Genomic DNA, 57,671 nt, shown 5'->3' with positions numbered 1-57,671 from the left:
GAATCGTTCTCCCTTTCTCCTCGGTTAACTTCACGAGTAAATCCATCAGAGCCGTCGCCGACCTCGTGTCCAGATTTCCGGTCGGTTCATCAGCAAACACCACCGCCGGCGTATTTGCCAGCGCCCGCGCCACCGCAACCAGCGCCCGTTCCCCGCCCGAAAGTTCGCCCGGACGATGCTGTAATCGTGTGGTAAAACCCACCTCCTCCAGCACCTGTTCTGCTTTGGTCAACGCTGCTTGTCGTTCAACACCGGCAATGAGCAAAGGCATCGCAACATTTTCCAGCACGGTAAACTCAGCCAAAAGGTGATGAAACTGAAACACAAAACCGACCTTCTGGTTGCGTAACTCCGGCAACCTTGATTCAGGATACTTGAAAATATCAATGGAATCAAGGATAACCCTGCCTTTATCGGGCCGGTCCAGCCCGCCGAGAATGTGCAAAAGTGTTGATTTACCGGACCCGGATGGACCAACAATCGCCACCAGTTCACCCCGGTGCACTTCAAATTGGACGCCTTTCAGTACATCCAGTTTTTCGGGCCCGGTCTTAAAACTGCGCCACAGCCCTTCCGCAATCAACACCGGCTCATTCATAACGGATCGCCTCCACCGGTTGCAGCTTTGCTGCCCGGTAAGCAGGATAAATGGTGGCAGCAAATGTTATAACCAGCGCCGACAAACAGACGACAACAAAATCCTGCCACTGCATCTGCACCGGTAGATTTTTAATAAAATACACATCGCCCGGTAAATTAACAAAACGGTAACGGTTCAAAAGCCAGGACACAACAAACCCGAACACCGCTCCCAATCCGGTTCCAATCACGCCAATTAACGCACCCACAAGCATAAATATCCGGGTGATACTGGGTGATTTGGTGCCAATCGTCTTCAAAATCCCAATCTCCCGGGTTTTTCTGATGACCATCATCGTCAGCATCCCGATGATGTTAAATGCCGCCACCAGTACAATAAGCACCAGCACAATAAAGGTTACTGTTTTTTCCAGTCGCAGCGCGGTAAAAAGATTTTTGTTCTGCGTTATCCAGTCAATTGCTCGAAACGGCATATCCAGTTTCATTGCAATCCGCCGCGCTACCCGTCCCGCATTGTCAACATCAACCACCCGTACTTCATAACCGTTTACCTTACCGGGCAGCCCTAAAAACTCCTGCAGGTCACCTAAATCAACAAACACGAAACTGGCGTTGTACTCATACATCCCGGCATCGAAAACACCGTTGACCCGGAACGACTTTGTCCGGGGCAGATAACCCAGAGGCGTACCCGTACCGGAAAACGGCGAGGCAAGTACGATCCGGTCACCGACAAACACCCCCAATGACCTTGCCAGTTCCACACCGATGACAACACCGGAAGAGTCAAATGAAAATGAACCCTCAACAACGCTTTGGGCGATATCGGTCAACCTGCCTTCCAGTTCCGGTTCTACCCCGCGCACCACACCACCTTCGACGAGCGGACCCGCCTTCATTAAAATTTTTGAATAGAGAAACGGTGCTACCTCGGTTACTCCGGGCACACTTCTGATTTTCTCTACTATCGTATCGCCCGGTCCGGTGTAATCAATCGGTTTGTACCCGTACTGAGAAACCACGATATGGGGTGATGAACCAAGAATCCTGTCCCGCAACTCCTTATGAAACCCATTTTGGACCGAAAGCACGATGATAATCGCCGCCACGCCAACAAAAACTCCGCCCATCGCTATTGTTGCGTTGCCAGAAAAAAACCTCTTTCCCCGTCCTTTTAGATAACGCCGGGCAATGAAAAACTCAAACGCCAGCCGGCGTCTGAAAGAACTTTCCGAAAGCGGACTGTCCTGACCCATCAGTTATTTTTCCTTCTTCAACTGCGGAAAGAGAATCACATCGCGAATTGAATCCTGGTTGGTAAAAAGCATCACCAGCCGGTCAATGCCAATCCCCAAACCGCCGGTCGGCGGCATTCCATATTCGAGGGCACGACAGTAGTCGTCGTCAACGGTCGCGAACTCCTCATTCCTCTGTACCGCCTCCTCAAATCGCTGCCGCTGTTCCAGCGGGTCGTTCAATTCACTGAAGGCGTTACCGACCTCCATGCCACACACCACCGGTTCAAACCGCTCCACCAATCGCCCATCATCCCGATGCGGCTTTGCCAGCGGTGTTGTCTCCTTGGGATGGTCCATCACAAAAGTGGGCTCAATAATACTGTCCTGAATCAACTCACTGAACAACTTATCAAGTAACTTTGCCCGTGATGTCCCGGGTTTAACTTCAATTCCAAAACGCGCCGCCACCTTTGTCAATAGCCCATCACTCAACTCTAGCGGATTGGCATCAATCTTCTCCTGCAGCGCCTCAACAAACCGCAACCGGCGCCAAGGTTTACCAAAGTCAATTTTGTGCCCGCCAAACTCAATCTCGGTCCTGCCGTACAACTCCTGCGCCAAAAACTTAAAAAGCTCTTCGACCAGTGCCATCATATCGTAATAGTCGGCGTACGCCTGATAAAGTTCCATCTGGGTAAATTCCGGATTGTGAAACCGGTCCAGTCCCTCATTTCGAAAATCCTTGCCGATTTCGTACACCCGCTCCAAACCGCCGACGACCAACCGTTTCAGATACAACTCATCCGAGATTCTTAAAAACATCTCCTGTTCCAGCACATTGTAATAAGTTTGAAATGGCCTTGCCGCCGCACCACCGTAGATTGGCTGTAAAACCGGCGTCTCTACTTCAATGAAGCCCCGTTCGTCAAGAAACTGCCGGATAAGGTGGATTATCTTTGCCCGGATTTCAAACACCCGGCGTGAATCCTGGTTCACTAAAAGGTCGAGATACCGTTGCCGATAGCGTATCTCAACATCGCGTAACCCATGAAACTTCTCCGGCAATGGCTGCAGTGACTTGGCAAGCAGTTGCCACTCCTGAACATGAACCGTCACTTCACCGGTTTTGGTCTTGAAAACCTCGCCCCGCAGCCCGAGCACATCCCCGATGTCAAGAAGTTCCAGTTGCTCATAAACCTCCTGCCCCAGTGTATCCTGCCGCAGGTAAATCTGCAGTTTGCCACTCCGGTCCTGGATATGACCAAACTGCGTTTTACCGTGCCGGCGCCGGGTTAAGAGCCGACCGGCAACACTCACCACTTTACCCTGAAGCGTCTCAAAATTTTCCAGCACCTCAGCGGCAAGGTGAGTTCGCTCAAACCGGTAAGCATAAGGCAAAATACCCTTTTCCCGCAACTGGGAAAGTTTTTGCATCCGAACTTCATAACCTATCGGCGTTGAAGGTTGAAACTCATTACCACTCATCGGCAAAACTATATCCAGCACCCCTTCAAAGTCAACTCAGTCCGCCACTGGACATCAACTTATAACATTTATAAAATTTTATAGAATGTTCCGTATTCTCTGTCTGGACCTCGGTGAACGCCGCACCGGCGTGGCGATTTCCGACGAAACCCGCACAATCGCCCAGAGCCTGACAACCATCTCCCACAAAAGCCCAGAACAACTTATCAGCGCGCTTCAGCGCATCTGCGCTGATAATAATGTGGGACGCATTGTCATCGGTTTGCCCTTAAGCCTTTCCGGTAAACCCAGTACCCGCTCAGAGAAAATCCGCCAGTTTGCCCATAGATTGAGTAAAGACCTTTCCCTGCCGGTGGAACTGTTTGACGAACGCTTCTCCACCAATCGCGCGCAGGAAATCTATACCGAAGTAACGGGTCGGCGTTTTCGCTCCCCTGCCACCCGGCGCCGGCAGACAACATCTCCTATTGACCGGATTGCCGCCACGATTATTCTTGAAAACTACCTTGCGCAGACCGGTCATCAAACCGAAAGGTAAACGATGCGCCGTAAATTTAAGTTCCCGACACCATCTTTTTATCTCCTGCTCATCCTTCTTGTAATAACCTGCACCGAAACGCTTCCTCCCGCCTTCACCGGTCCCAAAAAGGAAATTACTATCACACCCGGGATGTCCATCACCGCCATTGCCGAAAGTCTGCGGCAACAGCAGGTTATCAACTCGGTTCTCATCTTTCGCTTCCTCGCCTGGCTGAACAACTATGAAACCCGCATCCAGCCCGGACGGTATCGTTTTGCTCCCAACACCGACCCTCAACTCGTATTAAAAACATTGGCTCGTGATGTCCCTGCCCTCTTAATGGTAACCATTCCCGAAGGCTACACATCAAGCAAGATTGCCCAACTCCTCGCCCAGAATGGTATCTGCCCGGCAGACAGTTTTCTTGCCGCCTGCACCGACACCGTCCTGCTTCGTTCCCTTGACATTCCCTTCAATTCGGCTGAAGGTTATCTCTTCCCTGAAACTTACGAATTTCAGACCGGCTCTGACCCTCGCTCCATTGTTCGCCGTCTGGTGCGTCAGTGCCGGCTTGTTCTAACCGACCTCAAAAAACAAGCCCGGGTTAACTTAAAAGAACCTCAGGTTATTATCCTCGCATCAATTGTCGAAAAAGAGGCAAAAATACCTGAAGAGTTCCCGATAATCGCCGGCGTGTTCTATAACCGCCTCCGCCGCAACCTGCCCCTGCAGTCCTGCGCTACCGTTGAATTCACCCTGCCCAAACCCAAAGAACGTTTGAGCCTCGACGACTTAAAAACCCCTTCACCTTACAACACCTACCTCCATAAAGGCTTACCACCCGGTCCCATCTGTAACCCGGGAAAACTGGCACTGAAAGCCGCCCTCGCTCCTGCTCAGCACAACTACCTCTTCTTTGTCTCCCGGGGTGATGGCACCCACATCTTCTCAAAAACCCCCCAGGAGCACGAATCGGCGGTACGCAAAGTCAACCGCTGAGCCTTCTGATAGAAAAAGATTGACCGCTAATTTATATCTTTTATCATATTTGATTTAACTCACAAAAAGGAGATAAAATGAAAAACGAACTAATTGAGTTTTTAAAGTTGCGCGATTTCGTTTTAAGCGGTCCTGATTATACCACCTGCCGGCAGCAGTTTTACTGGCCCAGGCTGGTAAAATTCAACTGGGCGCTGGACTACTTTGACCACATCGCCCGGGACAACCCGAACACGGCGCTGATTTATGCCGACGAAGCCGGTAACGAAAAACGGGCCTCCTTTGAAGAGATGCGACAGAGAAGCAATCAGGTCGCCAATTTCCTCATTGACCTCGGACTGAAAAAGGGTGACCGGGTACTGGTGATGATGGACCATGCGGTGGAACTGCATCAGATTTTTCTCGGAATTATGAAAGCGGGCGGGGTAATAATACCGGTTTCCACACTCCTCTCGCCCGATGATGTCCTTGACCGTGTTACCGGCGCCGGGATTAAGTTCGCTTTTGCCCACCGCGAGTATCTGGACAAGTTTGCAAAGGTAACATCGCTCACCGCTAAAATTTCTGTCGGCACGCCATCCGCCAGTCAGCCGGACTCCTGGATTGACTTCGCCACCGTTAGTAAATTCGGCACCGAGTTTAATCCGCCTTTTATCACCTATTCCACCGACGAACTCTGCTCCTTTTTCACCTCCGGCACCACCGCCCGACCCAAACTTGTTGTCCACACCCACAACTACCCGGTAGGTCATCTTACCACAACCTACTGGATTGGGTGCAAAAAGGGCGATATCCATTACAACATCAGCGCCCCGGGCTGGGCAAAGTACACCTGGAGCAGTTTCTTTGCCCCCTGGAATGCCGAAGCCACCATCTTCGTTTACCGCTACAAACGGTTTGTCGCCCGAGATGTCCTGTCAATGATGGAAAAGTATCGGGTCACAACCCTGTGCGCGCCCCTGAGTGTCTGGAAACTGTTTCTGGTTGAAGACCTGTCCTCATTTCGCTTCTCTTTCCGCCAGCTGGTCAGCGCCGGTGAACCGCTTAACCCGGAAATCCTGCGTCAGGTAAAAGAAAAACTCGGCTTGGATTTACGCGAAGGCTATGGCCAGACCGAAAGCACCCTGATGATTGGGAACTTCATCGGCGAACCAATCCGCGAAGGTTCGCTTGGTAAAGTGGCACCAGGCTACAACATCGTACCGGTTAACGACCTGCTGGAACCGGTAAAACCGGGCGAAGACGGTCAACTGGCGGTTGAGATATATCCGGTCAAACCGTTAGGGCTGCTTTTTGCGTTAAGCGACCCTGCAAAAAACGCCGAGGTGTTTAAAGGCGGTTACTACCTGACCGGTGACACGGCAACCGTTGACCAGGATGGTTATTTCCAGTTCATTGGCCGAACCGACGATGTGTTTAAGAGCCTTGACTATCGCATCAGTCCATTCGAAGTTGAAAGCGAACTGATGGAGCATCCTGCGGTCCTTGAAGTCGCGGTCGTGCCCACTATTGACGAGCGCCAGCGCATTGTGCCCAAGGCGTTCATCGTTCTGAAACCGGGATTTGAGCCGGGTCGCGCTATGGCGGTCGAAATCTTCCGGTTCATCCACGAGCGTATGGCACCTTACAAACGGCCCCGCACCATCGAATTTATGCGCGAATTTCCCAAAACCATCAGCGCCAAGGTGATGCGCAAAGATTTAAAGGCATACGACCAGGAACTGAAAAACAAAGGCATCCGGGGTGAGTTCGAATTCAAAGAGGCTGAATTCGCTGCTGAACTGGACCTGAGCCGGAAATAATCAGAGAGAAAATGGTGCTGACAAGACTCTAAAATAGTAAACGGGCACGAATTCTGATACTACTAAAGCGCATTTCATCACCCATATAATATTAGAGCCGGGCCTGAAAGAAAATTCACGCTCGTATAACAAACAAAAAATCAATTATTTAGCAATAAGATACAACCCCCTGGGCCGTTCCGGGGACTCTTTCTACCAACCCCCTATCTTAAACTGTAAACTTCATGGCGCATTTGGCGTTAACCTCTTCTCTGGTTATCCATTAAGTTTTTACAATATTGTAAGTTACCCTGTGCCCAACCGGCGCAACTCAAGTTGCCAATTTTCGGGCAACAATCACAACAAAACTGGCTCCGGGTACATAACCTTCCTGCGGCTCTTCCATAATGACCGTTTCTCCTGGACCCTGAAACAGGGTAGAAACGGTACGCAGGACCTCAAAACCCGCCTGCCGGGTTAACCCAACAACCGTTTGATAGTCATCGAACCAGGCATGTCTAAACAACCGGTGCCCCTGCCGTGCCTTCTCAATATAACTCATTCCCCACTTTCCATTTCGGTCAAGATAACCGTTGACCAGTCTGCCTTCCGGCTTCAGCACCCGATAAATCTCCTTCAACACCGCCAGCGGTTGGGCAAGAAACTCCCAGGTGGTCAAGAGAAACACCGTGCCCAGCGTACCGTCTGCAAACGGCAAGTTTTCCCCGTAAGCACAGAACACCTGTACCCCGCGCCTTCGGGCAAACTCCAGCAATTTTTCTGAAGGGTCAACCCCGGTCTCAATTCCCAGCCGTTCCGCAAATCTGCCGCTACCCACGCCAATCTCAAGCCAGGGTTTGGGCAAATCGGCAAGTAAAGGTTTTAGTGCCGCCAGTTCAATTTCAAATGCCAGTTTTCCTTTGGTATCGTACCAGGCGTCATACTTTTCCGCCTGGTCATCAAACAGAGTTTGCGCCATTTCAGAAAACCAGTACCGTGCACCCGGCTTCAATATATCGGGCAATCGCAGGATGACCGTTCATATCGTCAAGGAGTTTCAGCCCCTATTCCACAACCGCTGGCACCACCGTATTCTTCTGGGCACACGCCCGGCACACGCCCTCAATCAACTGCGCCTTCTTTGCCTGCAGCCAGATATTAGCAAAAGGCTTGGTCTCATTGCGCAAAAGCGAAACCTGCTTGGTCGCATCACCCTCAATCACCACCTTCACCTCCCAGCCCCGTTCCTTCATATCAAGCGCATTCAGCAATGTATGGGCAAACACCACCGGGTCCGAACTGATGGCAAACAGAACCACACTTTTTTTCTCCATATAATAAATCTATTTTAATTCTCTTGCTCCGTCAATTAGAACAAACCTTGCCAACGCCAGATTTTCCAGTTTAATAATTTCTATGCGGGCAATGCGGCTCGTGCATCAGGCACCGGTTGAAACCAGGCCTTTGCAACTGCTTGACATCCCCATTCCGGAACCAGACCCCGGTCAAATCCGGGTTCGTGTTTTGTCCTGCGGCGTCTGCCACACCGACCTCCATGAAATCGAAGGTGACCTGAAACTACCCCGACTCCCTTTAACCGTGGGCCACGAGATTGTCGGTATCGTTGACAAACTCGGTCCGGGTGTTAATTCTCCGCCCATTGGCACAACCGTTGGTATCCCCTGGCTTGCCTCAACCTGCGGTGAATGTTCTTACTGCCGGCAGGGCAGGGAAAACCTTTGCGAAAAAATCCGCTTCACCGGCTTTCACAACGATGGTGGCTATGCCGAATACACTCTGGTCCGTTCGGGCTACTGCTATCCCCTGCCCGAAAACCTCAACCCGGTTACCGCTGCCCCTCTTCTCTGTGCCGGTGTGATTGGCTATCGCGCCTTACGCCTTGCCCTGCAATTTAACATTTTGCCCGGCGCCTATCCTGAGCCGAACTCACTTAACCATCTTGCCCTCGCCCTTTACGGATTTGGTGCCTCGGCGCACATCTGCCTGCAAATTCTCAAATACTGGGGTTGCACCACGGCGGTCTTCACCCGCGCCCCGCTTCATCAAGAACACGCCCGGCAGTTAGGCGCGGACTGGGTCGGCACCGCGCAGGAAGCACCGCCCTTTAAAGTTGATGCCGATATCATCTTTGCCCCGGCGGGTGAACTTGTCCCCATCGCCCTGACCCATCTCAAACCAGGTGGCACTCTCACCCTTGCCGGCATCCATATGAGCCCGATTCCATCCTTTGACTACGCACTCCTCTATCACGAACGCACCATTCGCTCTGTTGCCAACAGCACCCGTCAAGATGTCATTGACCTGCTCCGCCTCGCTGCCGAAGTTCCGTTAAAAACAACGGTCACCACCTTTTCCCTGCATCAGGCAAACGAAGCGCTGATTGCGGTTAAAAAAAGCCTGTTACCCGGTGCCGCGGTATTAACACTCGAAAATGACCATTCTTGACTGAGGAAATGAATCAACAATAATTGTGGCGTGAATAAATTCAGTAACAACACCAAAACCTACATCAAGAAACTCCGGACCGCCCTGCCCGGACTTGCAAAAAAACATGGCACACCGCTCTTCATCATCAGTCGCACCCTGCTCCTTGCCCAGCTCAATCGTTTCCGCAAACTCCTGCCCCGAGTTGAACCGTTTTATGCGGTAAAAGCAAACCCCACCCCCGAAGTGATAAAACTCCTTGCCCAGCACGGCTGTGGCTTTGATGTCGCATCCGAACCTGAAATTGAACTCGTCCTTGCCGCGGGCGTGAAACCGGAAAAACTGATTTTCGCCAACACGATAAAACGCACCGAAGCAATTCAGTTCGCCCGGCGCCGCGGGGTAAATCTGATGACCTTCGACTCCGAATACGAACTCGCCAAAATCGCCCGCTATGCGCCGCGTGCCCGGGTCCTTGTCCGCATCAAGGTCCCTAATGTCGGCTCGGTTGTGGAACTGTCGCTCAAGTTCGGGGCTGAGATTACCGATGCCGTTCCCTATCTGCTCAAGGCGCGCAAACTGGGACTGGAACCGGTGGGCATCGCCTTCCATGTCGGTTCCCAGTGCACCTACGGTAACAACTACCTTGAAGCCCTGGAACTTGCTAAAATGATTCTCAGCGAAGCCGACAAAAAGGGGCTCAAATTAACAATCATTGACATCGGCGGCGGCTTCCCCATCCGTCATTTTGACTCCGATGAAGACTGGTTTGCTGAAATGGCTCCGGCGCTTAATATGGAACTGGCGCGACTGTTTGACCCGGAAATCCGCATCATCGCTGAACCAGGACGGGTGCTCATCGGACCGGCGGGCATTCTCGTGATGTCGGTTATTGGCAAGTCGATTCGCAACAACAAACACTGGTACTATCTTGACGACGGGGTTTACGGTGCTCTCTCCGGAACAATTTTTGACCACTGCAAATACCAGTTTGAAGCCCTGAAGAAAGGACCGACCCAGCTGACCACACTCGCCGGACCAACTTGCGACTCCCTTGACATCATCTCGCCGGCAGAAGAACTACCCGAACTGGAACTGGGTGATCTGGTATTCGCCCGCAATATCGGCGCCTACTCAATAACCCACGCCACCAGTTTCAACGGCATTCCGCCGGCAAAGACTGTCGTTGTACCCTGAGGAGGTAGTATGAAGAAAAATTACCGGTTTCGGGAAAACCTGAGTGAATTGCCCGACTGGCTGCGCAAAAGGCGCTGCCCCCACAAAAAGCTCTATCTTTCGGGCAAACGCATCCTTCCCCCTGCCATCACCGGCAAAGAGAAACTGACCGACCTGATTGACGAGACTTTCCTTGCCTACAACTCGGCCCGATTACGGCAGGCTTGCGAACTTTTTACCAAAAAGATGCTTGGTCCGAAAACCATTGTCGGAATGTCGCTTGCTGGTGCCCTGACCCCTGCCGGTTTAGGACCATCCTGCATCATACCATTGATTAAAGCCGGTTTTGTTGACTGGATTGTTGCCACCGGCGCCAATATGTATCACGACCTCCATTTCGCCTTCAACTTTCCGCTTTATGTCGGTTCACCTGCGGTCAACGACGCCGATTTGCGAAAAAACGATGTGGTGAGAATTTACGACATCTTCTTAGGGTACACCGACTGTTTGTGCGCCACCGATGAAATTCTGCGCGGGATTCTGGTTCAGCCCGAATTTCAAAAGGAGATGGGTACCGCTGAGTTCTACTACCTTCTGGGGAGATACGCCGCCGAATGGGAGGAAAAGACCGGCAACAAGGATGTCAGTGTCCTTGCTGCGGCTTACCGCTGTGGTGTGCCCATCCACACCAGTTCGCCCGGTGACTCTACAATCGGAATGAACATCGCCGGTCTGGAACTGAAAGGTTTAAAGTTGCGCATCAACCCTTCAATCGATGTCAATGAAACCACCTCTTATGTACTTTACGCCAAACGCTCGGGCGGTGAATCCGGTGTCCTTTTAATTGGAGGGGGCTCGCCCAAGAACTTTATGCTTCAAACCGAACCCCAGATTCAGGAGATTCTGATGCTACGCGATGTCGGTCAGGACTACTTTATCCAGTTCACCGATGCTCGGCCTGACACCGGCGGACTTTCCGGCGCCACACCCCACGAAGCGGTATCCTGGGGAAAGGTTGACCCGAACCGGTTACCGGATGCGGTTGTCTGCTACCTTGATAGTACGGTTGCCCTGCCGCTTTTAACCGCCTACGCCCTTGCCAAACACAAACCGCGCAAACTCCGTCGCCTCTACGACCGGAGACCGGAATTGATGGAAAGGTTGAAAAAAGAGTTTTTCAGCCACTCCCGGATTTAAACTTAAATTTTTTCCAGTTCCTCGGTAATCAACTGACGCTGATAAATCCGCCAGTAAAGCCCTCTGCGCATCAGCAGTTCATCGTGCTTGCCCGCCTCTTTCACCTCACCCTGGTCCAGCATATAGATGTAATCGCAAGCCGCAAGCACCGCCAGCCGATGCGATACAACAATCAAAGTCCGGTCCTTAACCGCTTCAAACAGCCGCTGGAGCAACTCCCGCTCGGTGTCAGCATCCAGCGCTGCCGTAACATCGTCCAGTACCAGAATTGGCGGCATATTGACCAGCGCCCGGGCAATGGCAACCCGCGCCTTCTGTCCGCCGGAAAGACCGCTGCCTCTCTCACCCAGCATTTCATCAATACCCCGGGGCAACTCCGCCACAACATCGGTCAACTGTGCCATCGCCACCACCTGACGCAACTCCTCATCACTGACCTCACGCCCGAACCGAATGTTGTTCTTCAATGTGTCGGAAAAAAGGGTCGGTTCCTGAGGGGCATAACCGAAAAGCCTTCGATACTCCTCAAAATTGTACTCCCTAATATCCTTGCCATTCAAAAGGACACTGCCCCGGGTAGGGTCAATCAGCCGCATCAATAAATACAGCACCGTGCTTTTGCCCGAACCAACCGTGCCGGCAATTCCCAGTTTCTTACCGGGCGGAAACACCATCGTCACATCTTTGAGCACCGGCTTGTTGTCATAATTGAAACTGACCCGCTCCAGTTTCAACTCGCCCGGTTCCGGCATCTTAACTCCTGAACGCATCGCCACCTCGGGCTCCGCTTCAATCAGACCAACGATTCGCTCACCCGCACCCGCTGCCCTTCGCCCGGACACAAATAGATTGCCGATATCAAACATCGGACCCAGCAGCATCAAGAGGTAGGCATTAAAAGCAACAAACTCTCCTAAGGTTATCCGCTGACGAATTACAAAAATACCGCCTGCCCACAGCACCATCAACAGCGCAATTTCGGCAATCGCCATATAAGCCGCCTGAACCCTTGCCTCTGCCTTTGCCTCCTGGACCGCAACCCCGACCCTTTCTGCCAGCGCTTGATTAAACTTTTTACCCAGCTGTTTCTCTATTACAAACGCCTTGACGAGACGGATACCGGAAAACGCCGCCTGTAATTGATTGTTTATCTCCGCAATCTTCTCGCGCCACTTCATAAACCAGGTGTATATTTGGGGTCCCATCTTCATCCAGCCGATAACCGCAAGACTCGCCGGCATTACCGTTAAAACCGTCAACAGTAAATTCATCTTTATCATCATCACGACCGTAAACAGCGCCAAAAGGAATGCGGCGAGGAATCGAAATATCCCCGAGCAGGCAAACCAGGAAAGTTCCTGCATGTCGTGGTCCAGCCGTTCCATTACATCCCCCGAAGGAAACCGGCTGGTGAATCGATAGCCCCGGGCAATGATTTCCCGAAATACCCGGCTGCGAAACTCCCAGGCAAACAGTTCATTGGTTCTACCCCGGAGAAACGGTAAGAACCCGTCAAGTGCCGCACGCAACACACCGAACGAAACCAACAGCACACAGTAATGAAGCAGTTTCCCACTCGTAATCTCCTGTTTAATCCCGTCAATGATCAAACGCAGTATGTAGGGAAATGCCACGCCAGCCGCTGCACCCAGTACGGTGGTAAAAACCAGCGCCAGTATCAGCAGTTTGTGCCGGCGCCAGAAGTCAAACACCACCCTTAATCCGCTTTTGGGCCGCTGCGCCATCCTCTAACCCTCCTCAACAATGAACTGCAACCGGTAAAGCCGGGAATAAACCCCGCCCCGCGCCAGTAGCTCCTCATGCTTGCCCTCCTCCGCAATTTGCCCCCGGTGAACAACGACGATACGGTCCGCCATCTGCACCGTTACCAACCGGTGTGCAACAATAATCGCGGTCCGGCCCGCGAGCAGTTCCCGCAACCCCTCCTGAATCAACGCTTCGGTTTGCGGGTCAACCGACGATGTCGCCTCATCGAGAATCAAAAGTTCTGGGTCCCGCACCAGTGCCCGCGCAAATGCTAAAAGCTGTCTTTCACCCAGCGAAAAGTTTATCCCGCCTTCGGCAAGCACCGTATCGTAACCATTGGGAAACCGCTTAATAACCTCATCGATGCGTACCCGTGCCGCCGCCTTTTTAACCTGCTCCGCCGGTATCGTTTCGTCAAACATCCGCAGATTGTCCAGCACTGTACCCGGAAACACTATCACCTCCTGCGGCACAAACCCTATCGAGCGGCGTAGTGTCCAATTGTCAATCTCATTCAGGTCAACTCCGTCAAAGGTTATTCGGCCCGTTTGCGGCACATAAAACTTTAAGAGCAGGTTGACAATCGATGTTTTACCGCCACCCGTTTCACCAACCAGTGCCACCTTCTCCCCTTTCCGAATCTTCAGGTTGATATCCTTCAACACCGGCTCCTCATCATAGGCAAAACTCACCCGCTCAAAAACTACCCCTTCTCTTAAATGCAAAACATCCTGGACCTTTCCTTTCGGTTCCAGTTCCTGGTCAAGAACTTCAATTGTCCGTTCCGCAGAAGCAAATGCCCTTTGCATCAAATTAATCTGGTCCGATATCGAACGCAAAGGGGCAAACAACCGGCTGATGTAAGAAACAAAAAGCACCAGCGTCCCGAGCGTCAATCCACCTTTGAGCGCCCAAATCCCCCCGACACTTAACACCAGCACAATCCCCGCCACCTCGCCAAAATCAACCAGAAACCACACCAGATACCAGAGCCACTGCGCCCGTAACTCCTGGCGGAATTTAAGCCGATTTAAATCGTCCATCTTTTGGGCAAACCGCCGCTCCTGACCGAAAACCTGAACCACCGGCAACCCCTTTAAAGTCTCAAGAACTAAATTGTTGATATCGGCGACCGTCCGGCGCACACTGATATAAACCGGTCTTACCTTCTTTTGAAACAACCAGAACGCAATGACAAAAGGAGGTAACAGTGCCGCAATCAAAAGAAACAAACGCCAATCAATCACCGCCATCACCACACTCATCCCCAACACCATCAAGAAGCTCTGCACCATCATTACTGAAGTTCTGGTAAAAAGCATCTTCAGCGCCTCAGTATCGCTCTCCACCCGGGAAATCAACTTACCGCTCGGCATCCGGTCAAAAAACCGCATCGGTAATTTAAGGATGTGCTCAAAAAGCCTTTCCTTTAAATTAGCCGCACCTCTTTCTCCAACATACGCAAGCCACACCATTTGAAAATAGGTGGCAAAAAGTATCGCCACCTGTGTTACAAGATATAAAACCGAAGTCAGTGCCAGTCCCTTAAAATCACCCTGACTCAGATTGACATCAATTGCTCGCCTGAACAGAATCGGGCCAATTAGCCCCAGTCCACTGGCAACCAATAGCAAAATTCCGGAACCGATTATCCGACCCCGATAAGGAGAGAAAAAGGGCCAGAGCCGGCGCAGATACTCTACCGCACGGCCTCGGGGTTTTGCTTCCTCGTCGGACAGGTCAAAATCACCAAACCACATTAGACCGCTATTATTACTGAAAAAAACCTACCTGTCCATATAACACTTTGACCATATATAAACTTTTCAATATCCTGTTTCTATGACTCAACTCGTTGCCGTAACCGCTGGCATTGGTCGGGGCCATTCCCAGTACCTCAACTCGGTACTTTCCTATCTGCCCGATGTTCCTCTTGTTCAGGTTTCAGGCATAGGATGGCAAATTGCCCGCTCGTTATATCGGCTTGGCGGTCGCGGCGGCATCTGGACCACTCTTTACAACCGCTTGCGGGGCGAGAAAAAACCGAACCGGTTCATCCTGCGTCTTCTCGAATCACCCGTATTAAACCGGCTGAAAAAAGAGGGAAAAGTTGTCCTCGCCGACCATCCGCTTATTTGCCACATCCTCGCGCCATTCTGCCCTGTTGCCTACCTGCACGGCGAGATTGCTGCGCCACCGGTCTGTGCCATTCCTGCTGCCCGGTCAATTTTTGTCCCTCTGCAAGAAACCGCAGAACAACTCATCACCTGTGGTGTTAGTCCCGATGTTCTGCGCGTCACCGGGCTGGTAATTGAACCCGAACTCTTAAAAGATGCCAATGCCGATTTTCAATCGCGCCTCCAGCGTATCGCCTCAAACGAACCTCTTAACATGGGTTTTTTCCTCTCCGGCGCCTCACCAAAACCCCATATCCACACCATCCTCATCGCTGCCCGTTCGGTTCTTAACTCCGGACTTCACCCCTTTATTTTCTGCGGTGTTGATTACCAAACCGCCAACTGGCTCAAAGGAAAACTCAACTGTCCGGTCTATGCCTTTTCCTCTTATTCCGAAGAGACAACCGCCACCGCCCGCATTCTACCTCAAATTGACCTGTTTGTTGCCGCAACCCACGAACGGACCAACTGGGCATTAGGCTTGGGCATACCGATGTTTGCAATTTTGCCCCACATTGGACCATTCGCCCCGTTGAACTTTGAATTTGCCAAAAACCAGGGTGTCTGCCTGCCTCTTGAACACCCGGAAAAGTTCGGCTCTTATCTGCTAACCCTACGCGCTCAGGGTAAACTTCGGCAAATGGCACAAAACGGGTGGGGTAAATACCCCATCAATGGCGCTCAGAAAATTGCCGAACTTTTACGCGCCGGGATTAACCGCCGTCAATAAGAAACAAAACAGTAGCTAATTATCTACCTTTACGCTTCTCTATCTACTTTGTGATAATTACCTTGCCCGCTTCCTGCCCCAATGCCGGATGCACAAAATACACGCCCGGACTCAAATGAGCAACATCATTAGCACCCGCTTTAAGGTCCATAACCTTTTTACCGCTGCGGTCAAACAAACCGCCCAGCACCTGTCCGGAATTCGCCGCCGGAAGGAAAATCACATTTCGGACAACTGTTGGAGTCTGCAATACCGGTCTGGTGTTTGTTGTCGTTCGCTCTTCAACCCCAATCGGATACCCGAAAAATCCCCACATCACCTTGTAAGGCGGAGCATCGCCCTGAGTCCAGACCAGAAGCGCACCCAAACAGTTAGGTGAAAATATCGGCTCCGCAATAGAAAAAATACGACGCACCGAATTTCTGGTCCAGCCGCTCATAAAGTAGTAAAAATGGGTGAAAATATCCTTTCTGCCCGCTGAATCCTCCTCCCAGAAAAGATAGGACCACACCGTCCCGACAGTTGAAAGCACCGGTGCGGTTGAACTGCCCGGGGTCGAATAACCACCACCGTTACCATCGTGAAAATGGACTTCAAGATTACCGCCGGCATCCATATCCCAGCCCGCAGAAAACGACTCACCACCGACACTAAAATCAACCGAAGGATGGTGTAGCGGCCAATAAGCCTCCATTAAAAACTGTTCTGGCTGCCACACACCATTAACCTGCCGGCGTTGCATGATCCGGTACCGGCCCCTTTGCGCATCAAACTTCTCCCATACCACAGCTAATCCATCGCTGAACTCCTCAATCGCGGGCAGGTCACAAACATCGCCTGCATTCCCGGATACACAGAATCGGTCGCCAATGACACCATTCTGATTTGCCCGACGATACCAGATTTCTCCACCTTCTTCCCATACAATATGCGCCACACCTGTAGAATCGCCGTAAACATCGGGATGAGAACAGGCAACTGAACTCTGGCTGACATTTAAAGGTGTCATCCGGTACTCAAGGTTTCGGTAAAATATGTTCCGCACACCTGATGCAGTATCCACCATCTCCCAGACCAGATGCCGGTGACCACTTCTTCCCCAGGTTACTCCGGGATTCTGTCCGGGATAAAGCGCCTGCGGTCTTGACCAGGGTGAACTGCCATTACCGGAGGTTGCGATGTAAATACTTTCTGCCGATTGGAAAATCAGAGTAACGGTGTCGCTTTCCGGGTTGAGCAACTCGGAGCGGAAGGCGAGTTTATGGCTGTTATTTGGTCCGGTCGCATAAGGCACATCGGTTGAACAGATGCAACCGAACTCATACTGAGCAAACACCGGGGTGACAAGCACCCCAAACAGGCAAACCCATAACGCCTTCACAAACACCTCCTTTTGTGTCTGTATTATAATCGATATTATGAAGTGGTCAACCCTAAATTTGCCTCCTAAACTGAAAAGTTATGGAAGTAAATTAGCGTTTGATGCCGCGCATCCCGGTGTTTTGCCCAATCAATACCGCACAACCTTTCCGGTCCGCCGTTCATTGCCAAGCGCCGCTCGCACAATGTAAACGCCTGCCGCACCTTTATTGGGTAGAGCCAGCCGATACGAGCCCGGTGAAAATTCGCCTCGTACCAGTTCATTAAACCACCTGCCATCTGAAGTATAAAGTTGAATATCAACCGGCATCGTCTGCCCAAGTTTTAATATCAGCGCTCTTCCCATAATCTTCAGTTCCGCAGTCGGAGTCGGTACGGGCAAATTGCCCTGTTTCAGACCCACGCCGCTGGTATCATAACAGACCGAATCATACCTGACATCCACCGCAGTAAAGAGAATCGAATCTTCTTCCGGACGATATAAGGAGTCGGAAACTTCCCATTGAATCCAGGCTACCGGCATAAATTCTGGCTCTTGCGTCTCAACACAAATCGGTCGCATCCCATTCTGGTCAAATGTAGAAAGTATAAAATTTTCCCCGGTGATGAGATGCTGGTAACTGTTTGAGTATCCGGCAATCGCATAACCGCCCCAGTTGAGCCGAACCATTGGCAAAGGCACATCATCATTCAAACCAGGGTCATAGGGGCTGGGATGGGACCGCGCCCAGACAATGTTGCCATTAAAACCCAGTTTCATAAGAAGGAAATTTGCGTTCGGGACACCCGGACCAACACTGGTCGTGGGTCCGCACACAACACAACCGCTATCGGGTGTTGGCACCAGTGAACGGTCGTCAAGAACCTTTTCTGCTCCGTTTGTCCAGCCGTAACTGAACGACCAGATGAAACCTCCTGCCGGATTAAATTTGGTAACAAACAGATTTGCCGGGTCAACAGGCTGAGTAACAAAGCTTTTAGTCCAGCCAGCGGTAAGTATATCGCCGTTAAAATCAATCGCCACCGAATACGCCTCATCAATTGTTTCACCCGGTGCAATCCAGAGCCATTGGGGATTGCCTGAACCATCGGTTTTCATTAGCAAGGCGTCAAACTGATTCGGTTGCGTTGCCTTGGCTCGACCACAGATTGCAAAACCACTGTCCCGGGTTTGAACAATTGAGTAACTTTCATCCTCCATATGGTTAGGCCTCATCCAGTAAACCCTGAACCAGCTTACTCTGCCCAGCGAATCAAGGCGCAACAGAAACATATTCGGGTATGGCGCCGGACCAAAACTGTGCGTCAAACCGCAAAGGGCAAAACCATGGTCAGCGGTCTCAATAATTGAATAAGGGATATCATCATCCCAACCACCGAATACTCGACCCCACAACATATTGCCATTGGAACTGAATTTGGCAACAAAGATGTTAGCATTAGGCGCACCTATCCCATAACTCAGGGTGAAACCGCACAACGCATAACTGTTATCGTGTGTTCTTACCATTGAATAGGCTTCATCATCACTCCGTCCGATCGAAATCCGCGCCCAGACCGGTGTACCATCCTGGTCGGTTTTCAACAGCAAGACATTGGAAAAAACTGGACAGCCCGGACCATAACTCTTTGTCCAGCCCGCAAGACAGAAACCATCAGGTTCAACCGCCTGAACCAGCGCTGTCGCCCTTTCATCCAGACTATCGCCGTATATCCGAACCGGTAACGGTTGCGAGACGACCAGACTGGCAAACACTACACCGGCAACGAGGACCACAGAACCCTGCTTCATAGAACCTCCTCTTCGCTCTGATTTGAAGCACTCCCCCTCTATTCTACAATAAGCCGTCCTTCCCTTTTCCTGCTACCTCCCCATCTGAGCCAGTATAACACCAAAATACGAAATTGTCAATAGCCCAAACTGCTCAGCATTTAATAAACTTTTTCTTGCCCGAACCTGAAAACCTGTTACTCAGAACCCTCCCGTTGCAGTTCCTGCTCAATGTCGGAAGGGCGGCGGACGGTTCGGTAGTTGTTGAAGTTCCAGTTGAAGCCAACACATCTCAATTTTCCCTCCCGTTTTTAGCCTCTTCGAACAAATTGCCCTTCTCCGGTGGTGTGTCAAAGGCACTTCTGCCATAATAAACGCCATGCGGTTGGAAAATGGCCGTCTCCTGCCCGCGCTGGGAGCGCTCTTTGAACACCAAATCCAGCATACAAGAAACAAGCAACAAATATGCTACCCATTGTGCAAATCTGAAGAACTGCGCCAACACAGCTGTCACATTCATCGCCCACTACTCCATAATGGATGACCCATCTTATACAACAACAAACCTATCAGGTAATGTATAAGGGGAATTGTGAGTAATATGCCTGAACTCATCATCAGCCAGAATGCAAAACGATTATGGCGGCGCTGGAGAAATTAGAAGCCAATGCCCATAAGTCCAACGATGGCATTACATATGGCAAAACTCGCATAGACCACACAACCACCTTGTATTTAACAGCCGATTTACCTCACTCATAAACCAACCGCCCGAATCTACTCACTACCTATCTTACACATCTATCTTAGGGCAGGCAGAATGGATTGTCAAACCTTTGGTGTATTTTCCGGACCCATCCCATATTCTTCCTTTTTGATACCCTGCTACAATTATGTTTAGCACCTGGTCTTATTCGAGATAAGGGTGGAACATTATTCACTACCTCTGCTTTACTTTTTTTGACCTGTATAAAACTGTTTTCTATAATCCGTGTTGTTGACACCTATAGCTTCGACCATAGTTCAAGAGTTATCCGCTCTGGGCGTCGACACCTTTATTGGTGAATTTCTCAGGGACCAGCAAAACCGGAAAAGTTTCACCAAGGCACTTGAGAGGGCGCTTGAAGCACTTGAAGCCTCCGAATTTGCTATAGAGGGACCTGGCGCAATTGATGAAAGTTTTCTTTTGAATAAAACGGTCAAACAGGAGTTATGGGAGAAACTTGTTAACCCAAATGCAGATGAGGTTAATTTTGACAGACTTTTCCAAGTACTCGACCAAATATGGGCAAACCAAAAGGGTTTTTCTCCAGAGATTAAGAAAAAACAACAAGAAGGGATAAAGTTCTTTGTTGATGTCCTTTACGACGAGGTACTGTGGCATTTCCGTGATTTTGCCACCCATCTCCAAACTAAAGTGTTGCGCCGGCTGGACGATTATATTTCGCCCCATAAACGCTCATATGTCATCAGACAATATCTCAAACTCACCGAAAATAATATTGCCAAACGACAACAGGAACTGATGGGTGAAGGCAGGCAATATGTTGAGCCAATCCTCCAGCGATTGCGAAAGAAACCCGAATCTGAGGGAGAATTCAGGAGATTGCAGCCCGGCGATGAAATAAAAGAGTTAGAACATTATCAGTCGGTTGACATAAATGCCGATATCCTTTTCGGGAAGGAGTCAAAGGTTGCGGTTGTTGCTGACTCCGGAATGGGCAAGACCACATTTTTGCAGGAGTTATTCATCCGTGCCTGCCGGAACTGGCAGGATGGTAAACCGGTACCGGTTTTCTTTACTCCGGAGCAGGGTGCCTGTTGCAATGAGGCGACAATTGACCAAATCATCCTTAAACGGTTTCTGGCGGATAAAGATAAAAACCACATCCGGCAAAATCAATTGTCCCGGCTTATCGGTGAATTAAAGAGAGATGGGCAACTCCTTTTACTCTTTGATGCCCTTGACCAGGTAAGTAGACGGGAAGGGCTGATTGGCTGTCTCCAATCGGTATCATTAGGCAGAAACCGGATAATTTTGACCACCAGGCCGGAAACCTGGCAGGCTTATCGAAGTTCGCTAAGTGATTTTTTACCTATCCGGCTCGTGGAGTTTGATAAAAAAGGGCTTGAAAGTTATTACGGCAATTTTTTAAAGGCGCCGGAGATAAAAGAACTGGATAAGAAACTGCTCGCCATTCCGATTATCGCCAGGATGGTCATTGAACTTCTACAACAGAAAGACGGTAGATTGGGCAGGATTGCCAACCGTTCTGATATATATCGCCACTTTATCCGCCGGTTCAGCCAGCGTGAGGAAGACAACCGTATTATTGACAAAAAACCGGAATATGCCATTGACAACCTGCGAACACTGGCGTTTGAGACTTTAAAGAAAAACCACCTTGGTCAGTTTCCAAGAAGTGTTGGTGTATCTTTAATTGGCGATAAACTTCAAGAACTTGAGCGGTTAAACTGGGTTTTGCGGTTCATTGAGACCGGGGATGAAACTTTGGTATTCCGCCACCGCTCCTTTCAGGAGTTTCTTGCCGCAGAAAAACTACTTGAAATTTTTTCCCGTCCTGATGATGTGGTCAAACTAAGAGAATTTCTCTTCCATCCGAACTGGACCGAATCAATCAAATTCCTTGCCGGTCTCATTGATGATGTGCCGAGGCTTAAAGCGCTCCTTAACGCAATCCTTAATCCGAAAGGCAAACCATTGTTTGTTCTTTATTACGAGCATTTTAAACTTGCCGCACTATGTCTAAAAGAGGCAAAGATTGATGTTCCAGAAGTTAAACAGGAACTCCTTTGGAAGATTGATAATCTTTTCAACACAAATTATGTCAAAGCAATTGACATTCTTATCGCCTGGGGCAAAGATGAGGCAGAAAAAAGGTTGATTGCTCTGCTCGAAAGTTGGAATTGGGATGTGCGCGGGGCTGCGGTAAGAGCGTTAGGTAAGATTGGCTCTGAGACTGCGATAGAACCCCTGATTGCTATGCTCAAAGACACGGATGAGGATGTACGCGAGGCTGCGGTAGAGGCGTTAGGCGAAATTGGCTCTGAGACTGCGATAGAACCCCTGATTGCTATGCTCAAGGACACGAATGAGTTTGTGCGCGGGGCTGCGGTAAGAGCGTTAGGTAAGATTGGCTCTGAGACTGCGATAGAACCCCTGATTGCTATGCTCAAGGACACGCATAAGTATGTACGCTGGGCTGCGGTAGAGGAGTTAGGTAAGATTGGCTCTGAGACTGCGATAGAACCCCTGATTGCTATGCTCAAGGACACGCGTAAGTATGTACGCAAGGCTGCGGTAGAGGCGTTAGGTAAGATTAAAACTGAAAGGACATTAAACCTTGTTGTCGAGGCACTGAATAATCCAGATTTTAAGAATGCCCGGGCTTTACTTATTCAGGTGATTGAAAATGTTGACCGGGCTTTACGGGCACAGAAGACAATTAACCATGGCTGATTTTGCTGGACACATCCCATATTCCTTTATTACCGGTAACAATCTTTTGGCTACAAACAAAATACCAAGCAACTATCATATTTTATAAATACGGAAAACCGAGAAAAAGTGCCAAAAACCTGCCCCTCCCTAGCCCCCATACAGTTCCCGGGATAGCCTTTATCACCCCTTTTCTAATACATACCGTGGTAGCGCTGAGGTCTATTTGCACATAGGCTGGAATAGCACCATTCGGTTCTATCTTATTGATAATCTATAAACTTATACCCAAAACTCAATCAGTCATCCCACCTTGAAGAGTAATCCCTCCATCTCCTAACACTCCTGACATCTTTGCCGCCATCTGTATTAACAGTTTTGCTGCCAGTTTAAGATTATAAAGCCATATTGAAACCCGAATCCCATAAACCATTACCGGTTTTGTATCCTGACTCTAACTGGTTAATTGTTGACATTTGTTATAGTTCAGTATTATAATTAAGTAACTGCGGGGTGGAGCAGCCTGGTAGCTCGTGAGGCTCATAACCTCAAGGTCGCTGGTTCGAATCCAGCCCCCGCTACTTCTTTCAAATCAGTTACTTCCGAACAACTCGGAGAGGATGGGCAATGTCTGAAACCACAGGGCAGGAGGAAAAGGTGAAAATAGTCCACAAATGGCATGGAGAGTCTTTAGCCGGTACGCTCTGGTTTATTGGCTGGCTATTTACCATTGGCTATCTCCATTTACCGTTTTTCTGGAAAGGTGTCCTCGCTTTGATTATCTGGCCCTACTATCTGGGCAGGGCACTGACACATTGACTTAGCGCACCACAACCTTTCTTGACTCTTTTTTTCGGCTCGCTACCATAAGCCGTTATGAAAGAAGAAGGCATTGTAAAGGAAATCCCGCCCAAGTCGGGTAACTTTTCTGAGTGGTACACCGCGGTTGTGTTGCGGGCAGAACTGGCAGATTACGCGCCGGTGCGGGGCTGTATGGTTATCAGACCTTATGGCTATGCGCTCTGGGAGAATATGCAAGCCCTGCTTGATGCCCGGTTTAAGGCAACGGGCCATATGAACGCCTATTTTCCAACGCTGATTCCGGAAAGTTTCTTAAAAAAAGAGGCGGAGCATGTGAAGGGGTTTTCGCCCCAGGTTGCCTGGGTGACAAAGGGCGGTGACTCCGATTTAACCGAACCGCTTGCCCTTCGTCCTACGAGCGAGGCGATTATCAACTGGATGTATGCCCGCTGGGTGAAGAGTTACCGCGACCTGCCGGTTTTGATTAACCAGTGGTGCAACATCTTCCGCTGGGAAAAGACCACCCGACTATTTTTGCGTACCCTTGAGTTTCTCTGGCAGGAGGGCCACACACTGCATCGCACCCCGGAAGAGGCTCAGGAGGAGACGCTACGGATTTTAAACATCTATGTTGACTTTGTGGAAAACGACCTCGCGGTACCGGTGATTGCCGGAATGAAACCGGAAAGCGAGAAGTTTCCCGGTGCCATCGCCACCTATTCAATCGAGGCGCTGATGCCCGATGGCCAGGCGCTGCAGGCAGGCACATCTCATAACCTTGGCCAGAACTTCACCCGCGCCTTTGACATCCGCTATCTGGACGAAGACAACACCGAGAAGCACCCGTGGGGTACCTCCTGGGGAGTTTCCAGCCGGCTGATTGGCGCGGTGATTATGACCCATGGTGATGACCGGGGGCTGTTTCTGCCGCCCAGAGTTGCACCTTATCAGGTGGTTATCGTTCCAATTCTTTATGGCAAAGACGACGAAGCGGTTATAAAGGTTTGCTCGACGATTCGCGACCGGCTTACCGGATTTCGAGTGAAACTGGACGATAGAATCCAGTTCACTCCGGGCTGGAAGTTCAACGAGTACGAAATGCGCGGGGTGCCATTGCGAATCGAAGTGGGACCAAGGGATGTAAAAGCGGGTCAGGCGGTGCTTGTGCCCCGGGATGGAAAAGAAAAAACGGTCGTGCCGGTTGAACAGATTGACCGTGCGGTAAAAGAAAGCCTGGAGCAGATTCAAAAGGGGATGCTCGAGCGTGCCCGGGAGTGGGTGGCAAGTGTTACCAGTACCGCCGAAACCCTTGAACAGTTCAAAACCAACCTTGCCCAGAAGCCCGGTTATGTCAAGGTTCACTGGTGCGGGTCTCAGGAGTGCGAAAACCGCATCATTGACGAAACAAAGACGACCCCCCGAAATATGCCCCTAAATGAACAGAACAGCCCGGGTCGCTGCATCGTTTGCGGCAAGGAAACGAAAACCTTGATTTATTACGCCCGCACCTATTAGCGGACGGTAATCAAACCTTTAATCTGTTCGTACTTCTTAGGACCGATACCCCGGACATTCATTATCTCTTCCACCGACTTAAACTTGCCGTACCGCTCCCGATACTCAACTATCCGTTGCGCGGTTTTCGGACCAATCCCGGGCAGTTCGCACAACTCCTCCACACTGGCGCTGTTGATGTCAATTAAACCGGTTCTGCTGACCCTAACTGTCTGTTTCGCTGTTGCCGGATAAAACCTTGGTCCCGGCACCGAACTTAATCGCCCCTTCTGTTCAACAAATTTGAGCCAGACTGTGGTAAGGTTTTCGGAAAAAATCTTTCCCTTCTCCTTTACACCCGTTCGTTCCAGCCAGGTTTCGGTGGTAACAACTTTATAGACTCCTTTGCGCCGGTCCCGGAGCCGGAATTGGGCAACATCGGCAATGCGGTTTACTTTTAGCGTATCGCCCCGCACAAACAGGTCCGCACCAGCAACAAAAGGCGCAGGCAGGTTTGTATCCATCTCTGCCGGGGTAAGAACCATCGCCAGTACACTTTCCGGTAGAGTTACCACCCGCAACCGCTCCTGGTAAGGCACAACATTGTAAAGCTGACGCCGGCTCAAACCCCCTTTTTCCAGACCCTGTTCTATCACCCAGTAAGGCAGAACAACCAGGTCCGCCTCGGTAACCTGACGTACCGCTTCGGCAACCAGTTGCCCGAGTTTTGCCTTGCCTGATTCATCCGGGAAAAACTCCTCTTCGCTCTCAGCAACAACGGTATCCATTCCGGACAGAACAACCTGCCCGAAAATTGAATCAAGGGGTAAATCGGGTTGAACATTCATCACCTGTGCCTCTATTGCATAAACCCGGCGCTCGGCTTTGTGAAACAGTATGTCAACCACGCCAATCCTTTGCCCGTAAACTCCACTTACAACCACCACGCCCCGGCTGTTATTCGGTATCTGACTTTCAACCTTATCCGTTTCGCCACGGCAAATAATCAAGTCAATTCCCGGAATTGATTCGACAATCTGGCGGGCGATGGTCGTACTGATATGCCCCAGGACAATTACCAGTTCCACCGACTCCGCCTTAACTGCGGGCAGATACCGTTCAACCTGCTTACGCGGTTCATCAATCACCAAACCGTTGATATCGGCTTTGCGGTTGTAAACTGTAATTTCCGGGTCGGTAATGCCGATTATACCAACCTTTACACCATTAACCTCTTTTATCAGGTAGGGACGAAAAAGCGGGGTGCTGCGCGCAAGTAAAACGTCCAGCATCGGGTCGCCGAGAATTGGAAAAGCCGCATAACGGGCAAGAATTTCGAGATTGTTCATCCCGCCCGTAAAATCCCGCGCCCCTAATACCGCGCCATCGTAATCCAATCGGTTCATCATCCAGATTGTCAACCTACCAAGCGAACTGTCGCCTTCGGGTGAACCGAATCCAAAATCGCCATTGTCCAACAGCAAGGTTCCGGGCCGCGTCTCATCCTTGATTAACCTGACCAACGCGTTCCAGCCGCCCAGTTGCCTTCTTGGTAAACCAGCCGAAGCGAAATCGGGCGTTGGCAAAATCTGGCAATGCAGGTCCGAAGTCCAGATAATCCGAATAACCTGAAATTCTGATGGGTTAGTCCGCCCTGAAAGAAGGGGTAGAAGCAGTGTCAGAAGAAAACAATTCATCTTCCTGTTATCCAATATATCCATCTTTTGCCAATAAGGCAAGTGTGGTGCTTACTTGACTTTAACATCTGCTCATCTACAATCAAACCCAATGGACTTATTTGCAAAATGTCAGGAATATTACCCCATCGTTGACCGTGCAAAACGAGCGGGTTATTACCCCTACTTTATTCCTCTGAACTCAGAACCTGACCGCCGGGTAGTAATCGATGGCAAAGAGTTGATAATGCTCGGTTCCAACAACTATCTTGGCCTTACTACCGACCCCAGGGTTAAAGAAGCGGCAATTGAAGCCATAAAAAAATACGGCACCGGTTGCACCGGCTCCCGCTTCTTAAATGGCACCCTCGACCTCCATGTACAACTGGAAGCGGAACTGGCAGACTTTTACAAAAAAGAGGACTGTATCGTTTTTTCAACCGGTTACCAGACCAACCTCGGTGTTGTTTCAGCGCTGGTGCGCCGCGGTGACATCGCCATCACCGACAAACTTGACCACGCTTCAATCGTTGACGGCTGTCAAATGTCTTACGGCTCAGTCAAAAGATTTGCCCACAATGACCCGGAATCGCTGGAACTGGTGGTGAAGAGTTGTCCAAAGGATGCGGGCAAACTGGTAATCGTTGACGGCATCTTTTCAATGGAAGGGGACATTGCACCGCTGGATAAAATTGTACCTCTGGTGAAAAAGTACCATTGCCGACTGATGGTTGATGATGCCCATGCCGTTGGAGTTCTCGGTGAAACTGGCCGGGGCACTGCCGAATACTTTGGGGTCGAGGATGAAGTTGACCTGATTATGGGAACATTCTCCAAATCGTTTGCCACCATTGGTGGTTATGTGGTTGGGGCACACAAAGTAATTACCTTTATCCGCCACCAGGCACGCCCCTTAATCTTCTCGGCGGCAATACCACCCACTGCCGCCGCAACCGTGCTTGCTGCCCTGAAAATTATCAAGTCCGAGCCTGAACGACGAAAACAGCTCTGGCGCAATGCCCATCGGGCAATTGAAGGTTTACGGGCGATGGGTTATAACCTCGGCACAACCGCAACCCCGATCGTACCCATTCATATCGGAGACGATATGAAAACCCTTAACTTCTGGCGCACCCTGTTCGATGCCGGGATTTTTGCTAACCCGGTTCTGCCACCTGCCGTTCCACCCAACCGTTCCCTTATCCGCACCAGTTATATGGCAACCCACACCGACGAAGACATTGACCAGGCACTGGAGATTTTTGAAAAGGTTGGGAAAAAGAGCGGCTTGATACCTTGAGCACGATAAACATCCGCCCGGTAAAAACCAATGCTGAACTTGACCAATTCGTCTCCCTGCCTTTTGACCTGTACAAAAACGACCCTTATTGGGTACCACCCTTGATTAGCGATTGCAAAAAAATCCTGACACCGGGTAAAAACCCGTTCTGGAACCATGCGGAAAGGGAACTGTTGCTTGCGGAACGGAACGGCAAGGTGGTCGGAAGAATCTGTGCCACGGTGGACCATAACTATAATCAATACCACCAGTCTGCCATCGGCTTCTTCGGCTTCTTTGAATGCGAAAACGACCCGGAAACCTGCCGTGCCCTGTTTAATGCCGCAGCCCAGTTCGCCCGTGCCAAAGGTATGAAGTTCCTTTACGGTCCTGCCAACCCCAGTCTGAATGATGAAGCCGGACTCTTAATCGAACCGTTTGATGGAATGCCCTATATCAAAATGAGTTACAATCCACCGTTTTACTCCCGTCTCTTTGAACAGTGCGGATTAACCAAAGTCAAAGACCTTTACGCCTATTCAGTGCCGCTCAACCAACCGGTCCCGGAAAAGGTCCGCCGGGTAATCGAAGCCTTAAAGCATAAACCCGGATTAGTTGTACGACCGGTTGACTTACGGAATTTAAAAACCGACCTGAAGTACATCAAAGAGGTCTATAACGATGCCTGGTCACAAAACTGGGACTTTGCACCGATGACCGATGAAGAGATTGACGACCTTGCTCGCCAGTTAGTTTCAATTATCAAACCGGAAATCTGTCCGATGGTGTTCTATCAGGGTGAAGCCGCCGGAATGTGTATCGCCCTGCCCGATTACAATCAGGTGCTCAAATACATCAACGGCAGGCTCTTTCCATTCGGCTGGCTAAAATTTCTCCGCTTTCGCAACCGCATCACCCGGGCACGACTCTGGGCGCTGGGTGTCAAGCGTAAGTTCCACAACCTGGGCTTTGACGCCCTGCTCTATTACGAGTCGTTCATTGGCGCCCAAAAACTGGGCTACACCGAAGGTGAAGTCTCCTGGATTCTCGAAGACAACATCGCCATCATCCGACCGATTGTTGTCTGGGGCGGAAAACCATACCGCACCTATCGGGTTTATCAGTTACCCCTTTAGCATCCCGGTAGGCAAAAATGTCCGGATAATCGCCTCAACTTGAAATAAATTGGAAAGCTTTTTTTCTCCGGGATTAAAAACTATGCCATCGACCATAAAAAACCGACTCTGATAGTTAAAGGCATAAGACACAAACGGACCGCCGATAATCGCTTTACGATTCTGCCAGACACCGCGTAACCTGAGCGCCGGTACACCGAGGAATTGAATTGTATCTACCAGTACGAGTTTGCGGTCAGCCGAATCACCCTCATAGAAACGGCCCGTTAACCGGTCTCTTAAATTCAACACCGAATCCGGATTGAGCACTACCGTGCTATCGCTCCAGTGAACAAATATCGATCGGTCGGGGTAATGGTTGAATATGTAAACAAACCGCTCAGCACTGTCTTTCGCCTGCAACTGCCAGCCCCGCGGCACATCAATTGTCCAGAAGAACTGCTCGCCCAGTCTCTTCGTTAGCTCCTTTTCCGCTCCCCGCAAATAGGTCGCCCGTGCCATCTGGTCAAGAACCATCTCCGTTACCGTTTGACGAATCCGCGCCGCGTACAGGTTTAAACCAGAAATAAGTTGCGCGGTATCTGAAGCAACAAAGACCAACACCCATTGATTGTCAACCCACGCATTGGGAAATTTAAAAAGCCCAAAATTACCGTCCGGTAAAGAGTCCAGTTTTTTCCCCATTATCCGGCGCAAAACAGTGTCTTGTGTTGTACCAATAAGAAAAACCAGCCGCAAGCGGGAAAGGGCGGCAAAGCGGTCAAAACCACCAACCCGCAACTGGAACTCAGGTTCAGGCTGGGGGGTAGGAATCTCCTGAGCGAGTATCTCCTCTACCTTTTTTTCTACGACGGGCCAGTAATCGGTTATAACCGTTATCTCGCGCAACGGACCCAGAGACCGTGGCACCCGACTGGTGCAACTCAAAATTCCGATTAAGATAACAACCCAACCATTCAACCGCTGCCTTTTCATAACACCTCCTTATCCAACCCTCAATAACTCAGTTCGTCCTTTATACCGAGCAAGGAGCGTCCGGCGCACAATCTCATTCTGGGGCGCACGCAACTGTGGGTCAAGCTCTACCAGCCGAAACGCATCTCTCCTTGCCCGCAGCAAAATCTCCCGGTCCCGAAAAATATCTGCCACCCGCAAATCGGGTAAACCGTGCTGTCTTGTACCCAACACCTCTCCCGGTCCCCGCAACTCTAAATCCTTTTCTGCCAGTTTAAACCCATCGGTTGTCGCCACAAAGTAGCGCAGCCGCTCGCTCGACTCCGCCAGTTCTTCATCACCTACCATCAGAATGCAAAACGAACGGCGCTCCCCGCGTCCGATTCGGCCGCGCAACTGGTGCAATTGTGCCAGACCAAACCGTTCTGGATGCTCAATGACCATCACCGTCGCATTAGGAATATCAACCCCAACTTCAATCACCGGCGTGGCAACTAAAATGTCCAGTTCGTGGCGCCGAAAACTTTCCATAATCGCCTGGCGTTCCTCCGATTTAATACGCCCGTGTACCAGTCCAACCCGGTATTCGGGAAAAGCGGCTCTGGTCCGCTCAAATGTTGCGACCGCCGATGCCACCTCCAGTTTTTCGCTCTCCTCAATCAATGGACAAACAACAAATATCTGCTCACCCTGCTCCAGTCGGCGCCTGATTCCCGCATAAACCCGCTCTCGTTCCTGCTCCGTAAATAGTTTTGTTACCACCGGTATCCGGCCCGGTGGTTTCTCATCAATTATCGAAACATCAAGGTCACCATAAATCGTCAGGGTCAAAGTCCTTGGAATCGGGGTTGCGGTCATTACCAGAAAATCGGGATTAACACCCTTGTTCAAAAGTGCCGCCCGCTGCATCACACCGAACCGGTGCTGCTCATCCACCACCACCAGACCCAGACGGCAGAATTTCACACCCTCCTCAATCAGCGCATGCGTTCCAAAAACCATATCAACCGCACCGGTCTCCAGACCGCTCAGCACCTCTTTACGCTCCGCCGGTTTGATCGATCCGGTAAGTAGTCCGACCCGAACCCCGAGTTTTCTTAACCTTTCTGCCCAATTGCCGTAATGCTGTTCTGCGAGAATCTCGGTTGGTGCCATCAGTGCCGTCTGAAAACCGTTATCACAGGCAATCAGCATCGCATACAGTGCTACCACCGTCTTACCCGAACCAACATCACCCTGCAGAAGCCGATTCATACACCGTTCCTGAGCCATATCGGCTTTAATCTCTTCAATTACCTTCTTTTGCGCTCGAGTAAGGGAAAAACCGAGCTGGGCAATAAACCTTTTTGTCAACCGCTCCCGGTCAACTAAAGGCTGGGGTTTCCGCACACCCTTACTTTTCAGGCGCCGCAGTGCCAAAAGTAACTGAAAGAAAAACAGTTCATCATAAATCAGCCGTTCCCGGGCTTTTTCGGCAACCGCCAGACTGCGCGGGAAATGCACCGCTTTGACCGCGGTACGAATATCCGGAAACCGGTAATGTTCCCGAATCTCCGGCGACAGAGTTTCCTCGAGAAATTGCCCATACTTCTCTAACGCCGTTGCCACTGCCCGTCGAATTACCCAGATGGACAACCCTTCGGTCAAGGGGTAAACCGGAATGATGGTACTGGAGTACGAAAAGTCGGTCTTACCTTCAAGTAACTCAAAACTGGGATTGACGAACTGAAGGTGGCGAAACGCACTTACCCGTCCTGAAATAAGAATTTGCTGACCGGCTTTGAACCTCTCTTTTAAGTCCGGACGATTAAACCAGAGAGCCTCAATTACATCAGAACCATCCCGCACCAGAATCTGCACCAGGTCTTTACCTTGCCGTGTCCGGCGTGCTGTCGCTCCTAAAATCCGGCCGATTACCGTTGCCTCATCGCCAACTCGCAACCGGCTTATCGGTAAAATTTGTGACCGGTCAAGATAGCGGCGGGGCACAAGAAAGAGCAAATCACCTACTGTTTTTACTCCGATACGGGCAAACTGCTCTGCCCGCTTTGGCCCAATACCTTTAAGGTACTGAATTGGCGTTGTTAACCCGGCAGTAGTACCAGCTAACTTCGTCGGTTTATCCAAATCTCAGTGTTCTTTTTTCTGCTCGACTTTAAGCAGTTTCAAAAACTCCGCCTCATCGAGCGTCTTTACACCAAGCGTCCGCGCCCGCTCCAGTTTCGAACCGGGCTCCTTTCCAACTACCACATAATCGGTGTTCCGGGAAACTGAAGACGAAACCGAACCGCCCAGCGCCAATATCCTTTCAGTCGCCTCCTCCCGGGTGAAACTTTCCAGAGTGCCGGTAAGCACAAACTTCTTTCCCTTGAGCGGCTTGGGTCCTGTTGCCTGCTCCTCCTCAAACTTCAAACCCGCCTTGCGTAAACGGTTAATCAGTTCAATGTTTTCCCGGTCCGCGAAAAAGTTTTTCAGAGACTCGGCCACCGCCGTACCAATCCCAGGGACTTGCGCAATTTCTTCATCCTTTGCCTTCATCAACCGGTCAATAGAGCCAAAATGTTGGGCAAGAAGCCGCGCCGCATGGATGCCGATGTGCCTGATACCCAGTCCAAAAAGCACCCGGTAAAATGGCCGGCTCTTGGACGCTTCCAGTGCCCGCAGCAGATTCTCTGCCGACTTTTTTCCCATCCGTTCCAGTTCGGTCAACTGCTCCAGTTTCAACTCGTACAGGTCGGCAAAGTTCTTCACCAGTTTGGTCTCAACCAGCTGGGTGGCAAGTTTTTCGCCCAGTCCTTCAATGTCCAGTGCCGCGCGTGAGCCAAAATGCAAAAGCCTTGCCACCAGTTGCGCCGGACAGGAAGCATTGACACAACGCCAGGCAACCTCATCCGCCTCCTTGAAGAGTTTTGTCCCGCACACCGGACACTTTTCTGCCATTTTAAACTTCCTTGTGCCGGCGGGTCGCTTCTCCTTCACCACCCTCAAAACCTGGGGTATAATCTCTCCCGCCTTATGTACCACAACCGTATCCCCCTCGCGTACATCAAGGCGCTCAACTTCGTCCATATTGTGTAGTGTTGCATGGGTCACGGTTGTCCCGGACAAAAAAACCGGCTCCAGCTCAGCAACTGGTGTTACCGTGCCTAAGCGTCCGACATTCAGGATAATCCGTTTGACCCGTGTCTCCTTCTCTTCGGGCGGGTATTTATACGCCACTGCCCAGCGCGGACTCTTCTCGGTCGTTCCCAGTTCTGCCCGGTCTGCATACCGGTCAAGTTTAATTACCATCCCGTCAACATCATAGGGTAACTGCGCCTTTTCCGCCTGCCACTTATCACAAAACTCAATGACCCCTTCGATATCATCAAACAAAATTGAAGGCGGTGTAATTTTGAAACCAAGTTCCTTCAAAAACTCAATCGTCTCCGAATCCCGTTGACAGTGACCGGGGGGTTTCGGAATTGTATGGATAAAGCAATCAAGTTTCCGTTTCTTTACCTCTCTGGGGTCAAGAAGTTTCAAAGTCCCGGCGGCGGCATTACGCGGATTGGCAAAAACCGGCAACCCTTCATCCTCCCGCTCCTCGTTCAAACGGGCAAACTCCTGCCTGGAAAGATAAACCTCGCCCCGCACCTCAAATCGCTCGAACCCTTTTATTTCTTTCCGTAACCGCAGGGGAATCGTATTGATTGTCTTCAAATTCTGGGTGATGTCATCGCCCCGATAACCATCACCGCGGGTTGCACCCAGCACAAACCGGTAATTCTCATAGCGCAGAGAAACCGCCACGCCATCAACCTTCTGCTGGATGAGATAAACCGGCTTCGGCACGACCTTCCGCACCCGTTTATCAAACTCTCGCAACTCCTGATAATTATAAGTATTGTCCAGCGATAACATTGGAATCTCATGGGTAACCGCGGCAAACTCCTTCAAAGGTTCGCCACCAACCCGCTGCGTTGGCGATTCCGGAGTGATAAACTCGGGAAATTGCCGTTCCAGTTCCTCCAGCCGTTTCATCAACTGGTCAAACTCGTAGTCCGATATCACCGGCTGGGCAAGCACATAGTAGCGGTAGTTGTGCTCTTCAATTTCCCGTCGTAATCGTTCAATCTCCTTTTTTGCCTGCTCTTTCGTCATCATTTTATTTTGATGCTAAACCATTCTTATGTCAATCCCTTACATCGCTATTTGACAAACACCTCCCTCCCCTTACAATCATCTTATGTTGATATTTGCCGCTTTGTTAATCGCCCTTGTGCCCGATGTCCAGATTCTACGCTATACCAGCCCGGACAGCTCCGAACCCACCGGATTCCATGAATGGCGCACGACCCTCCCCGCAACGCCGCTCTGGCGCAGCCAGTTGTTGAACTATCGTCCGGGTGCCTTTCAAGAGCGTATTGACATCCTTGTCGAAAGTACACTGGTTGCCCCGCTTTACGCCCACCTCGAAACCCTGACCGCCGATTTGAACAATGAAGGTTACACTGTCGCCACCTATCAGATTCAGGGTACGAGCTGTGAATCGCTGCGCTCATTTCTCTATCAGGAGTATCAAGAGCAAAGATTAACCTCCACTATTCTTATCGGCAACCTGCCCATCGCCTGGTTTCAACTGATTGACGACTGGAACAGTAATCGCCGCCGCGACCCGGACGAAGGCTACGAAGAGTTTCCCTGCGACCTCTACTTTATGGACCTTAACGGCGTCTGGGAGGACAATATGGTGCGCTACGACACATTTGACTCTCTTATCCCTGGTTGCGACTCCATTTACGACAACCATTACGGCGACATCGCGCCCGAAATCGGCGTTTCCCGCATTTACGCCTCAACCATCGGTAACCCGGTTCCACTGATTGCCGCTTATCTCTCTCGTTGCCATGCCTATCGCACCGGCAACCTCAGGGTCGTTGACCGCGCTCTGGTGTATATTGACGATGACTGGACAGAGTGGGCAAATGAATGGAGTGAACAGGTGGGCTTTCTCTACCCGAGCCGGGTTTTTATTGCCGACTCGGAACAGACCCGAATTCGTGACTACCGCCCGCGCATCGACACCGCTGCCTATCAATGGCTGCAACTCTGTGCCCACTCCTGGCCCGGCGGGCATGCAATGAAATACAACCACGGCCAAAGCTGGGACTGGTTCTACGCTGAATCAATCCCTCGGTTGAATCCAGAAATATGTTTTTACAACCTTTTTGCCTGCTCTAACGCCCGATTTACCGAACCGGGATACTGCGGTGGGCGCTATGTGTTCCAGAGCGCCTCCGGCTTAGGAGCAATTGGCTCAACCAAAACCGGCTCAATGCTCGAATTTGGGGATTTCTATGCCCCACTGGGCAACGGCACAACCCTTGCTGAAGCATTCCGCCAGTGGTTTGCTGCCCAAGCCGCGGATGGTTTTGAGCCCGGGGAAATCTCCTGGTTTTACGGAATGACCCTTATTGGCGACGGGCTTTTAAAGCCAAGACATCTGGTTTCGCTCGCCGAAATCAACCACACGCTCCAGCGGTTAAATCCATCTTGTGCGACGATGCTTACCCGCACCCTAACTCTCACCGAACCCGCGGGTATGCTTCTTGACCCATCGGGCAGAACTGTTGCCAGACTCAGACGCGGACCCAATGACCTGCGTCAACTTCCACTCGGGGTCTATTTTTTACGCACCAAGGTAACGCTTCAGCCCATCGTAATTGTGCGCTGATAACATACCAGTCACCGTAACGCTTCACCGTCCTAAAAGTTTGCCTGCTATTCCATCAAAAGCAGTTTTCCGGTAAAAACTTCCGCCGGTCCGGAACCAACAACTTCAAGCCGCACAAAGTAAACCCCGGCTGCCAGACCAATTTCACCGATGTTAACCTGATGGCTACCCGCTGGCTGATAACCGGGCAACAACTCCCAACGCCTTCTTCCTCCCTGGTCAAAAATTGTCAGCCGCACCACTCCGGAACGGGAAATTGTATAAGAGACTGCCCCTGAATTAAGAAACAAACCTGCCGCCCTGTTGGCAGATACCTCTTCACCCATTACCCCGGAAGGCGGTCCGTAACCACGGCTCGCACTTCCGAAGCCATAACGCCAGAACTCCACAGTCTTATTTCCTTTAAGCGCCCAGAGCGCGCCCATAATCGGCACAATGTCACCACCACCCTTGACCCTTTTTCTCCGGCCGGTCGAGCCAACCTCCGGCATCGGGTCCAGTTCAGTCCAGACCTGCGACCCCGGGTCATACATCCAGAATTCACAGGTGTTGTTGCCTTTCAAGGCATAGATGGCACCATCAAACCAACAGGCTGCGCCGCCGTCCTTGGACTTTTTACTCTTTCCGGTCCTACCACTCTGGAAAGGCATCCCGGTCAATTTCGCACCCCATTGATGTGTGTTAAGGTCAAACTGCCACAGTTCGTGATACTTTGCCTTGTGGGCGTAAATCGTTTGCATGCCATCGTAAACCAGCCAGGAACCGCGGTCCCATTTAGGGTTGACTCCGGCTGGCGCATCGGGCATATTTTCCCAGCTCCGGCTCAGAGTATTGTAACGCATAAAGTCCTGTTTGTACCCTTTCAGCAGATACACATAGCCAATTCCATCTTCGGAAACATAAACCATATCACCACCGCCTTTGACCTTCTTGCCGCTCGCGCCCAGCGGTACATCACTAAGTTGCTCCCACTCTCCGGTCCCGGTCGCATAGCGCCAGAACCCCTGCGTATTGTTACCCTTGACCGCATACACATACCCATCGCCAAAACAACCGGCACTGCCTTTATAGGCAAGTTTTCCTTCCCGTCCCTCAAGCCATGGATTCAAGGTAGCCCAGCTGTTGGCAAGCGGATTGTAACAGTAAAAATCGCCCGTCTTATACCCCTTGGCGGCATACACCAACCCGTTGTCTTCATCAACCGCCAGCCAGCCACCTTCGCGCACCGGTTTCGGCGTCGGAGTAAGCGGTACCGAACCCACCTCCTGCCATCCCGCAGGCCAGGTAATTTCACCGGGCCGAACTACAACGATTCCGTCGCGATAATTGTTCATCGGATTACCATCGTGCGCCATTATCGTTGAACAGCGCACCGCCCAGCTGCCAGCCCGTTGCGCCCGCCAGTTCGGGAACTGGATTAAAGCGCTATCTCCCGGTGCAACAGTTGCGCTAACCAACTCCTGATACCAGCTGCCAATCTTCATCTGAACCGAGAAACTGCTGCTAACCGTTCCAAAGTTCCGCACCCACGCCTGAGGCTGAACCACCGCACCCGAATCCACTGTATCAACCGGTGCCAAAATCCTTAAACATCCCACATCACGCTGTGCTACCAAAACCGACCCCGACAGGATGTTATTCAACGGCTCACGGTCACCCGCAAGAGCAACGGTACAGGCAATTGCCACTTCTCCTAACGGTTCTGCAATCCATGGAGCAAAATCGAGCAAACAGGAGTCTCCCGGACTCAAAGGTGTATTCCGGTTGACGGTATTGTCGTAACTGCTGCCAATGCGCAACCGTGCCGTAAAACGGGCAAGGGTATTGCCAGTGTTAACAAACCAGACCTGCGGGGTGATGGTGTCGTGATAATCCACGGTTTCTGCTGGCGCCTCAATTCTCGTTACCGCCAAATCCGGAAATGGGTAAAACAGCCGCGCGGTCACTAAGTCACACGGTGCACCAACGACGCTGGTTCGCGCTACCTGACCAGCGATATACACATTATCCGAATCAAGCGCACAAACCGCAGCCCCGAAATCCTCCTGATTGTAAGGTGAATTATAGGTAAAACACCAGATTGTATCATGCGGTATTGTATTAGAAGCGTCATAAGCAAGCAATACCAGGTCATTACCCCTTTGCCCGGCAACATAAACCCGTCCCTGGCTATAAGCGATATCAAACCCGTAATCGTCCTGATTGGTCGCAAAGATTGCCCCGGCATTTCCCCAGCGTGCGGTCAAACCGATGTTTGCTTTATAAGTAATGATGTCAAACCGGCTCGTCGTACTCTGATAATAGGCGCCGGTTGCATACACATTTTGCGGATTGGAGTCATCCAGCGTCACAGCAAAAAAGTAGTCTTCGTCATCCATCGGGTCGTTGATTCGTCTTGTCAATGGCGTACCACCGGTCGGTGCATAACGCAGCAGCAGGGCATCGTAGTAGTTGTAATCATTTTCATCGAACCCGGCGACAAATATGTAGCCGTTGTTTGCCACCGCCACATCAAACCCAACATCATCATAGTCCGAAATCCGCCAGTACTCGTGCGCCCACCTTCGTGTGCCATTCGGCAGAAACTTCATCGTCCAGATTTGATAACTCCGGGCGTCGCTATAACCAAACCCGGTTGCTATGATGTGCCCGGAATCGGGCGATATCGCCAGCGCGGTTGCGCAGTTGTCCCAATTGTCCCAGTCAATCATCACAAAATCCGGGTGCCGGTCGCGCCGAATATTGAACGCCAGTGTATCGAGGATGTAGGTTCGGGTCCAGATTGTATCACCGGTTGCTGGATTTATCCGCGCCACAAAAAATGTCGAAAGGAAAAAGTGGGTGTTGGTCGTGGTGCCACACAGATAAACATCACCCTGCTTGCCGATGACAACATCGTAAGCGATATCGTCATCCGGAAACATACTGCGCCGTGCCCAGAGCAGATTGCCATTGGGGTCGTATTTCAGCCAGGTAATGTCAATATCAGTTGGGGCGGCATATTCGGTCGCTCCAACTACAAAAACATTGCCCACCGAATCAATCGCCAGCGCCTGCGCAATGTCATCATCGGCACCACTGGTTCCCCCGCCGTAAGAACGCACCCAGAGCGTTTCGCCCCACTGGTTGTACTTGGCAATAAGCATATCGTTGTTTCCGGGGACCGCCTTCTCACCGACACCGCAAACATAGATATTTCCCTGCCGGTCCGCTTCAATATCGGCTGCCTTATTCCAGCTCGGACTGACAGAATCCGAACCAAAATAGGTCCGCAGCCACATCGTATCAACCACGCCGGCCTGGACGAAAACCGGCACAAGCAACACCAGTACTACGAAAAAAACGCTTTTCATTTCCTCCCCCTGCCATTCGCTATCTTGCCACCAGAATTTTCTGGGTGACATCAATTTTCTTGCTACCGTTCGAAATCTCAAGCCGGGCAAAATAAACCCCAGGTACGAGTGACGCCAGATTAAGCCGCACCCGCTGTTCCCCAGCAGTTTGCTCCTCATTCACCAGCCGAGTTTGCTCCCGACCCGTAATATCGTAAATTACCAGCCGTACCCGACCTGCATTTGGTAATGTGTACCGGACAATTGCATTGTTAACCACCGGATTGGGCACAATCGCCAGTTGGATAATTGGTCGTTGATAAACCTCAGCCTGAGGTCCGGACAGATTACCCAGAGGCGGGTTGAGCGGGAAGTTCGCATTGTAGCGCCAGAATTCAAGGGTCTTGTTGCCCTTCAGTGCATAGATTTTACCCGCACCATAGACAAAAGCCCCGCCCGCATAAGGTGCCTTGTTCTCCTGCCCCCTGGGGAAAGTATCAGCCGTCTCGAACCAGGAGTCACCGCGCACATCATAGAACCAGAACTCAGTAGTCTTGCCACCCTTCATCGCATAAACCCTGCCAAACTCCGGGTCATAAGCCATCGAACCACCTTTTTTCATCTTGCGCCTTTTGGAACTCACCCGGCTATCTGGAATATCGGTCTTACGCACCCAGGTATCACGGTCTATCCGGTACACCCAAAACTCATAAGTTCCGCCTTTCAAAAGGAAAATGGTTGAATCACCATCGGTGGTCAGAGCTGTTCCATCCTTAATCCGCTTGTTTCTTTCGCCCGGCGGTACACTTCTTTTTGCCGCCCAGGAGTCGCGGGCAATATTATAACTGTAAAAGTCGCTCGTATTTCCACCCCTTAAAGCGTAAATCAGATGCCGTCCAGGCACATAAACCAGCCTGGCGCCATCCTTTACTCCCCGAGTACCGGAAGGAAAATCGGTGATTTGTTCCCAGCGATTGCTGGCAATAGAGTAGCGCCAGAAATCAAATGTGTTGTTCCCTTTCACCGCATAGACCATTCCCGTAGTATCGGCGGCAAGGGATGCTCCTTTCTTCACCCGTTTCTTGCTACCACTCCGTCCAATTGCCGGTATCGTTTCCCGCGCCTGCCACATTTGACGGGCGGTGTTAAATGCGTAAAACTCGGTAGTATTGTTCCCCTTGAAGGCGAAAATTAAACTGTCTGGAGCAAATGCCAGCGCCCCACCGTCTTTCACCCCTTTACCACGCGGACCCGGTGGCAGGTTTGCCAGTTGCTCCCAGGCAGAAACCGCGGTCACAGTACCAAATGCGGTATCGTTTCCTGGCTCTTTATCGCCGTTGAGCATCGTATAACACCGCACCGTGTGCTCGCCGAGGTCGCGTACCAACCAGTGATAAAAACTAACCTCTGCCGAATCGTAAGGACCTAACGAAGGCACCTGTTGAATATCAAAGTAGAAATTACCAATCTCAATTCGCACCGGGAAAGTGAACGGTAGCGCGCTGTAATTCTTCACCCGCACTCGGGGAATTACCGTCGCATCAAGCCGAAATGTGTCCTGAGGTTGAATGATGAGCGACACTCCGACATCTGGTGCCGAATACTTTACCAGAGCATAATCCTCGCTGCCTTCAAGATAGTCGTAACCACCAACAAAAACATCACCCAGCGCATTGACCACAATCCCGTAAGCCTGGTCATCTTCATCCCAGGTTGCGTGCCGTGCCATCCAGACCTGAGCACCTTCAACATTGTACTTCAAAGTAACCCAGTCCAGGTCGCCTTCAACCGTATAAGAGTAGCCTGTTATGTACACATTACCAAACCGGTCAAGGCACATCGCGGTAACACTGTCATCATCGCTCACATAGTTGTAAATCCGCTGCCAGTCAACTTCACCGGTCGGGGTGAGTTTAAAAAGCAGCATATCAAAATAACCGATATTCGTTTCGGTATAGCCGGCACAATAAACCGTGCCGCCTGGACCAACCTGAATCTCACCCGCACCATCAAGGGCATTTTCGCCCCAGTCAAAACGAGTTACCCATCTTGTCTCGCCATTAGGCGAATACTTAATCGTTGTCGCATCGTACCAGGTGCCACTCTCACCGGCTCGGCCGCTTACATAAACATTTCCTGAATCGTCCACCGTTAATGCCTGAGCGTAATCGTTCTTAATAATACTGTCGGTTGCGGTGCCATCGTACCTTCTGGTCCAGAGCGTCTCACCGGTTGGCGCATACTTTATCGTCAGATAATCAAACCGGGAAGGCGTTCCAGTCCAGGTGTATCCGGCTACAATTACTGCGCCCTGCGGGTCGCGAGCAATTTTTGTTGGCAGGTCGTTTCCGTTTGCGCCTCCATTGTAGCGCGCCACCCAATCAATAACGCCGCTCGATAAATAGTGAATCGTCACAATGTCCCGATTCGTCCCGTTGAACGAATACCCGGTCACATAAACACCGCCTATCTCGTCCGGAACCAGCGCCATCGCCTTATCCGGACCACCCATTGAATCGTAGGTTGCATACCACGCCTCGGTTCCGTCCGTCAGGTACTTTATTACCACCCAGTTGGTGTCCGAACCTGTGGTCCTGGTCCAGCCGGCAACAAACACATTACCCATACTGTCAACGCCAATCGCCACCGCCTCATCTCTTGACCCGGTTCCAAACCGCCAGCGCCGGGTCCAGATGGTATCACCATCTGTGGTCGAAAACTTCACCGTTCCGATATCGCGGAAACCATCGGTACTGGCGATAAAACCGGTCATCACCACATTGCCATCCGGAGTCAGTGCCATTGCCCTGCCTTCATCCCAGCCATCAATACCGCCATCATACCGTGCGGTCCAGACCTCAACTTGACCTGATACGGCGCCAATCAAAACAAAAAACAATATCAGCGCCAAACGGTTTAATTTTTGGGAAAGGAAAAAGACACTTTGCACCTTTGCCTCCTTTGTTTTCAAACTTTACTGCCGGAGTGTAACCCTTTTGCAATCTGTGGAAAAACGCCACGCCCGTAACTTCAATTTAATTATATTGCCAGATTCCCAATTGTCAATGAATTATAATGGTCAAAACCCAGCGGCCGGGAATGGTGCCGGCGTAAACGAAAGCACCATTATCACCAGGGCAGCAATCGCCAGCACAATATCGGTTCGGTTCAGGGGTGTGATGTCGTCTAACGGTGGCGGATGCTTCAAACCCAGTGCCGTTGCCAGAAACGCCCAGAAGGGCCAGCCCAGCCAGAAAAATCCCATCAGCAACAGACCGCCGATGATAAAATAACTGAAAAGCCGGTATTTTTTACCCAATAGCGCATAGGCGATATGGCCGCCATCCAGTTGTCCCACCGGCAAAAGATTGAGCGCGGTAACGAACATTCCAAGCCATCCAGCAAACGCCAGTGGGTGCAGAACAACATCGGTCCCGGCTGGTAATGTGCCGTGAAAAATTCGGGAGATGAACTCAAATATCAGCGGTGTGCCCAGCCGCAAAAGCGGTGCACCGGCAGGAACTTCCCGTACCGTTGACAGCGCAATACCGATGATTGACACCGGAATCGCCACCAGAAATCCGGCAAGAGGTCCAGCAACCCCAACCCGTACCAGTGCACTCCGGCTCGGCACCGGCGAACGAATCTTGATAAATGCGCCCATTGTTCCGGTCATCGGATGCGGCACCGGTAGAAAATAAGGCGGTGTGGCATCAACCCCTAAGCGCCGCGCGGTGAGATAGTGCGCCAGTTCGTGCGTCCCGAGGATTAAAATCAACCCCAGGGAAAACGGTATGCCACTCAATAGATTATAAGGATTCTGAAACGGGTCCTTACCGGCGTGCAAAGTTCCGACAAAAAGCGTTGTTCCAATCGTTGCCAGTAATAAAAGGATGTTGACCCAGAGCCGCACCGGTTTTCGCGGGGGGGCATAACCATAGGTTACAATATGCCCATCACCCATCTTCTCAAAGTAAGCAACCGCGCCGTGTTCTTCAAAAACCTTTTTTAACTGGGCAAGGTTCTCTGCCACCGGCTCATAAATTTTGCCCAGGATTCTGTTGCCCTCAACCGCTGCTACCGCCATATAACGCTGTACCCGATTGATATCAACCGGACCTTCGCTTACCGCCGCATTTTCATCCGACATACTCATATCTTTGACCGCAAAAAAACCTCAGCAGATTCTTGGTAACTGCTCACCCTCGAGCATCAAAACCCGCCGCAACGCGCCTAACTTTGTTTTTACCCAGACACCGCGCGGCTCTTTCACCACCTCACCAATCACCCTTGCCCCTTTTCCTGAGGGAAAGCGGCGCAGCGTTCTTACCACCTTATCCGCCTGCTCCTTTGCCACCACCATTACCACCTTGCCTTCATTTGCCATATAAAGCGGGTCAAGACCTAACAAATCCGCCACCCCTTTTACCGCCCGTTTTACCGGCACCAATTCCTCCACAATTAGAAATCCAAATTTGCACTCTTGGGCAAACTCATTCAAAGTTGTTGCCAGACCGCCCCTTGTTGGGTCGCGCATCAGTTTAACACTCCCGCTCTTGAGCACAGCAAGAATCATCCGGTTCAGGGGCGCACAGTCGCTCACCAGTTTTGCACGAAAGTGATAACCACCGCGCGCAATCGCCACCGCTGCCTCGTGCTCGCCCAGACCGCCACTCAGAACCAAACGGTCACCACTCTGCACAAACTCACCACCCAACCGCACCCCTTTGTGCCGCACCCCGATGCCGCTCGTGGTAATGAACATCTCTTCACCAGCACTCGCGCCTTCAATCACCTTGGTGTCACCGGTAACCACCATCACCCCGGCACTTTTTGCTGTCGCCGCCATTGACCGGCAAACCCGCTCCAGCGTGTTCAGTGCTAACCCCTCGCGCAGGACAAAACTCACTGCGAGATAGAGCGGCTTTGCGCCCAGCACCGTTAGGTCATTTACTGTACCGCACACCGCCAGTTTTCCGATGTCACCACCCGGGAAAAACAGCGGCTTGACAACATAAGAGTCGGTGGTAAAACACAACTCGCCTTTGGGCAATTTCACCACCGCACTGTCCTCCAGCCGGTTGAGCGCAGGATTGCCAAAATAGCGCAGAAACATCTCTTCAATCAGCCGATGCATCTTCCTGCCTCCGGCACCGTGCCCGAGTCCAATCCGCTCCGCACCGGGTGGTAACTTAAACGCCGGTGGCAAACCTTTATCCGCCAAAATTTTCTTATCTTTCATAACGGTAGTATGCCGCACAGGCACCCTCCGAAGAAACCATACACGGACCAACCGGACTTTCCGGAGTACACACCCGGGCAAACAACCGGCACTCCGGCGGTATCTTCACCCCCAACATAACATCACCACAGGCACAGCCGGTTCTCTTTCTTTTTTTGCTCGCAACCACCCCAAAACGCTCTCCGGCGTCAAACCGGGCAAACCGCTTCTTAAACCCCAGACCGGAAAGGGCGATTTTACCGATGCCCCGCCAATCCGCCGCAACCGGCTTAAAAACTGTTTGCATCATCGCCTGCGCCTGAGGGTTCCCTTCAGGACGAACACTCCGCCGGTACTGAATTGTCAGTTCTGGTCCTCTGACAATCTGCTGTAAGAGGGAGAAAATCCCCTCCAGTATATCGCGCGGCTCAAACCCGGTGATACAGCAGGGCATCCGATAACGGTCCACTAAAAACCGATAGGGCTGCGACCCGATTACCGTTGACACATGACCGGGTAAAATCAACCCATCAACTCCAATCTCGGGACAGGAAGCGATAAACTTTAGCGCCGGTGGTATCAACTTAAACAGCGGCAGAACCGAAAAGTTCTTCACTTTCAACTTCGCCGCCTCGAGCACCGTTGCTGCCACAGTCGGCGCGGTCGTCTCAAACCCAACCCCTAAAAACACAAACTCCTTTTTGGGCTCCTGCACCGCCATTCGCAGCCCGTCAAGCGGTGAATACACAACCCGCACATCCGCACCCCTTGACCTGGCATCGGCTAAAGAGCCGTTGGTACCGGGTACGCGCATCATATCGCCGAAAGTAACCACCACCACATCGGGCAAAAGGGCAAAGTTAATCGCCCGGTCAATGTCCTGCTCCGCAGTTACGCACACCGGACATCCGGGACCGGAAACAAGTTTCAGCCTCGGGTCAACCGCCCGTCTGATTCCGGCACTGGAAATTGCCATCGTATGGGTACCGCAAACCTCCATCAACCGCAACCCATCACGCTTGCGGCACAACTCCGCCACCTGCCGGTTGATTTCCTGTAAAAGCAGCCGCTCCGGCTGTCCTCGTTTCATATTCCGATTATATTCACTCTAATATGGGGGTCAATTGTCTCTTGACCACAAACCAGAGATGAGTATATTGGAATAAAAAAGGAGGCAGATTGGATTTCAAGTATCTCTTATGTCAGGAAAAAGAAAGCGTCTACTGGGTTCGGTTCAACCGTCCACCGGTAAACGCCCTGAACACTGAGTTTATCCTTGAGATTGAAAAACTTTTTGACCATCTCGCAAATCGGGAAGACATTACGGTTGTCGTCCTCACCGGCGAAGGCAAGGCGTTCATCGCCGGTGCCGACATCGCCGAGATGTCAAAGTTCACGCCATTTCAGGCGCGCGAGTTTGCCCGCAATGGCCACCGGGCATTAAACAAAATCGCCGGTCTTGAAAAGGTGGTGGTCGCCGCCATCAACGGCTTTGCCCTGGGTGGCGGTTGCGAACTGGCGCTCGCCTGTGACATCCGCATCATCGCCGAAGGGGCAAAAATCGGTCAGCCGGAAGTCAACCTCGGACTCTTGCCCGGATTTGGTGGCACCCAGCGTCTTGCCCGCCTTGTTGGACCGGGCAGCGCCAAGGAGTTAATCTTTACTGGTGACGCCCTTGACGCTCAGGAGGCGCTACGGATCGGCCTGGTCAACAAAGTGGTCAAACCCGAGGAACTCATCCCCTTTGTCGAAACCCTGGCGAAAAAGATTGCGGAAAAAGGTCCGAGTGCCGTGCGCCTTGCCAAGAAGTGCATCAACCATGGTCTGGACACCGACCTCAACACCGGTTGCGCCTATGAGATTGAGGCGTTTGGGCTCTGTTTCGCTTCGGGTGAACCTGCCGAAGGCACCAGAGCATTCCTCGAAAAAAGAAAACCGAACTGGCAAAAAGGAAAGGAGTAAAAGATGACAATTGGTAAAGCAAAAGACACCTTTATCATCGGTGCCGCCCGCACCGCAGTTGGTAGATTTCTGGGTGGTCTGGCAGCGCTGCGCGCCCCGGAACTGGGCGCGGTCGCAATCAAAGGTGCGGTTGAACGTGCCGGCGTCAAACCCGAAGATGTGGACGGCGTGATAATGGGCAATGTCTGTCCCGCCGGGATTGGCCAGGCACCAGCGCGTCAGGCTGCGGTCAAATCGGGCTTGCCGGTTGAAGTGCCCGCCCTCACCGTCAACAAGGTGTGCGGGTCCGGAATGATTGCCGTTGCCCTTGCCTGCCAGCAAATCAAAGCCGGTGATGCCCGGCTGGTGATTGCCGGTGGTCAGGAGTCGATGTCCAATGTTCCCTACTATCTGAAAACATTGCGGGGCGGCCAGAAAATGGGCGACGCCCAGCTTCAGGACGGAATGATTTACGACGGCATCTGGGACTACTTCGGTGATGTCCATATGGGTGCGCTCGGTGACTTCACCGCCCGTAATTCGAACATCAGCCGCGAAGAACAGGACCGCTGGGCTTTTCGCAGCCACCAGAATGCGGTCCGGGCAATCAAAGAAGGCAAATTCAAAGCCGAGATTGTCCCGGTCCAAATCCCCCAGAAAAAAGGCGAACCAATCGTTTTTGACACCGACGAAGGTCCCCGCGCCGACACCACCCTTGAAAAACTTGCCGCCCTCAAACCGGTGTTCACCAAAGACGGCACGGTAACCGCAGGCAACGCCTCCTCTATCAACGACGGTGCCGCGGCACTCGCCATCGCCCGCGAAGACTTCATTAAAGAACGGGGCATCAAGCCGCTCGCCCGCATTGTCGCCTATGCCACCGGTAGTGTCGAACCAAAGATGCTATTCTACGCACCGATTAAAGCGGTTCAGACCCTGCTCAAAGTTCAGGGTGTTGACATCAACTACTTTGACCTGATTGAGGTCAACGAAGCCTTCGCCGCTCAGGTTCTGGCTGACGGTAAAGAACTGGGCTGGGATGAATCCCGGGTCAATGTCAATGGCGGTGCCATCGCCCTGGGTCATCCGATTGGTTGCTCGGGCGCGCGCATCCTTGTGACCCTGATTTATGCCCTGAAAGACCGGGGGCTGAAAAAGGGGTTAGCGGCAATCTGTCTCGGCGGCGGTGAAGCGGTGGCGCTGAGCCTCGAACTGGTTTAGGAAAAAAGGAACCTGTTAGCCCGATAAACCGGCTCCCGAGAGTTGATAAATCTCTCGGGTGGATAGAAACGGACATCGGTACCGATACCATCCCCGTAACGGACCCTTAGTTGACCCCTGTTGTGTTTCTCAGAATTCTCTAACTATCTCTAAACTCGTCTGTTAGATAGCGCATTTTCATTCTCGGTGTTAATCTTTCCTAACTTCGGGCTCTAAACTATGGGGATGTTTCCCCTACCACCTTTGACAGTGCGGGAAAATAAGGTATAACATTATCAGATGAAACCGGTTGTATATGAGACCGCCGATACCGCTGCCACTATTGCTCTGGGTGAACGACTTGCCCTGTTTTTAAAACCCGGTGCGGTGGTGGCGTTTTACGGCGACCTTGGCGCCGGCAAAACAACGATGATTAAAGGTTTTGCCCGGGGCCTCGGCGTGAAAGAGACTGTCAAGAGTCCATCGTTTGTTATCATCACCGAATATCAGGGCCGCATGCCGGTGTACCATATCGACCTCTATCGTATCCGCTCAATCGATGAACTTGTTGAAACCGGCTTTGACTCCTATCTCAGCGGTGAGGGCGTCTGTTTAATTGAGTGGGCAGAACGCGCCGAAAAACTACTACCCCAAACCACCATCCGGGTAAAACTCTCCATTCTTGACCAGCGCCGCCGCATCGAAATCACCGGTTTAGACCGCGGGCTGACTGAGGAACTCAAGTAACCCCGGTTCACCACCATCAACGGTAACGGTCCTCTCCGCAGTGATGACCGTCGCCTTTTCGCCCTTCAACTTCACTTCAAGGACACCGCGTTTCCGGCACAACAGCCGGATGCGGGCAATCGTAAACAGCTCCTCAACTACCGGTGGATATCTACCAAACCGGTCAATCAACTCCGCCTTCAGTTCATTCAGTTCCTCCTCCGCCTCAACCCCTAACAGCCTTTTGTAAATCGCAATCCTGCCCAATGGGTCCGGGATGTACTCGGGCGGTATAAACACCGTGCGGTCCAGGTCCAGTTTCGGCTCCACCGGCTCGTGCTCGCCCCGCAGTTTCGCAATCGCCTCCTTGAGTAACCGGGTGTAAAGGTTAAAGCCAACCCGGGCAATGTGACCGTGCTGCTCGGTTCCTAAAAGGTTGCCAACCCCCCGAATCTCCATATCCCGCAGCGCCAGCCGGTAACCAGCACCCAAGCGGGAGTAGGCTAAAAGCGCCGAGAGCCGCTTGCGGGCGTCCGCGGTTACCCGTTCGCGCCGGGAGACTAAAAACAGCGCATACGCCTGAATATCCGCCCTTCCCACCCGACCCCGCAACTGGTGCAAATCGGCAAGCCCAAACCGCTCGGCACGGTTGACAATAATGGTATTGACATTGGGTAAGTCCAATCCCGATTCAATGATTGCGGTCGAAAGGAGCATCTGATACTTGCCGCTGGCGAAGTCAAGATAAATCTCTGCCAGTTGGCGGCTGGAAAGCCGGCCATGGGCGACCACCATCTCGACATCGGGCAAAATCTGGCGCAGCCTTTTTTCCAGCGCCCCCAGACTCATAATCTCATTGTGGACAAAAAACACCTGTCCGCCCCGGTTCAACTCGCGGTAAACATAACTTCTTATCAGCCCATCGTCCCACTCTGTCACCTCGGTCAACACCTCTTTACGGCCCGGCGGCGGTGTATGAATCGCCGAAATGTCCCGAATCCCGGCAAGCGCCATATACAGGGTGCGGGGAATTGGTGTTGCCGAAAGTACCAGGACATTTACATCGGACCGTAACCGGCGCAACCGCTCCTTCTGCCGCACCCCGAACCGTTGCTCTTCATCGATAATCAAAAGCCCAAGGTCGCGGAACTCAACTTTCGGATTGAGCAAAAGGTGAGTACCGATGACAATGTCCACCGTCCCATCCTTCAAACCACGCCGGATTGCCGCCTGCTGCGCGGGCGCAACAAATCTTGACAGCATCTCAACCCGGACCGGAAACCGCTCCAGCCGGCGCCGAAAGGTCTGGTAATGTTGATAGCAGAGCACCGTGGTTGGTGCGAGTAGCGCCACCTGTTTGAAGTTGACCACGGTCTGGAATGCCGCGCGCAAGGCGATTTCGGTCTTGCCAAAACCAACATCACCGCACACCAATCGGTCCATCGGTTTGGTTCGGGCAAGGTCTTCCCGGACCTCAGCTAGCGCCTTCAACTGGTCCGGGGTCTCTTCATAGGGAAACGACGCCTCCAGTTCTGCCAGCCAGGGCGAATCAGCAAGGAGCGGCGTGGTGCGGGCAGTCGCGCGCCGGGCATAAGTCTCGAGCAACTCCTCAGCGTACGCCGCGCTTGCCCGTGCTGCCTTTGCCTTGGCTAAAAGCCAGGAACGCCCGCCCAGCCGGTCCAGTTTCGGTGCCTCATCACCGGCGCCAATGTAACGGTCGATCAGTCCGAGATTCTCCACCGGTACATAAACCCGGTCCTTGCCCTCGTACTCAATCACCAGGTAGTCCTTCTCCACTCCGCCCTGTACCAGACGCTTTGTGCCGGTGAAAATTCCGACGCCGTAATCGATATGAACCACATAATCACCGGGCCGCAGCGTCAGAAGATTGTCAACCGGCACCCCCTTAAATCGGCGCCGCACCAGCCGACCTACGGGCGCGCCGTAAATCTCCCGCTCGGTTAGAACCACCCAGCCCCGCCTCGTATTGACAAACCCGCAACTCAAGCCGCCCACCAGATAGTTCGGTTTATCGCCGAGCAGGGTTGTCAAACGCCTCCGGTGATGCTCGGAGACCGCCACGATAAAGTACTCCTCATCGGTTTGCGCAATCTCCTCCTGCAGCAACTTCAAATTACCGAGATAGTTTGGTGCCGGCTGATACCCGAGCTCCTCACCTGCGCCGCTCTCAACAAACTCAATCTCCCACTTCCCGAACGCCTCGTTACCGCTCCCGATAGCCACAACCTCTTCCGGTAACAATGAAACCGCCGGTTTCATTCCGAACCCGGGTGGTTGCCGGGTAAACAACACCGCCTGCTTTAGCGTCTGGCGCGACCGCTGAGAAAGCGGTTCAAACGCCCGCAGCGAGACAATCGCATCGTCGGCAAACTCCACCCGGAGCGGTAACTCCTGGTTCTCCGCATACACATCAACAATTCCACCCCGCACCGCATATTCGCCCGGTTCGGTCACAAGGTCAACCCGCTCATAACCCGCCTGCTCCAGCCATTGCACCAGAAAGTCAAGTGCAAAACCACCCAACTCCAGTTTCACCATCCCGCCTTCAACTGACCATTCGGGCGCCGGCGCTGCCAGTTCCTCAGCTGTAGTAACAATGACCGCCGGCTGCTTTTTTATCCTTTTTATTTTCTCAACCGATGCCAGTGAACCGGGGTTAAAAAGCACCGCCTCGGTATCGGGATAAAGAGCCAGAGCATCCTGATATGCGGTGTTAGCCGCAGCCTCGTCCGCACCGACGAGCACCACCGGCAGTTGCAACCGGTCTGCCACCACACCGGCTAAAAGCACCTGTACTGAGGGCGGTGGCGTAGCAACTGTAACCCGACCCCGGCGGCGCAGTTCCTCGATAAGTTTGTCAAGATATGGGTCTGAAGCGAAATGTCCCCGAATCTCCTCCATAAAATACGAAGGGGGCATCTGCCCCCTTCTTTATTCTACCGACAGCTATTTCTTTTTCTTCGCTGTCTTCTTAACGGTCTTCTTCGCTGTCTTCTTTGCGGTTTTCTTAACACCGCGCTTCATGCATGCCATCGTACCTCCTTTTTAAGAACCAACGATTTAATATAATATTTTTTTACCCGTTGTCAAGGAAAATTTTGCTATTGCTGCTGATTGTCCTGCTTTACTTCGTCGTTATCAAGCGTATCGGTTGCCCCGGCTGCCGCTCGCTCCTTCAATAAGAAGGTGCGTGATACCAGTGCCCCGGGCACAACCGTGAGCGAATCAACAGTTGCAAGATAACTAATGTCGTCCGGTGTTATCGTCAGGCGATAAAAACCTGCCGCCAGTTTACGGATAACAAAACTCCCTTCAATGTTATTGGTCTGTACCGTCCCGGAATCCGGACCGCAGTAGTGCACTTTTGCGGCAAGAGGCCATCGGCTCCGCTCACTGTAAACTCCGCCCCACAATGAACCATAACCAGCCCGCCGCAGCACAAAATTTACCGTATGGGTTTCCCTCGGTTCAACAAAAAGTGACTCACTTTGAGAGAAAAAACTGTCCGCATTCACTTTAATCTTGACCCAGCCGGTCTGGACACCATCAACAACAAAGATGCCGTTTGACTCAGTATAAGACTGTCCAAAATGTGTTCCCTCCATGGTAAAATGGGCGTGGGCAATCGGTAAACCGGTTCCCACTTCTGTGACCCGGATTCTAATCCTGCCGTAACCGGGCTGGGCAAAGCCGGTGCGAATCGTTAGTCGATGAGTCGCCCCGAGTTCACCGTAGGGAACATAAGCGTAATCAAGCGCCCACCTTTCCCGTGCAACACCAACACCGGCGGTAAACCCTGCCCAGGGTGAAAGCGAGCGGTAGTCCTGCGGTCCCAAGCGGTACCCAATTCGACAGAAAAGAATTTCGTAAAGCGGATACTCCATACCGAAATGAAAATCCGGAAAACCGCCCCGCGCAGCGTTGGCATCAAACAAAACCCGGAGCCCATTCAACCACGACCGCTCCCGATTTACTCTATAACTCACTCCAGTACGAACTCCCAGCGGCAGCGCAAACCGCTCACTGCCGTATTTGATGCCCGGTCCCAGATTCTGAATTGCGATGCCCACCCGGAAACCACTCCTTATGCGATACAAAAACCCGAGGTCAAAACACACCCCGCGACCAACATTATCGTCCGGAAGCGCATCATAGAGGCCTTTTGCGCCAATCCCGAACGCAATCGCATCACCCAGTTTTACCCCATAAGCAACCGTAGCATAACCGCTCGAAAGGGCAATTGTCTCCGGATAACTCGCCCCGGCATACCAGTTTTCCACATTGCGCATCGTTGACAGCACACCGCTTATGCCTAAAGTCCCCGAACCTAACGGTGCCATAAAACTCAGATTTTCATCCCGGATATCGGCAAACCATTCTTGATGGGCTAATGCAAGTTGTATATCAGCGAGGTATCCCAGACCTGCAGGATTGAAGTAAATGGCGTTGATATCATCCGCCGCACCGGTAAACGCCTCGCCCAACGCACAGGGACGCGCACCTAAAGGAACCCGGAGCAAAGGGAATGCGGTACTTCCCGCATTGCCCCAGCCAAAATTGGTCAGGAGCGTGAATAACACCAGCGCAAACATAACCCTCCCTTGCCTAAAACTCTTACCATCTCCGTTATTCGAAACGGTCGAAACAACTCAATGCGCAGCCTTCTCCTGCCGCGTTGCTCAATCATAATACGGTTTCGGCTCGGGTATCCTACTGATTTTATTACCCTTCTATTCATCATCCGCGCGTAAACACAAATTTCTTAACCAGCCGCTGTAATCGCCCGGTCTCCGGTCGCATTTCGAACCGGTAAACATAAACTCCCGGTGCCAATCTTCTGCCCGCATCGTTTGTTCCGTCCCAGTCCAGAACATAAATCCCCTCTCTGCTTCGCTCGCGGTCCAGCAAAGTTCGAACCCGCTCTCCTAAACGGTTGTAAACCAAGAGCGTCACATCACCCCGTTCTGGTATCGAGAAGATAAACCGCATCCTGCCTTCCGCTGACAGGCGATAACAGAAAATCTGGAACTGCGGTGTTAAGGTAAACCTCAACCGCACCGAATCGCACAGCATTGAATCCTGACCAGCACGAGCCCGTAAAGAGAATTCGGCCTCATTGGGATTGGAACTGTTGACTAACTGGGTCAGGCGTGGTGCCTTTATCCTGAGTTTAAACTTAACCGGTGTGTCGGGCGCGACAAATCCCAGGTCCGGTTCGTGGTCAAAGTCCGAGTCGCGCAGGTGGATATTGCCTGTTTGGTCAAGCAACTCCCAGCCCCAAGAACTGTCCTGAGCAATAAGAGCAAGATTGACAATCGTTCGGATTGTTCCGGTGGTAACAACAGTAAACTCGTAATCGCGGCTCTCGCCTGGTGCCAGCACATCGGTCAGGTCGGGCGTGATGTCAATCCCGGTCACCACACCATCCACTTCGGCAATTGCCACCGCCTCATCGCTCACCCGGCTATCCGCAAAAGACCAGATGCTCACCCGTGCGGTATCCCGCTGTCCTAACATCGCTGACCAGGAAGGAGTAACCTCAAATATTATCTCGGTACTCCCGCCATAAGGTGCAATCGGGCCGATATCCGGGCGCCCGTTGTTGTTACGGTCTTCGAGTACCGCTCCTCCTCCATCAAGGAAGCGATGTTGCCATCCCCCTTGCGTTACTTGATAACTCAGGTCGGCGTAATCCGGAATATTTCCGAAGTTATTAATTGTAAAAATGAAGTTGTTTGCCTGCCCGGGTACGACGGTATGAAACTGGTCAGGTTGAATTACTAAATTCACAACCGGCGCCACCGCGGTTAACAAATGCACCCGGTCCCGCACCAGCGGATTGCTCGCTGATATCGCCTCCACCTCTGTCGAGTCAACAATCAACCCCAATTCATTGAAAGGTACCGTCACCCGCACCACAAATCCAACCGCACCGCCTGCCGGCACTGAACCAAGGTCCGGTATACCGTTACCGTTGTTATCATTCAGGTAATTCGTTCCTCTCGAATCAAGGAATTCAACAACCCAGTTAGCGCGCGTCCGGTAAGAAACGATGTCAACGGTATCAACAAAATTGCCATTATTGTAACAGGTCAACCGATAATTAACTATTCCACCGGGCGGGACTGTCGCCGCGCTGTCCGCGGCTAAGTCAATGTTTCGCGTAACTCCGAAAACACTAATTTCAATCTTATCGTTTGCCAGATTCATATCGCCGGAGAGCGCTGTCGAACAACTCACAATCTGCTCTCCCTCCTCAATCAATACCGGTGGAAATGTCAACTCTGCCGCGTTATTCGGCTCAATGGTGTCACTCCAGACAGTAACCGCATAACGTTCACCAATGCGCAACAGCGCCGGAATTCGCTCTCTTGTCGTACCAAAATTACGCACCCGCACTAACGGAATTACACTTTCTCCAGCGGGTACCGTACCCACCGGCGCAAGAATCGCCTCACAGCCCACATCACGCCAGCACACCTCAACCAGGGCATCCTGATAGTCATTAGCAGGGTTACTGTCTCCCTCAAGACTGGTGCTGCACCTAACGCTGTGTTGACCAACTTCAACCGCCAACCAATCATCAAACAGCACCGTATCTACCAGCCCCGGTGCAATTAACTTCTCCCGATATGAGCGATAAAAATCACCAATCCGCATCTCTATCGGAATTATCTGAGGCGCTGACCCGAGATTGGCAACCAGCGCCTTCGGTATTACCCGGCGACCGGAATCAACAATACCTGCTGGCGCAAGAATCGCATTCACCGCCGCATCCGGATAACTCCGGACAAAAATACTTTCAACCTTAACATCGTTTTCAGGCCGCTCATCCCCGACAAGCGCGGTGGAGCATTTCACGCCGATATAACCGCGCCCCCCTGCCTGCCACAGCCTGAAAGTTACCGTATCACTTTCCCCCGGCTCAACAATTCTACTCTGAAAATCTTTATAGCCGGCACCGATTAACATCCAAACCGGTATCTCCTGAGTTGATGTCGAGTAGTTAACAATCACCGCCGATGGAACAACGCTATCACCCAGCTCCACCATCCCTTGGGGCGATAGTATCCCATTGCAGGCGGCATCAATGCGGCGCACCACCATAACCGTGGAGTTGACCACATTATTAGCGTCATTAAGGTCGCCATCCAATGCTGTCGAACAGCGCACCATTTGTTCACCCAACTCTATCGCCTGCCACTCGGGAAAAGAAATCGTATCACTCGCCCCAGGTGATATCCGTGTTGTTATCCAAAAATCGTAATTTGTCCCAATCTGTAATCTTACCGGTACATCAACAGGCGAAACGCCGAGATTGGCAATCACCACCCGCGGTACCACAGTCGCTCCGGAGTCCACTATGCCCACCGGTTCAATTATCGCCAGCGCCGCTACATCAACAAACTTAACCACCCGGACTGAATCAACCCGCCGGTCATTATCTGGATTTTCATCACCCGTCACCATTGTTGAACACACCACGGGCTGAACTCCCAGCGGAGACGCAATCCATTGCGGGAAGACCACAGTATCCTTTGCCCCAGTATTGAGAAATTTAGTTCGTACCTCCTCGTAATCATCGCCGATGCGCATCAGCACCGGCACAACAACCGCCGAACTTCCATAATTACAGATTCGTGCCCAGGGAGTAACGACCGCCCCGGAATCGACCACGCCGATTGGAGCATATATGTCGGTTACCGCGGCATCGGGATGGGTTACTACCTGTACCATATCAACCGCCAGGTTGTTAAACTCATTTGTGTCCCCGGCCAGCGCCGTGGAGCAGCGCACCGTGAGTACACCGACCGGCGACGCCACCCAGGAGGCAAAGGACACAAGGACCGTATCATTAGGTGCCACCAGCACCGTGTCAATGTCACTGTATCCACCATCAATCCACAACCGCACCGGTATTGCCTGCGCACCCGTAGAGTAGTTGGCAACCAGCGCCCGCGGCACCACCACGCTCCCAGAATCCACCACTCCCGCAGGCGCCAGGATTGCCAGCGCCGCCGCATCAAGCTCTACCCCGACCTCAACTGTCCGGGAAAGGGTGTCGTTGGCAGGCCGCAGGTCACGGTCCAGTCCGGTAGAACACCGCACCACAACCTGCCCAACCGGATGCGCCACCCAGGCCGGAAAAGTCACCGTGTCAGTCGCACCCGGGCCCAGGGTGTCAAGCACCACCTGATGGTAATCATCCCCGATAACCAGATGCACCGGGAAAATCTCAAGCCGGGTGCCAAAGTTGCCCACCACCACCGCGGGCAGATAAACCGCACCCGACTCAGCACGCACCGGCGGCGCGACAATCGCCACCGGTCCCACATCCGAGCCAATCACCACCTCCACCAGAGTGCTGAGCGTGTCGTTGGCAGGGTTCTCATCACCCACCACAGACACAGAACACCGCACCGCATGCACCCCAAGGACATTCGCCTGCCAGTCGGCAAATACCACCGTGTCTAACGCTAAAGGCGGTAGCGTCTCGGTCCGCACCGCAAAGTAATCGTCCCCGACTTTAAGCGTCACCGTCGCAACCGGTGTGCCGGAGTAAAGGTTCTCAAGCACCACCCGCGGTGTTACCACACTACCAGAGTCCACCTCACCCCGGGGCGCAATAACCTCACACACACCAACATCAACCTCCTCACGCCGCACCACCTCGACCTGCGCATAGGCGGTGTCGTTGCCCGGGTCGCGGTCACCGGTTAAATAGGTCCACGCCACCACCTGATGCACACCCACCGGTGATGCCACCCAGGCGGTAAACTGCACCGTGTCCACACCACCCGCACCCAGCACCACCCGCACACTGTCACCATAAACCGCACCAATCACTATCGCCACCGGCACCGTGTCCACACGGGCCGCTAAGTTGCGCACCACCACCCGCGGTACTACCACACTGCCCGAATCGACCTCACCCAAAGGCGCCAGAATCGATGTCAGCTCCACATCCGGTAACGCCCTTACCGTCACCAGTGCCGAAGCGGTGTCGTTGGCAAAAATTGTGTCTCCCACCAGCGCCGTGGAGCAGCGCACCGTGAGTACACCCACCGGCGACGCTACCCAGGAGGCAAAGGACACAAGTACCGTATCACCGGCTGCCACCAGCACCGTGTCAATGTCACTGTAACCACCATCAATCCACAACCGCACCGGTATTGCCTGCGCACCCGTAGAGTAGTTGGCAACCAGCGCCCGCGGCACCACCACGCTCCCAGAATCCACCACTCCCGCAGGCGCCAGGATTGCCAGCGCCGCCGCATCAAGCTCTACCCCGACCTCAACTGTCCGGGAAAGGGTGTCGTTGGCAGGCCGCAGGTCACGGTCCAGTCCGGTAGAACACCGCACCACAACCTGCCCAACCGGATGCGCCACCCAGGCCGGAAAAGTCACCGTGTCAGTCGCACCCGGGCCCAGGGTGTCAAGCACCACC

38 protein-coding genes and 1 tRNA gene (2 of these 39 running past the window's edge) are annotated in these 57,671 nt (G+C 52.0%); 17 read left to right on the top strand and 22 right to left on the bottom strand.

All coding sequences use genetic code 11. From position 1 onward, the window contains the following. The 3 genes in view from HPY86_06315 to lysS are tightly spaced (at most 3 nt apart) and all read right to left on the bottom strand, a layout consistent with a single transcriptional unit that may run on beyond the window. Positions 1-598, bottom strand: partial view of an ABC transporter ATP-binding protein gene (locus HPY86_06315; GenBank protein NPV14527.1) — the 5' portion only. It extends 89 nt beyond the left edge of the window; only the first 598 of its 687 coding nucleotides appear in the window; its start codon is at positions 596-598; its stop codon lies beyond the left edge, outside the window. Further along, positions 591-1,856 carry a lipoprotein-releasing ABC transporter permease subunit gene (locus HPY86_06310; protein NPV14526.1) on the bottom strand — a complete coding sequence of 422 codons (1,266 nt, stop codon included), beginning with the start codon at positions 1,854-1,856 and terminating at the stop codon, positions 591-593. Before HPY86_06310 ends, HPY86_06315 begins: the two co-directional genes overlap by 8 nt. 3 nt (positions 1,857-1,859) lie before the next feature. After that, positions 1,860-3,323 carry a lysine--tRNA ligase gene (lysS, locus tag HPY86_06305; GenBank protein NPV14525.1) on the bottom strand — a complete coding sequence of 488 codons (1,464 nt, stop codon included), beginning with the start codon at positions 3,321-3,323 and terminating at the stop codon, positions 1,860-1,862. 85 nt (positions 3,324-3,408) lie between these two features. Here lysS and ruvX point away from each other — a divergent pair, with 85 nt between their 5' ends. The 3 genes from ruvX to HPY86_06290 all read left to right on the top strand — a co-directional run bounded on the left by ruvX (position 3,409) and on the right by HPY86_06290 (position 6,644). Then, the gene (gene ruvX, locus HPY86_06300) at positions 3,409-3,861 is read left to right on the top strand and encodes a Holliday junction resolvase RuvX (GenBank protein NPV14524.1); all 453 of its coding nucleotides are present in this window, start codon (positions 3,409-3,411) and stop codon (positions 3,859-3,861) included. A 3-nt stretch (positions 3,862-3,864) separates the two neighbouring features. After that, positions 3,865-4,842 carry an endolytic transglycosylase MltG gene (gene mltG, locus HPY86_06295; protein ID NPV14523.1) on the top strand — a complete coding sequence of 326 codons (978 nt, stop codon included), beginning with the start codon at positions 3,865-3,867 and terminating at the stop codon, positions 4,840-4,842. A 77-nt stretch (positions 4,843-4,919) separates the two neighbouring features. Next, a complete protein-coding gene (locus HPY86_06290) occupies positions 4,920-6,644 on the top strand; it encodes an AMP-binding protein (protein ID NPV14522.1) in 1,725 nt (574 codons plus the stop codon). A gap of 310 nt (positions 6,645-6,954) precedes the next feature. Here HPY86_06290 and HPY86_06285 read toward each other — a convergent pair whose 3' ends face one another. Continuing rightward, the gene (locus tag HPY86_06285; protein NPV14521.1) at positions 6,955-7,635 is read right to left on the bottom strand and encodes a methyltransferase domain-containing protein; all 681 of its coding nucleotides are present in this window, start codon (positions 7,633-7,635) and stop codon (positions 6,955-6,957) included. Positions 7,636-7,687: 52 nt separating this feature from the next. Then, positions 7,688-7,957, bottom strand: coding sequence for a cytoplasmic protein (locus HPY86_06280; GenBank protein ID NPV14520.1), 270 nt, complete (start codon positions 7,955-7,957; stop codon positions 7,688-7,690). Positions 7,958-8,039: 82 nt separating this feature from the next. On the opposite strand from HPY86_06280, the gene HPY86_06275 reads away from it, so the two are divergent. The 3 genes from HPY86_06275 (at position 8,040) to HPY86_06265 (ending at position 11,441) form a co-directional block, all read left to right on the top strand. After that, on the top strand, positions 8,040-9,089 hold the full coding sequence (locus HPY86_06275) for a zinc-dependent alcohol dehydrogenase family protein (GenBank protein NPV14519.1): 1,050 nt from the start codon (positions 8,040-8,042) through the stop codon (positions 9,087-9,089). 84 nt (positions 9,090-9,173) lie between these two features. Beyond that, complete coding sequence (locus HPY86_06270) at positions 9,174-10,265, top strand: type III PLP-dependent enzyme (GenBank protein ID NPV14518.1); 1,092 nt, start codon at positions 9,174-9,176, stop codon at positions 10,263-10,265. Positions 10,266-10,274: 9 nt separating this feature from the next. Next, complete coding sequence (locus HPY86_06265; GenBank protein NPV14517.1) at positions 10,275-11,441, top strand: deoxyhypusine synthase; 1,167 nt, start codon at positions 10,275-10,277, stop codon at positions 11,439-11,441. A gap of 2 nt (positions 11,442-11,443) precedes the next feature. On the opposite strand, the gene HPY86_06260 is transcribed toward HPY86_06265, so the two are convergent. Beyond that, a complete protein-coding gene (locus tag HPY86_06260) occupies positions 11,444-13,186 on the bottom strand; it encodes an ABC transporter ATP-binding protein (protein NPV14516.1) in 1,743 nt (580 codons plus the stop codon). Positions 13,187-13,189: 3 nt separating this feature from the next. Continuing rightward, positions 13,190-14,968: an ABC transporter ATP-binding protein gene (locus tag HPY86_06255; protein ID NPV14515.1), complete on the bottom strand. Its 1,779-nt coding sequence runs from the start codon at positions 14,966-14,968 to the stop codon at positions 13,190-13,192. 82 nt (positions 14,969-15,050) lie between these two features. Here HPY86_06255 and HPY86_06250 point away from each other — a divergent pair, with 82 nt between their 5' ends. Then, positions 15,051-16,115 carry a hypothetical protein gene (locus HPY86_06250; GenBank protein ID NPV14514.1) on the top strand — a complete coding sequence of 355 codons (1,065 nt, stop codon included), beginning with the start codon at positions 15,051-15,053 and terminating at the stop codon, positions 16,113-16,115. 43 nt (positions 16,116-16,158) lie between these two features. On the opposite strand, the gene HPY86_06245 is transcribed toward HPY86_06250, so the two are convergent. From HPY86_06245 to HPY86_06235, 3 genes are all read right to left on the bottom strand, one after another. Further along, positions 16,159-17,496, bottom strand: coding sequence for a hypothetical protein (locus HPY86_06245; protein ID NPV14513.1), 1,338 nt, complete (start codon positions 17,494-17,496; stop codon positions 16,159-16,161). Between the two features lie 129 nt (positions 17,497-17,625). Continuing rightward, entirely contained in the window at positions 17,626-19,287 is a 1,662-nt protein-coding gene (locus HPY86_06240) for a hypothetical protein (protein NPV14512.1), read from the bottom strand. A gap of 271 nt (positions 19,288-19,558) precedes the next feature. After that, positions 19,559-19,786 (bottom strand): hypothetical protein, encoded by a 228-nt coding sequence (locus tag HPY86_06235; protein NPV14511.1) that lies wholly within the window; start codon positions 19,784-19,786, stop codon positions 19,559-19,561. A 474-nt stretch (positions 19,787-20,260) separates the two neighbouring features. On the opposite strand from HPY86_06235, the gene HPY86_06230 reads away from it, so the two are divergent. The 4 genes from HPY86_06230 to HPY86_06215 all read left to right on the top strand — a co-directional run bounded on the left by HPY86_06230 (position 20,261) and on the right by HPY86_06215 (position 25,042). After that, positions 20,261-22,747 carry an NACHT domain-containing protein gene (locus HPY86_06230; protein NPV14510.1) on the top strand — a complete coding sequence of 829 codons (2,487 nt, stop codon included), beginning with the start codon at positions 20,261-20,263 and terminating at the stop codon, positions 22,745-22,747. Between the two features lie 486 nt (positions 22,748-23,233). Then, a tRNA-Met gene (locus HPY86_06225) sits at positions 23,234-23,307 on the top strand. Positions 23,308-23,353: 46 nt separating this feature from the next. Next, the gene (locus HPY86_06220) at positions 23,354-23,545 is read left to right on the top strand and encodes a hypothetical protein (GenBank protein NPV14509.1); all 192 of its coding nucleotides are present in this window, start codon (positions 23,354-23,356) and stop codon (positions 23,543-23,545) included. A 57-nt stretch (positions 23,546-23,602) separates the two neighbouring features. Then, positions 23,603-25,042, top strand: coding sequence for a proline--tRNA ligase (locus tag HPY86_06215; GenBank protein NPV14508.1), 1,440 nt, complete (start codon positions 23,603-23,605; stop codon positions 25,040-25,042). Here the strand turns inward: HPY86_06215 and HPY86_06210 are convergent. After that, entirely contained in the window at positions 25,039-25,503 is a 465-nt protein-coding gene (locus tag HPY86_06210) for a hypothetical protein (protein NPV14507.1), read from the bottom strand. The genes HPY86_06215 and HPY86_06210 overlap by 4 nt on opposite strands. Before the next feature lie 1,306 nt (positions 25,504-26,809). On the opposite strand from HPY86_06210, the gene HPY86_06205 reads away from it, so the two are divergent. Both HPY86_06205 and HPY86_06200 read left to right on the top strand, forming a co-directional pair. After that, the gene (locus tag HPY86_06205) at positions 26,810-27,997 is read left to right on the top strand and encodes a pyridoxal phosphate-dependent aminotransferase family protein (protein NPV14506.1); all 1,188 of its coding nucleotides are present in this window, start codon (positions 26,810-26,812) and stop codon (positions 27,995-27,997) included. Continuing rightward, the gene (locus tag HPY86_06200) at positions 27,994-29,112 is read left to right on the top strand and encodes an N-acetyltransferase (GenBank protein ID NPV14505.1); all 1,119 of its coding nucleotides are present in this window, start codon (positions 27,994-27,996) and stop codon (positions 29,110-29,112) included. The genes HPY86_06205 and HPY86_06200 overlap by 4 nt, the downstream gene beginning before the upstream one ends. On the opposite strand, the gene HPY86_06195 is transcribed toward HPY86_06200, so the two are convergent. The 3 genes from HPY86_06195 to ligA are packed head-to-tail and all read right to left on the bottom strand — an operon-like array spanning position 29,101 to position 34,209. Then, entirely contained in the window at positions 29,101-30,087 is a 987-nt protein-coding gene (locus tag HPY86_06195) for a DUF4837 family protein (protein NPV14504.1), read from the bottom strand. The two genes, HPY86_06200 and HPY86_06195, sit on opposite strands and share 12 nt — an antisense overlap. 9 nt (positions 30,088-30,096) lie before the next feature. After that, positions 30,097-32,193 carry an ATP-dependent DNA helicase RecG gene (recG, locus tag HPY86_06190; protein NPV14503.1) on the bottom strand — a complete coding sequence of 699 codons (2,097 nt, stop codon included), beginning with the start codon at positions 32,191-32,193 and terminating at the stop codon, positions 30,097-30,099. A gap of 3 nt (positions 32,194-32,196) precedes the next feature. Next, a complete protein-coding gene (gene ligA, locus HPY86_06185) occupies positions 32,197-34,209 on the bottom strand; it encodes an NAD-dependent DNA ligase LigA (protein NPV14502.1) in 2,013 nt (670 codons plus the stop codon). Between the two features lie 85 nt (positions 34,210-34,294). Here ligA and HPY86_06180 point away from each other — a divergent pair, with 85 nt between their 5' ends. Beyond that, positions 34,295-35,782: a hypothetical protein gene (locus HPY86_06180; protein ID NPV14501.1), complete on the top strand. Its 1,488-nt coding sequence runs from the start codon at positions 34,295-34,297 to the stop codon at positions 35,780-35,782. Positions 35,783-35,829: 47 nt separating this feature from the next. Here HPY86_06180 and HPY86_06175 read toward each other — a convergent pair whose 3' ends face one another. From HPY86_06175 to hypD, 5 genes are all read right to left on the bottom strand, one after another. Next, a complete protein-coding gene (locus tag HPY86_06175) occupies positions 35,830-39,135 on the bottom strand; it encodes a hypothetical protein (GenBank protein ID NPV14500.1) in 3,306 nt (1,101 codons plus the stop codon). Between the two features lie 19 nt (positions 39,136-39,154). After that, complete coding sequence (locus HPY86_06170; protein ID NPV14499.1) at positions 39,155-42,064, bottom strand: T9SS type A sorting domain-containing protein; 2,910 nt, start codon at positions 42,062-42,064, stop codon at positions 39,155-39,157. Between the two features lie 129 nt (positions 42,065-42,193). After that, entirely contained in the window at positions 42,194-43,270 is a 1,077-nt protein-coding gene (locus HPY86_06165; protein NPV14498.1) for a site-2 protease family protein, read from the bottom strand. Positions 43,271-43,291: 21 nt separating this feature from the next. After that, entirely contained in the window at positions 43,292-44,356 is a 1,065-nt protein-coding gene (gene hypE / locus HPY86_06160) for a hydrogenase expression/formation protein HypE (GenBank protein NPV14497.1), read from the bottom strand. Then, positions 44,346-45,425 (bottom strand): hydrogenase formation protein HypD, encoded by a 1,080-nt coding sequence (hypD, locus tag HPY86_06155; protein NPV14496.1) that lies wholly within the window; start codon positions 45,423-45,425, stop codon positions 44,346-44,348. The genes hypE and hypD overlap by 11 nt, the downstream gene beginning before the upstream one ends. A gap of 89 nt (positions 45,426-45,514) precedes the next feature. On the opposite strand from hypD, the gene HPY86_06150 reads away from it, so the two are divergent. From HPY86_06150 to tsaE, 3 genes are all read left to right on the top strand, one after another. After that, complete coding sequence (locus HPY86_06150) at positions 45,515-46,297, top strand: crotonase (protein ID NPV14495.1); 783 nt, start codon at positions 45,515-45,517, stop codon at positions 46,295-46,297. 3 nt (positions 46,298-46,300) lie between these two features. After that, positions 46,301-47,497 (top strand): acetyl-CoA C-acetyltransferase, encoded by a 1,197-nt coding sequence (locus HPY86_06145; protein ID NPV14494.1) that lies wholly within the window; start codon positions 46,301-46,303, stop codon positions 47,495-47,497. A 279-nt stretch (positions 47,498-47,776) separates the two neighbouring features. Beyond that, on the top strand, positions 47,777-48,223 hold the full coding sequence (gene tsaE / locus HPY86_06140; protein ID NPV14493.1) for a tRNA (adenosine(37)-N6)-threonylcarbamoyltransferase complex ATPase subunit type 1 TsaE: 447 nt from the start codon (positions 47,777-47,779) through the stop codon (positions 48,221-48,223). Here the strand turns inward: tsaE and mfd are convergent. The 3 genes from mfd to HPY86_06125 form a co-directional block, all read right to left on the bottom strand. Next, positions 48,191-51,142 carry a transcription-repair coupling factor gene (mfd, locus tag HPY86_06135; GenBank protein NPV14492.1) on the bottom strand — a complete coding sequence of 984 codons (2,952 nt, stop codon included), beginning with the start codon at positions 51,140-51,142 and terminating at the stop codon, positions 48,191-48,193. The genes tsaE and mfd overlap by 33 nt on opposite strands. Positions 51,143-51,324: 182 nt before the next feature. Then, on the bottom strand, positions 51,325-52,815 hold the full coding sequence (locus tag HPY86_06130; GenBank protein NPV14491.1) for a PorV/PorQ family protein: 1,491 nt from the start codon (positions 52,813-52,815) through the stop codon (positions 51,325-51,327). 145 nt (positions 52,816-52,960) lie between these two features. Next, positions 52,961-57,671: the 3' portion of a hypothetical protein gene (locus tag HPY86_06125; GenBank protein NPV14490.1), read on the bottom strand. 2,069 nt of this gene lie beyond the right edge of the window; 4,711 of the gene's 6,780 nt are visible here — the last part of the coding sequence; its start codon lies beyond the right edge, outside the window; the stop codon is at positions 52,961-52,963.

Source organism: candidate division WOR-3 bacterium (genome assembly GCA_013177935.1).
In the GTDB taxonomy this organism is placed as follows: Bacteria; Hydrothermota; Tepidihabitantia; order Tepidihabitantales; family Tepidihabitantaceae; genus Tepidihabitans.
The sequence above is the reverse complement of the archived record's forward strand: the minus strand, read 5'-3'. Positions and strand labels throughout refer to the sequence as shown.

Coding starts and splice junctions, on each gene's coding strand:
- HPY86_06310 (NPV14526.1), bottom strand. CDS start 1,856: ATGGGTCAGGACAGTCCGCTTTCGGAAAGTTCTTTCAGACGCCGGCTG.
- lysS (NPV14525.1), bottom strand. CDS start 3,323: ATGAGTGGTAATGAGTTTCAACCTTCAACGCCGATAGGTTATGAAGTT.
- ruvX (NPV14524.1), top strand. CDS start 3,409: ATGTTCCGTATTCTCTGTCTGGACCTCGGTGAACGCCGCACCGGCGTG.
- mltG (NPV14523.1), top strand. CDS start 3,865: ATGCGCCGTAAATTTAAGTTCCCGACACCATCTTTTTATCTCCTGCTC.
- HPY86_06290 (NPV14522.1), top strand. CDS start 4,920: ATGAAAAACGAACTAATTGAGTTTTTAAAGTTGCGCGATTTCGTTTTA.
- HPY86_06280 (NPV14520.1), bottom strand. CDS start 7,957: ATGGAGAAAAAAAGTGTGGTTCTGTTTGCCATCAGTTCGGACCCGGTG.
- HPY86_06275 (NPV14519.1), top strand. CDS start 8,040: ATGCGGGCAATGCGGCTCGTGCATCAGGCACCGGTTGAAACCAGGCCT.
- HPY86_06265 (NPV14517.1), top strand. CDS start 10,275: ATGAAGAAAAATTACCGGTTTCGGGAAAACCTGAGTGAATTGCCCGAC.
- HPY86_06260 (NPV14516.1), bottom strand. CDS start 13,186: ATGGCGCAGCGGCCCAAAAGCGGATTAAGGGTGGTGTTTGACTTCTGG.
- HPY86_06255 (NPV14515.1), bottom strand. CDS start 14,968: ATGTGGTTTGGTGATTTTGACCTGTCCGACGAGGAAGCAAAACCCCGA.
- HPY86_06250 (NPV14514.1), top strand. CDS start 15,051: ATGACTCAACTCGTTGCCGTAACCGCTGGCATTGGTCGGGGCCATTCC.
- HPY86_06240 (NPV14512.1), bottom strand. CDS start 19,287: ATGAAGCAGGGTTCTGTGGTCCTCGTTGCCGGTGTAGTGTTTGCCAGT.
- HPY86_06235 (NPV14511.1), bottom strand. CDS start 19,786: ATGAATGTGACAGCTGTGTTGGCGCAGTTCTTCAGATTTGCACAATGG.
- HPY86_06220 (NPV14509.1), top strand. CDS start 23,354: ATGTCTGAAACCACAGGGCAGGAGGAAAAGGTGAAAATAGTCCACAAA.
- HPY86_06215 (NPV14508.1), top strand. CDS start 23,603: ATGAAAGAAGAAGGCATTGTAAAGGAAATCCCGCCCAAGTCGGGTAAC.
- HPY86_06205 (NPV14506.1), top strand. CDS start 26,810: ATGGACTTATTTGCAAAATGTCAGGAATATTACCCCATCGTTGACCGT.
- HPY86_06195 (NPV14504.1), bottom strand. CDS start 30,087: ATGAAAAGGCAGCGGTTGAATGGTTGGGTTGTTATCTTAATCGGAATT.
- ligA (NPV14502.1), bottom strand. CDS start 34,209: ATGACGAAAGAGCAGGCAAAAAAGGAGATTGAACGATTACGACGGGAA.
- HPY86_06180 (NPV14501.1), top strand. CDS start 34,295: ATGTTGATATTTGCCGCTTTGTTAATCGCCCTTGTGCCCGATGTCCAG.
- HPY86_06175 (NPV14500.1), bottom strand. CDS start 39,135: ATGAAAAGCGTTTTTTTCGTAGTACTGGTGTTGCTTGTGCCGGTTTTC.
- HPY86_06165 (NPV14498.1), bottom strand. CDS start 43,270: ATGAGTATGTCGGATGAAAATGCGGCGGTAAGCGAAGGTCCGGTTGAT.
- hypE (NPV14497.1), bottom strand. CDS start 44,356: ATGAAAGATAAGAAAATTTTGGCGGATAAAGGTTTGCCACCGGCGTTT.
- hypD (NPV14496.1), bottom strand. CDS start 45,425: ATGAAACGAGGACAGCCGGAGCGGCTGCTTTTACAGGAAATCAACCGG.
- HPY86_06145 (NPV14494.1), top strand. CDS start 46,301: ATGACAATTGGTAAAGCAAAAGACACCTTTATCATCGGTGCCGCCCGC.
- tsaE (NPV14493.1), top strand. CDS start 47,777: ATGAAACCGGTTGTATATGAGACCGCCGATACCGCTGCCACTATTGCT.
- mfd (NPV14492.1), bottom strand. CDS start 51,142: ATGCCCCCTTCGTATTTTATGGAGGAGATTCGGGGACATTTCGCTTCA.
- HPY86_06130 (NPV14491.1), bottom strand. CDS start 52,815: ATGTTTGCGCTGGTGTTATTCACGCTCCTGACCAATTTTGGCTGGGGC.